Origin of the sequence: Pseudomonas oryzihabitans NBRC 102199 (genome assembly GCF_000730625.1) — a bacterium.
GTDB classification, from domain to species: Bacteria; Pseudomonadota; Gammaproteobacteria; order Pseudomonadales; family Pseudomonadaceae; genus Chryseomonas; species Chryseomonas oryzihabitans.
The window spans coordinates 55,567-113,237 of the sequence record NZ_BBIT01000001.1; the positions used below are offsets into that span (position 1 = coordinate 55,567).

Annotated in this window: 50 protein-coding genes and 1 tRNA gene (2 of these 51 only partly in view); 42 read left to right on the forward strand and 9 right to left on the reverse strand. The window is 64.4% G+C overall.

Annotated features, from left to right (window positions below):
• The 25 genes from flgF to POR01S_RS00385 form a co-directional block, all read left to right on the forward strand.
• Positions 1-174, forward strand: the end of a protein-coding gene (gene flgF / locus POR01S_RS00260) for a flagellar basal-body rod protein FlgF (protein WP_042132915.1). 570 nt of this gene lie to the left of the window's left edge; 174 of the gene's 744 nt are visible here — the last part of the coding sequence; the start codon falls outside the window, past its left edge; its stop codon occupies positions 172-174.
• 46 nt (positions 175-220) lie between these two features.
• Entirely contained in the window at positions 221-1,006 is a 786-nt protein-coding gene (gene flgG, locus POR01S_RS00265; RefSeq protein ID WP_027598031.1) for a flagellar basal-body rod protein FlgG, read from the forward strand.
• A gap of 21 nt (positions 1,007-1,027) precedes the next feature.
• Positions 1,028-1,723 (forward strand): flagellar basal body L-ring protein FlgH, encoded by a 696-nt coding sequence (flgH, locus tag POR01S_RS00270; RefSeq protein ID WP_027601645.1) that lies wholly within the window; start codon positions 1,028-1,030, stop codon positions 1,721-1,723.
• Positions 1,724-1,734: 11 nt separating this feature from the next.
• The gene (locus POR01S_RS00275; protein ID WP_007160438.1) at positions 1,735-2,835 is read left to right on the forward strand and encodes a flagellar basal body P-ring protein FlgI; all 1,101 of its coding nucleotides are present in this window, start codon (positions 1,735-1,737) and stop codon (positions 2,833-2,835) included.
• A gap of 12 nt (positions 2,836-2,847) precedes the next feature.
• Complete coding sequence (flgJ, locus tag POR01S_RS00280) at positions 2,848-4,065, forward strand: flagellar assembly peptidoglycan hydrolase FlgJ (RefSeq protein WP_027601646.1); 1,218 nt, start codon at positions 2,848-2,850, stop codon at positions 4,063-4,065.
• 8 nt (positions 4,066-4,073) lie between these two features.
• Positions 4,074-6,113 carry a flagellar hook-associated protein FlgK gene (gene flgK / locus POR01S_RS00285; protein ID WP_042132917.1) on the forward strand — a complete coding sequence of 680 codons (2,040 nt, stop codon included), beginning with the start codon at positions 4,074-4,076 and terminating at the stop codon, positions 6,111-6,113.
• An 11-nt stretch (positions 6,114-6,124) separates the two neighbouring features.
• Positions 6,125-7,426 (forward strand): flagellar hook-associated protein FlgL, encoded by a 1,302-nt coding sequence (gene flgL / locus POR01S_RS00290; protein ID WP_042132919.1) that lies wholly within the window; start codon positions 6,125-6,127, stop codon positions 7,424-7,426.
• Between the two features lie 118 nt (positions 7,427-7,544).
• A complete protein-coding gene (gene pseB, locus POR01S_RS00295; RefSeq protein WP_042132921.1) occupies positions 7,545-8,540 on the forward strand; it encodes a UDP-N-acetylglucosamine 4,6-dehydratase (inverting) in 996 nt (331 codons plus the stop codon).
• Entirely contained in the window at positions 8,537-9,688 is a 1,152-nt protein-coding gene (gene pseC, locus POR01S_RS00300) for a UDP-4-amino-4,6-dideoxy-N-acetyl-beta-L-altrosamine transaminase (RefSeq protein ID WP_042132923.1), read from the forward strand. The genes pseB and pseC overlap by 4 nt, the downstream gene beginning before the upstream one ends.
• Positions 9,689-9,699: 11 nt before the next feature.
• Complete coding sequence (locus POR01S_RS00305) at positions 9,700-10,320, forward strand: pseudaminic acid biosynthesis-associated methylase (protein ID WP_042132925.1); 621 nt, start codon at positions 9,700-9,702, stop codon at positions 10,318-10,320.
• Positions 10,317-11,033, forward strand: a complete 717-nt coding sequence (gene pseF / locus POR01S_RS00310; RefSeq protein ID WP_042132927.1) for a pseudaminic acid cytidylyltransferase — start codon at positions 10,317-10,319, stop codon at positions 11,031-11,033. The genes POR01S_RS00305 and pseF overlap by 4 nt, the downstream gene beginning before the upstream one ends.
• Entirely contained in the window at positions 11,021-12,511 is a 1,491-nt protein-coding gene (pseG, locus tag POR01S_RS23165; protein WP_081875131.1) for a UDP-2,4-diacetamido-2,4,6-trideoxy-beta-L-altropyranose hydrolase, read from the forward strand. Before pseF ends, pseG begins: the two co-directional genes overlap by 13 nt.
• Positions 12,508-13,572 carry a pseudaminic acid synthase gene (pseI, locus tag POR01S_RS00325; RefSeq protein ID WP_042132932.1) on the forward strand — a complete coding sequence of 355 codons (1,065 nt, stop codon included), beginning with the start codon at positions 12,508-12,510 and terminating at the stop codon, positions 13,570-13,572. The genes pseG and pseI overlap by 4 nt, the downstream gene beginning before the upstream one ends.
• The gene (gene hisH / locus POR01S_RS00330; protein ID WP_042132934.1) at positions 13,569-14,180 is read left to right on the forward strand and encodes an imidazole glycerol phosphate synthase subunit HisH; all 612 of its coding nucleotides are present in this window, start codon (positions 13,569-13,571) and stop codon (positions 14,178-14,180) included. Before pseI ends, hisH begins: the two co-directional genes overlap by 4 nt.
• A complete protein-coding gene (gene hisF / locus POR01S_RS00335; RefSeq protein ID WP_042132937.1) occupies positions 14,177-14,983 on the forward strand; it encodes an imidazole glycerol phosphate synthase subunit HisF in 807 nt (268 codons plus the stop codon). The genes hisH and hisF overlap by 4 nt, the downstream gene beginning before the upstream one ends.
• Before the next feature lie 9 nt (positions 14,984-14,992).
• Positions 14,993-16,180 (forward strand): N-acetyl sugar amidotransferase, encoded by a 1,188-nt coding sequence (locus POR01S_RS00340; protein WP_042132939.1) that lies wholly within the window; start codon positions 14,993-14,995, stop codon positions 16,178-16,180.
• A gap of 10 nt (positions 16,181-16,190) precedes the next feature.
• The gene (locus POR01S_RS00345; RefSeq protein ID WP_042132940.1) at positions 16,191-17,213 is read left to right on the forward strand and encodes a class I SAM-dependent methyltransferase; all 1,023 of its coding nucleotides are present in this window, start codon (positions 16,191-16,193) and stop codon (positions 17,211-17,213) included.
• Entirely contained in the window at positions 17,206-17,976 is a 771-nt protein-coding gene (locus POR01S_RS00350) for a phytanoyl-CoA dioxygenase family protein (RefSeq protein ID WP_042132941.1), read from the forward strand. Before POR01S_RS00345 ends, POR01S_RS00350 begins: the two co-directional genes overlap by 8 nt.
• A gap of 80 nt (positions 17,977-18,056) precedes the next feature.
• Complete coding sequence (locus POR01S_RS23600) at positions 18,057-18,611, forward strand: hypothetical protein (protein ID WP_042132943.1); 555 nt, start codon at positions 18,057-18,059, stop codon at positions 18,609-18,611.
• A gap of 5 nt (positions 18,612-18,616) precedes the next feature.
• Entirely contained in the window at positions 18,617-22,543 is a 3,927-nt protein-coding gene (locus POR01S_RS00360; RefSeq protein WP_052382597.1) for a glycosyltransferase, read from the forward strand.
• 238 nt (positions 22,544-22,781) lie between these two features.
• Positions 22,782-24,218: a flagellin gene (locus POR01S_RS00365; protein ID WP_042132946.1), complete on the forward strand. Its 1,437-nt coding sequence runs from the start codon at positions 22,782-22,784 to the stop codon at positions 24,216-24,218.
• Between the two features lie 72 nt (positions 24,219-24,290).
• Positions 24,291-24,680 (forward strand): flagellar protein FlaG, encoded by a 390-nt coding sequence (locus POR01S_RS23930; RefSeq protein WP_042132948.1) that lies wholly within the window; start codon positions 24,291-24,293, stop codon positions 24,678-24,680.
• A gap of 71 nt (positions 24,681-24,751) precedes the next feature.
• Positions 24,752-26,194 (forward strand): flagellar filament capping protein FliD, encoded by a 1,443-nt coding sequence (gene fliD, locus POR01S_RS00375; RefSeq protein WP_042132949.1) that lies wholly within the window; start codon positions 24,752-24,754, stop codon positions 26,192-26,194.
• Positions 26,195-26,288: 94 nt separating this feature from the next.
• On the forward strand, positions 26,289-26,669 hold the full coding sequence (gene fliS / locus POR01S_RS00380) for a flagellar export chaperone FliS (protein ID WP_026083956.1): 381 nt from the start codon (positions 26,289-26,291) through the stop codon (positions 26,667-26,669).
• Positions 26,670-26,683: 14 nt separating this feature from the next.
• Complete coding sequence (locus tag POR01S_RS00385) at positions 26,684-26,995, forward strand: flagellar protein FliT (RefSeq protein WP_027598011.1); 312 nt, start codon at positions 26,684-26,686, stop codon at positions 26,993-26,995.
• 22 nt (positions 26,996-27,017) lie between these two features.
• Here POR01S_RS00385 and POR01S_RS23605 read toward each other — a convergent pair whose 3' ends face one another.
• Positions 27,018-27,227 (reverse strand): hypothetical protein, encoded by a 210-nt coding sequence (locus tag POR01S_RS23605; protein WP_162180667.1) that lies wholly within the window; start codon positions 27,225-27,227, stop codon positions 27,018-27,020.
• Here POR01S_RS23605 and POR01S_RS00390 point away from each other — a divergent pair.
• The 8 genes from POR01S_RS00390 (at position 27,178) to POR01S_RS00425 (ending at position 39,983) form a co-directional block, all read left to right on the forward strand.
• A complete protein-coding gene (locus POR01S_RS00390; RefSeq protein WP_042132953.1) occupies positions 27,178-28,638 on the forward strand; it encodes a sigma-54 dependent transcriptional regulator in 1,461 nt (486 codons plus the stop codon). The genes POR01S_RS23605 and POR01S_RS00390 overlap by 50 nt on opposite strands.
• Positions 28,639-28,826: 188 nt before the next feature.
• Positions 28,827-30,020 carry a sensor histidine kinase gene (locus POR01S_RS00395; RefSeq protein ID WP_042132956.1) on the forward strand — a complete coding sequence of 398 codons (1,194 nt, stop codon included), beginning with the start codon at positions 28,827-28,829 and terminating at the stop codon, positions 30,018-30,020.
• 2 nt (positions 30,021-30,022) lie between these two features.
• A complete protein-coding gene (locus POR01S_RS00400) occupies positions 30,023-31,405 on the forward strand; it encodes a sigma-54-dependent transcriptional regulator (protein ID WP_042132958.1) in 1,383 nt (460 codons plus the stop codon).
• A 241-nt stretch (positions 31,406-31,646) separates the two neighbouring features.
• The gene (gene tkt / locus POR01S_RS00405; RefSeq protein ID WP_042132960.1) at positions 31,647-33,731 is read left to right on the forward strand and encodes a transketolase; all 2,085 of its coding nucleotides are present in this window, start codon (positions 31,647-31,649) and stop codon (positions 33,729-33,731) included.
• A complete protein-coding gene (locus POR01S_RS00410) occupies positions 33,728-36,547 on the forward strand; it encodes a bifunctional transaldolase/phosoglucose isomerase (protein WP_042132962.1) in 2,820 nt (939 codons plus the stop codon). Before tkt ends, POR01S_RS00410 begins: the two co-directional genes overlap by 4 nt.
• Positions 36,548-36,565: 18 nt before the next feature.
• Positions 36,566-37,543: a phosphogluconate dehydrogenase (NAD(+)-dependent, decarboxylating) gene (gene gnd / locus POR01S_RS00415; protein ID WP_007160419.1), complete on the forward strand. Its 978-nt coding sequence runs from the start codon at positions 36,566-36,568 to the stop codon at positions 37,541-37,543.
• Between the two features lie 83 nt (positions 37,544-37,626).
• A complete protein-coding gene (gene zwf / locus POR01S_RS00420) occupies positions 37,627-39,183 on the forward strand; it encodes a glucose-6-phosphate dehydrogenase (RefSeq protein ID WP_042132964.1) in 1,557 nt (518 codons plus the stop codon).
• The gene (locus POR01S_RS00425) at positions 39,165-39,983 is read left to right on the forward strand and encodes a Cof-type HAD-IIB family hydrolase (RefSeq protein ID WP_042132966.1); all 819 of its coding nucleotides are present in this window, start codon (positions 39,165-39,167) and stop codon (positions 39,981-39,983) included. Before zwf ends, POR01S_RS00425 begins: the two co-directional genes overlap by 19 nt.
• 210 nt (positions 39,984-40,193) lie before the next feature.
• On the opposite strand, the gene POR01S_RS00430 is transcribed toward POR01S_RS00425, so the two are convergent.
• On the reverse strand, positions 40,194-41,096 hold the full coding sequence (locus tag POR01S_RS00430; protein WP_042132968.1) for a LysR family transcriptional regulator: 903 nt from the start codon (positions 41,094-41,096) through the stop codon (positions 40,194-40,196).
• Between the two features lie 162 nt (positions 41,097-41,258).
• Between POR01S_RS00430 and POR01S_RS00435 the strand changes: the two genes are divergently transcribed.
• The gene (locus tag POR01S_RS00435; protein WP_042132971.1) at positions 41,259-41,987 is read left to right on the forward strand and encodes an SDR family oxidoreductase; all 729 of its coding nucleotides are present in this window, start codon (positions 41,259-41,261) and stop codon (positions 41,985-41,987) included.
• Here the strand turns inward: POR01S_RS00435 and POR01S_RS00440 are convergent.
• Complete coding sequence (locus POR01S_RS00440; RefSeq protein WP_027601670.1) at positions 41,984-42,904, reverse strand: LysR family transcriptional regulator; 921 nt, start codon at positions 42,902-42,904, stop codon at positions 41,984-41,986. The two genes, POR01S_RS00435 and POR01S_RS00440, sit on opposite strands and share 4 nt — an antisense overlap.
• Positions 42,905-42,966: 62 nt before the next feature.
• On the reverse strand, positions 42,967-43,965 hold the full coding sequence (locus POR01S_RS00445) for an acyltransferase family protein (RefSeq protein ID WP_042132973.1): 999 nt from the start codon (positions 43,963-43,965) through the stop codon (positions 42,967-42,969).
• Between the two features lie 480 nt (positions 43,966-44,445).
• On the opposite strand from POR01S_RS00445, the gene aptA reads away from it, so the two are divergent.
• The 3 genes from aptA to POR01S_RS00460 all read left to right on the forward strand — a co-directional run bounded on the left by aptA (position 44,446) and on the right by POR01S_RS00460 (position 48,171).
• Positions 44,446-45,792: an omega-aminotransferase AptA gene (gene aptA / locus POR01S_RS00450; protein WP_042132975.1), complete on the forward strand. Its 1,347-nt coding sequence runs from the start codon at positions 44,446-44,448 to the stop codon at positions 45,790-45,792.
• 56 nt (positions 45,793-45,848) lie between these two features.
• On the forward strand, positions 45,849-47,342 hold the full coding sequence (locus tag POR01S_RS00455; protein ID WP_027601673.1) for a CoA-acylating methylmalonate-semialdehyde dehydrogenase: 1,494 nt from the start codon (positions 45,849-45,851) through the stop codon (positions 47,340-47,342).
• A 91-nt stretch (positions 47,343-47,433) separates the two neighbouring features.
• Entirely contained in the window at positions 47,434-48,171 is a 738-nt protein-coding gene (locus POR01S_RS00460; protein WP_042132977.1) for a hypothetical protein, read from the forward strand.
• Between the two features lie 90 nt (positions 48,172-48,261).
• Here the strand turns inward: POR01S_RS00460 and POR01S_RS00465 are convergent, their stop codons facing one another.
• The 3 genes from POR01S_RS00465 to POR01S_RS00475 form a co-directional block, all read right to left on the reverse strand.
• Complete coding sequence (locus POR01S_RS00465; RefSeq protein ID WP_042132979.1) at positions 48,262-48,804, reverse strand: invasion associated locus B family protein; 543 nt, start codon at positions 48,802-48,804, stop codon at positions 48,262-48,264.
• 75 nt (positions 48,805-48,879) lie between these two features.
• Complete coding sequence (locus POR01S_RS00470; protein ID WP_042132980.1) at positions 48,880-49,218, reverse strand: zinc ribbon domain-containing protein YjdM; 339 nt, start codon at positions 49,216-49,218, stop codon at positions 48,880-48,882.
• 78 nt (positions 49,219-49,296) lie between these two features.
• A complete protein-coding gene (locus tag POR01S_RS00475; protein ID WP_042132982.1) occupies positions 49,297-50,310 on the reverse strand; it encodes a sensor histidine kinase in 1,014 nt (337 codons plus the stop codon).
• A 264-nt stretch (positions 50,311-50,574) separates the two neighbouring features.
• On the opposite strand from POR01S_RS00475, the gene POR01S_RS00480 reads away from it, so the two are divergent.
• Positions 50,575-50,949, forward strand: a complete 375-nt coding sequence (locus POR01S_RS00480) for a response regulator (protein ID WP_042132984.1) — start codon at positions 50,575-50,577, stop codon at positions 50,947-50,949.
• 84 nt (positions 50,950-51,033) lie between these two features.
• Here the strand turns inward: POR01S_RS00480 and POR01S_RS00485 are convergent.
• Both POR01S_RS00485 and POR01S_RS00490 read right to left on the reverse strand, forming a co-directional pair.
• Positions 51,034-51,109 (reverse strand) — tRNA-Asn (locus POR01S_RS00485).
• Between the two features lie 80 nt (positions 51,110-51,189).
• Positions 51,190-52,392 (reverse strand): amino acid aminotransferase, encoded by a 1,203-nt coding sequence (locus tag POR01S_RS00490; protein ID WP_042132986.1) that lies wholly within the window; start codon positions 52,390-52,392, stop codon positions 51,190-51,192.
• A 247-nt stretch (positions 52,393-52,639) separates the two neighbouring features.
• Between POR01S_RS00490 and uvrB the strand changes: the two genes are divergently transcribed.
• The 4 genes from uvrB to hisC all read left to right on the forward strand — a co-directional run.
• Positions 52,640-54,649, forward strand: a complete 2,010-nt coding sequence (gene uvrB / locus POR01S_RS00495; protein ID WP_042132988.1) for an excinuclease ABC subunit UvrB — start codon at positions 52,640-52,642, stop codon at positions 54,647-54,649.
• 78 nt (positions 54,650-54,727) lie between these two features.
• Entirely contained in the window at positions 54,728-56,209 is a 1,482-nt protein-coding gene (gltX, locus tag POR01S_RS00500) for a glutamate--tRNA ligase (protein ID WP_027601677.1), read from the forward strand.
• 60 nt (positions 56,210-56,269) lie between these two features.
• Positions 56,270-56,881: a YitT family protein gene (locus POR01S_RS00505; RefSeq protein WP_042132990.1), complete on the forward strand. Its 612-nt coding sequence runs from the start codon at positions 56,270-56,272 to the stop codon at positions 56,879-56,881.
• A 113-nt stretch (positions 56,882-56,994) separates the two neighbouring features.
• Positions 56,995-57,671, forward strand: partial view of a histidinol-phosphate transaminase gene (gene hisC, locus POR01S_RS00510; protein WP_027601679.1) — the 5' portion only. It continues 436 nt past the right edge of the window; only the first 677 of its 1,113 coding nucleotides appear in the window; it begins with the start codon at positions 56,995-56,997; its stop codon lies off the right edge, out of view.

Genomic DNA, 57,671 nt, shown 5'->3' on the forward strand with positions numbered 1-57,671 from the left:
ATGGATGCCAATGTGTCCCTGGTGTCCGGCTTCGTCGAGTCGAGCAACGTCAATGCGGCGGAGGAGATGACCTCGATCCTGTCGCTGTCCCGTCAATTCGAGCTGCAGGTGAAGATGATGCGCAGCGCCGAAGACAACGACGCGGCGCTGGCAAAGGTTTTGCAATTCTCCTGATAACGGCTAGCGCCGACGTAAAACCGGCACTTCGAGGAATACCATCATGATGTCGTCACTGTGGGTCGCCAAGACCGGTCTGTCCGCCCAGGACATGAACCTCACCACCATCTCCAACAACCTGGCCAACGTGTCCACCACGGGCTTCAAGCGCGACCGCGCCGAATTCCAGGACCTGCTGTACCAGATCCGGCGTCAGCCGGGTGCCCAGTCCACCCAGGACAATCAGCTGCCCTCCGGCCTGCAGCTGGGTACCGGTGTGCGCATCGTCGGCACCCAGAAGAACTTCACCGAGGGTTCGCTGCAGACCACCGACCAGCCGCTGGACATGGCCATCAACGGCGACGGCTTCTTCCAGGTGACCATGCCCGACGGGACCATCAACTACACCCGTGACGGCACCTTCCACCTGAATGCCGATGGCCAGCTCGTCACCGCCAACGGCTTCGCCCTGCAGCCCGCCATCGTGCTGCCGGCCGATACCAAGACCTTTACCGTCGGCGAAGACGGTACCGTGTCGGTCACCACCGCCGGCCAGGCCGCGCCCCAGGTCATCGGCAACCTGCAGATCGCCCAGTTCGTCAACCCGGGCGGTCTCCAGGCCGTGGGCCAGAACCTGTTCAGCGAGACCGCCTCCAGCGGCGCGCCCCAGGTTGGCACCCCGGGTCTGAACGGCCTCGGCACCGTGCTGCAGAGCACCCTGGAAAACTCCAACGTGAGCACGGTGGAGGAGCTGGTGAACATGATCACCACCCAGCGCGCCTACGAGATGAATTCCAAGGTCATCAAAGCGGCCGACGACATGCTCGGCTTCGTCAGTCAACAGCTCTAATCCCCTGTGAGGACGCGCTCCATGAAACCTCTGTTCGCCGTCGCCCCGCTCCTGGGAGCGCTCGTACTCGCAGGATGCGTAGCCCCGGCCGCCAAGCCGGACGATCCCTATTACGCTCCGGTGTTGCCGCGCACGCCGGTGCCGGCGGCGCAGAACAACGGCGCCATCTTCCAGTCGGGGTTCGAACAGAATCTCTATACCGACCGCAAGGCCTTCCGCGTGGGCGACATCATCACCGTCACCCTGCAGGAGAAGACCCAGGCCAGCAAGAACGCCAGTTCCGACGTCGCCAAGAACAGCAAGGCGACCCTCGGGCTGACCTCGCTGTTCGGGGCCAAGCCGAAGATCCCCAATCCCCTGGCCGACGGCGACCTGAGCCTGGACGCCGGCTTCTCCGGCAATCGCTCCAACACCGGCAAGTCCACGGCGGCCCAGGGCAACAGCCTGTCCGGTTCGCTGACCGTGACCATCGCCGAGGTACTGCCCAACGGCATCCTGGTGGTCCGCGGCGAGAAGTGGCTGACGCTCAACACCGGCAACGAACTCATGCGCATCCAGGGCATGGTCCGCGCCGATGACATCGCCACCGACAACACCGTGTCGTCCACCCGCGTGGCCGATGCGCGGATCACCTATTCGGGCACCGGCGCCTTCGCCGATGCCAGTCAGCCGGGCTGGCTGAGCCAGTTCTTCGGCAGCCCGCTGATGCCCTTCTGAGGATGAGCGCCATGTTCAAGACCCTCATCGCCGCTGCCGCCCTGGCCCTGGTCATGCCCCTGGCCCAGGCGGATCGGCTGAAGGACATCGCCAGCATCCAGGGCGTGCGGACCAACCAGCTGATCGGCTACGGCCTGGTGGTGGGTCTGCCCGGGACCGGCGACCAGACCACCCAGACGCCCTTTACCGTGCAGACCTTCAACAACATGCTGGCCCAGTTCGGCATCAAGGTGCCGCCGGGTACCACCGCGCAGCTGAAGAACGTCGCCGCGGTGTCCATCCATGCCGATCTGCCGGCCTTCGCCAAGCCCGGCCAGACCATCGACATCACGGTGTCCTCCATCGGCAACTCCAAGAGCCTGAGAGGCGGCAGCCTGCTGCTCTCGCCGCTCAAGGGGATCGATGGCCAGATCTACGCCATCGCCCAGGGCAACCTGGTGGTGGGTGGTTTTGACGCCGAAGGTCGCGATGGCTCGAAGATCACCGTCAACGTTCCGTCGTCCGGCCGCATTCCCAATGGCGCCACCGTCGAGCGGCCGGTGCCGAGCGGCTTCGACCAGGGCAACAGCATCACGCTGGACCTCAATCGCAGCGACTTCACCACCGCCAAGCGCATCGTCGACAAGATCAACGAGACACTTGGCGCGGGTGTTGCATCCGCTGTTGATGCCGGATCGATTCGCGTCACGGCGCCGGTGGATCCCAGCCAGCGCGTCGACTACATCTCGATCCTGGAGAACATGGAAGTGGATCCGGGACAGGCGGTGGCCAAGGTCATCGTCAACTCCCGTACCGGGACCATCGTCATCGGCCAGAACGTCAAGGTCTCGCCGGCGGCGGTGACCCAGGGCAGCCTGACCGTGACCATCAGCGAGGACCCCCAGGTGAGCCAGCCCAATCCCTTGTCGGGTGGGCAGACGGTGGTGACTCCCCAGTCGACCGTCAAGGCCAAGCAGGAGGCCAAGCCGATGTTCAAGTTCGGTCCGGGTACCACTTTGGACGAGATCGTGAGAGCGGTGAATCAGGTGGGCGCTGCGCCCAGCGACCTGGTCGCCATTCTCGAAGCGTTGAAACAGGCCGGCGCCTTGCAGGCCGATCTGATCGTTATCTAAGGAGAACGGGCGATGGAATCTCGTCTGGGTGGCAACTACGGCAACGTCAAGGATTCGGGGGCCTTCACCGACCTGAATCGGTTGGCCCAGATGAAGGGTAAGGACCGCGACAGCTCGGAAAACGTCAAGAAGGTCGCCGGCGAATTCGAGTCGCTGTTCCTGAGCCAGATGCTCAAGTCCATGCGCAGCGCCAATCAGGCGCTGGCGGACAAGGACAGCCCCTTTTCCAGCGAGACCACCAAGCAGTACCAGGACATGTACGACCAGCAGCTGGCCGTCTCCCTGTCCCGGGATGGCGGCGGTATCGGCCTGGCCAACGTGCTGGAACGTCAGCTGAGCAAGACCGCCCAGCCGTCGAGCCGCCCCAATCCCTTCGCCCAGGTTGGCCAGGCTGCGCCCACCGAAGGCCAGCTGGCCGCCGGTCGCAACGCCAAGCTCAACGACGTGGCGAGCCACGGCCTCAAGCCGGCCACTACCGTAGCGTCCGGGCGTGACGATTCCAGCGCGCTGAATTCCCGACGGCTGGCGCTGCCCGGGCGTCTGGCCGAGCGTACCGCCGCCAATATTTCCGGGGCGGCCGAGCAGGGCGCCACCCTCAAGCAGAGCTTCCAGGACGTCGCGGCCGCCCAGAGCGCCTGGCGCCAGCAGGCCACGCAACCCGGCAGCAAGCCGGCCGCCGCGACCGAGGCCGTCGCCAGCGTGGACGGCGCCGCTGCCACCGGCAAGACCCGTTTCCGCACCCGTCAGGAATTCGTCGACACCATGATGCCCATGGCCGAAGCCGCGGCGAAGCGTCTGGGCGTGGATCCCAAGTACCTGGTCGCCCAGGCGGCGCTGGAAACCGGCTGGGGCAAGCACATGGTCAAGCAGGCCGATGGCAGCAACAGCAACAACCTGTTCGGCATCAAATCCCACGGCTGGGACGGCGGCAGCGCCCCCGCGGTGACCCAGGAATTCGTCAATGGCAAGGCCGTGACCGAGACCGCCAAGTTCCGCACCTACGATTCCTTCGCGGACAGCTTCCACGACTACGTGAACTTCCTGCAGAGCAACGACCGCTATGACAAGGCGCTGTCCACCAACGGCAACTCCGAGCGCTTCATGCAGGGCCTGCAGCAGGCCGGCTACGCCACCGATCCGCACTACGCACGCAAGGTGATCCAGATCGCTCGCAACATGAACACCTATCAGACGGTCGCCTCCCTGGGCACCAGTCCGTCCCGCGGTTGAGGTGAGCCATGGCTGATCTACTTTCCATTGGTCTGTCGGGCCTGAGGTCCACGCAAAACGCCCTGACCACCACCGGCCACAACATCGCCAACGTCAACACGCCCGGCTATTCGCGGCAGGAGACCATCCAGCAGACCAACATCGCCCAGTACAATGGCTCGGGCTATGTCGGTTCCGGCTCCCAGACGGTGGATGTGCGTCGCCTCGCCAGTGATTTCCTCACCAGCCAGGTGCGCTCGGCCAACAGCCAGAACAGCGAGCTGCAGACCTTCAAGAGCCAGATCTCTCAGCTCGACGGCCTGCTGTCCGACAGCACGACGGGTATCACCCCGGCCATGCAGAAGTTTTTTGCCACCCTGCAGACCGCTGCCCAGGATCCTTCATCGATCCCGGCGCGGGAGGCCGTGCTGGCCCAGGCCCAGGGCATGGCCAAGTCGTTCAACACCCTGTACGACCAGATCGACAAGCAGAACGGCCAGATCAACGATCAGCTGTCGGCGCTGACCAACCAGGTCAATGCCCTGGCCAAGAGCGTTGGCAGTCTCAACGACGCCATCGCCCGTTCCAAGGCTGCCGGTGGTGCGCCCAACGATCTCATCGACTCCCGTGAGCAGGCGATCAAGCAGCTGTCCGGCATGGTCGGGCTGCAGGTGGTGGAGCAGGACGACGGCGCGCTGAACCTGTTCGTTGGCACCGGCCAGCCGCTGGTGGTGGGCAATACCGTGTCCAGCATGACGGCCAAGCCCGGCACCGACGATCCCTCGCGTTTCCAGATCGTCCTGACCTCCGGCTCCACCGAACAGAACGTCACCAGTCAGTTGAGCGGCGGCGAGATGGGCGGCCTGCTGTCCTATCGCGACACGGCGCTGGACCATGCCTACAACAGCCTGGGCCAGTTGTCCCTGACCCTGGCGGATACCGTCAACAAGCAGCTGGGGCAGGGCCTGGACCTGTCCGGCAATGCCGGCTCGGCACTGTTCGGTGATATCAACGACACCCAGAGCATCGGTCTACGGGTGATGGGGCGGGCCTCCAACACCGGCTCGGCCAGCGCGACCCTGAGCATCACCGATACCAGCAAGCTCTCGCCCAGCGACTACCGCCTCGATTACAACGGCACCGGCTTCACGGCGCGTCGCGCGAGTGACAACGCGGCGCTCACGGTCAACAAGAGCGGTACCGATCCGGTCACCCTGACGCTGACGGATGCCAATGGCAACGATCAGGGCTTCAAGGTGCAATTCAGTGCCGCCGAGCTCGCCAAGGCCCAGGCCGGCGACGTCTTCAGCCTGCAGCCGACACGTCGCGGCGCGTCCCAACTCAAGGTGGATCTGGCGCAAGCCGATCAGCTGGGTTTCGCTGGCACCGCCAAGGCCGCGGCCACGACCAACAACCGCGGTACGGGAGCCATCACCCAGCCGGCGCTGACCAGCACGGTGTCGCCGGTCAATACCGCCGACTTCGGGCGGCTGTTCGGAGCCGATGGCCTGAAGCTGAGCTTCAACAGTACTACCAACCAGCTGGATGGCACCCTGCCGACCGGCGCGACGCTCAGCTACGTGTCGCCTTCGACGACGGGTCTCACCAATGGTCAGACCAACGCCGTTCGCCTCACCTACACCGATCCGACCACCAACAACAGCTACACCTACGATTTCAATATCAGCGGCGTGCCCCAATCCGGTGACAGCTTCACCCTGGGAACCAACAAGGGCGCGGTTTCGGACAACCGCAATGCGCTGAACCTGGTGGCCTTGCAGACCAAGCCCACCATGGGTGGCTATGGCAACACCGGCACCACCTACAACAACGCCTACGGCGGCTTGGTGGAGCGTGTCGGTACCCTGACCGCCCAGGTACGAGTGGATTCGGCCGCCAGCGAAACCGTGCTCAAGCAGTCCCAGGACAATCGTGACTCCCTGTCGGCCGTCAACCTCGACGAGGAAGCCGCCAAACTCGTCCAGTTCCAGCAGTACTACGGTGCCTCGGCGCAGGTCATCAAGATCGCCCAGTCGCTGTTCGATACCCTGCTCGGCGCCTTCAGATAAGGAACCCGCCCATGCGCATCTCTACCGTCCAGGCATTCAACAACGGCATCAGCGGCCTGCAGAACAACTACGGCAGCGTCACCCGGACTCAGGAAGAGATCAGCACGGGCAAGAAGATCCTGACCCCGGCGGACGATCCGGTGGCCTCGGTCAAGCTGTTGCAGATCAGCCAGGAAGAGGCGCTCAACGGTCAGTACAACACCGGCATGACCGCCGCCAAGAACAGCCTCAACACCGAGGAGTCCATGCTGACCTCGGTGGAAACCGTGCTGACGCGCATCCGCGAGATCGCCGTCCAGGCCGGCAACGGTGCCCTGGATCCAACCGATCGCGCGTCCCTGGCCAAGGAGGTCGGTCAGCGCGAAGACGAGCTGATGAACCTGATGAACAGCAAGGATGCCAGTGGCAAATACCTGTTCTCCGGCTCCATGGGCGACACCCAGCCCTATGTGCGCAATGCCGACGGCACCTACAGCTACAACGGCGACGAAGGCCAGCGCAGCGTGCAGATCGCCAGCTCCACCTTCGTGCCCATCAGCGACAGCGGCAAGGACGCCTTCGAGAACAACTTCAACGCCAATCGGGTGGATACCACGCCGGTGGCTGGTAACACGGGTACCGGGCGGATCTCCCTCGGCCTGGTGGATGACAAGAAAGCCTATGACTCTACCTTTCCCGCCAGCAATCCGCCGGCCGCTGCCGATGGCGTCGGCATCCATTTCCTCGATGACAAGAAATACGTCATCTACGACCTGTCCAAGGCGCCTACCGCCGCCGAATGGGCTGCCTACGATCCGGCCAATCCGCCGGCTGGCCAGCTCAAGGCGGACAGCTTGAACAGCACCCAGGAGGCCAGCAAGTTCATCAGCTATGGCGGGGTGAAGGTGCAGATGGACGGCGCTCCCGCAGCCGGTGACGAGTTCAAGATCACCCGCGATACCGCCAATGAAAAGCGCAGCCTGCTCAACGTGGTATCCGACTTGCGCAAGGCCTTGGAGAGCGGCGATGGCAGCACCGAGGGCGTATACAAGATGCGCGACAGTGCTGCCGTAGCCCTGAGCAACCTCGATACGGCCTATACCCAGGTCGATGGTATCCGCGGCAAGGTCGGTGCGCGCCTCAACGTCATCGACTCCACCAGCGACTTCATTGCCGACGTCAGTCTGGTCAACAAGTCGGTGCAGTCGGACCTCCAGGATCTGGACTATGCTGAAGCCTTGTCACGCTATGCGCTGCAGAACACCGTCCTGCAGGCGACGCAGCAGAGTTTCGTGAAGGTGTCGCAGTTGAGTCTGTTCAACTATCTGGGCTGATAGCGCAGGCGCTTCACAACCGGGATTGGCCGATTTTTTGCTGCTACTCTTCCGCTAGGCTAGACGCGCCGGTTTTCCGCCGCCTCCGCCGCTCGACTCATCGCGAAGGGATAGCAACATGTTTGATGGCCTGTCGATCTTCATCTCGGGTGGTACCGGCTCTTTCGGTCGCGCCTTCGTCAAGCGCCTGTTGAGCGACTACCAGCCCAAACGGGTGGTGGTGTTCTCCCGCGACGAACTCAAGCAGTACGAGATGAGTCAGGAATTCGATGCCCCCTGCATGCGCTACTTCCTCGGCGACGTGCGCGACGAGCAGCGTCTGCAGCAGGCCATGCGCGGCATCGATCTGGTGGTACATGCCGCCGCCCTCAAGCAGGTGCCAGCGGCCGAATACAACCCTACCGAATGCATCCGCACCAACGTCAATGGCGCGGAAAACATCATTGCCGCGGCGCTGCAGAACGGCGTGAAGAAGGTCATCGCCCTGTCCACCGACAAGGCGGCCAGTCCGATCAATCTCTATGGCGCCACCAAGCTGCTGTCGGACAAGCTGTTCGTCGCCGCCAACAACATCGCCGGCAGTCGCGATACCTCCTTCGCCGTGGTGCGCTACGGCAATGTGGTCGGCTCCCGCGGCTCGGTGCTGCCACTGTTCCGCAAGCTGATCGCCAAGGGCGCCGAAGACCTGCCGATCACCGATGCGCGCATGACGCGCTTCTGGATCACCCTCGACGAGGGCGTGGATTTTGTCATGCGCAGCTTCGAACGCATGCAGGGCGGCGAATTGTTCGTGCCCAAGATTCCCTCCGCGCGGATCGTTGATCTGGCTACCGCCCTGGCGCCGGACCTGCCACAGCGCCAGGTTGGCATCCGTCCTGGGGAAAAGCTGCACGAGATGATGATTTCCCGGGACGACAGCCCCCATACCCTGGAATTCGCACGCCACTATGTCATCGCGCCGGCGCTGAGCTTCAACCAGCCGTGCGACTACTCCCTTGATGGCCTGGGTGAGCAGGGACATCCGGTCGAGCCGGGGTTCGAATACCTGTCCGACAGCAACCCCGACTATCTGGACGTCGCGGCGCTGCGCCAGCTGGTCGAGCACTGCCCATGAGCGCCATTCCCTATGGTCGGCAATCCATCAGCGAAGCGGACATCGCCGCGGTCACCGCCGTGCTGCGCTCCGACTGGCTGACCCAGGGGCCGATGATCGAACGTTTTGAGCAGGCGGTGGCGGGCCGCTGCGAAGCCACGCATGGCGTGGCCGTGTGCAATGCCACGGCGGCGCTGCATCTCGCCTGCCTGGCGCTGGACCTGGGCCCCGGCGATCTGCTCTGGACCTCGCCCAATACCTTCGTGGCCAGCGCCAACTGTGCGCGCTATTGCGGCGCCGACGTCGACTTCGTCGACATAGATCCGCGCACCCTCAATCTCAGCGTTCCGGCGCTGGCCGCCAAGCTCGAGGTCGCCGAGCGGGCAGGGCGGCTGCCGAAGATCCTGGTGCCCGTGGCTTTCGCCGGCCAGAGCTGCGACCTGGCCGCCATCCAGCCTTTGGCACGCCGCTATGGCTTCAAGGTGATCGAGGATGCTTCCCACGCCATAGGCGCGCGCTACGCCGGTCAGCCCGTGGGCTCTGGCGCCCAGGCCGACATCACCGTATTCAGCTTTCATCCGGTGAAGATCGTCACCACCGGCGAAGGCGGGCTGCTTACCACCAACGATGCCGCCCTGGCCGAACGGCTGCGGCGACTGCGCAGCCACGGCATCACCCGCGATCCGGCGTTGCTGCAGGCCGCAGGGCAGGGTGGCTGGTACTACGAACAGCTGGAGCTGGGCTTCAACTACCGCATCACCGACATCCAGGCGGCCCTGGGACTGTCGCAGCTCGACCGCCTGGAGCCCTTCATCGCACGTCGGCGCGCCCTGGTCCAGCGCTATCGGGAGCTGCTGGCGGAATTGCCGGTCGGCCTCCTTGGCGACCAGGTCGGTGCCGAGTCGGCCTGGCACCTCTTCCCCATCCGGGTGGATGAACACCAGCGCGATCAGGTCTTCGCCGGGATGAGAGCTGCGGGTATCGGCGTCAATCTGCACTACATCCCCGTGCACCTGCAGCCCTATTACCGCGCCCTGGGCTTCGCGCCCGGCGAGTTTCCAGAAGCCGAGCGCTACTACGCCCAGGCCCTGAGCCTGCCGCTGTACGCCGACCTGAGCGAGGCCCAGCAGGATCGAGTGGTTGAAACGCTGGCCGAGTTGTTGAAGTAGAGGAAAGGACCATGCGAGAGATGACCGCGCAAGAGCGCTTCTGGCAGGGTGAATTCGGCGATGCCTACGTCGACCGTAACGCCGGCGCTGCAGCCGTGGCCAGCAGCCTGGCCTTCTTCGGACGCGCGTTGGCGCGGGCCGGCGGCCTGGGTAGCGTTCTCGAATTGGGCACCAACCGTGGCCTCAACCTGCAGGCGCTGCGAGCCCTGTTGCCCCAGGCGCAGTTGCAGGGTGTGGAGCTCAACGGCAAGGCCTGTGCCCTGGCCCGGGCGCTGAACGTGGCCGAGATCTGGGAGGGTTCGCTGTTCGACTATCCCGTGACCGCGGGCTTCGACCTGGCGTTCACCAAGGGCGTGCTCATCCATCTGCCCCCCGACTTGCTTCCTGCTGCCTACGACAAGCTGTACCAGGCCAGCCGACGCTTCATTCTGGTCGCCGAGTACTACAACCCCACGCCGGTGGAAGTGAGCTATCGCGGCCATGCCGAGCGACTGTTCAAGCGCGACTTCGCCGGTGAACTGCTCGACCGCCATGCCGATCTGCGCCTGCTGGACTACGGCTTCGTCTATCACCGCGATCCGCTGTTCCCGGCCGATGACATCTCCTGGTTCCTGCTGGAGAAACAGGCGTGACCGCCATCGCCATCATTCCCGCCCGGGGGGGCAGCAAGCGCGTCCCGCGCAAGAATATCAAGGCCTTCCACGGCCGCCCGATGATCGCCTATTCCATTCAGGCGGCGCTGGAGAGTGGCCTGTTCACCCGGGTCGTGGTCAGTACCGACGATGCAGAGATCGCCGAAGTCGCCCGGAGCTGGGGCGCCGAGGTGCCCTTCCTGCGTCCCGCCGAGCTGGCGGATGACCATGCCGGTACCGTCGAGGTGATCCGGCATGCGGTAGCGGCGCTGCTCGAGCAGGGCGAGGACTTCGCCTATGCCTGTTGCCTTTACGCTACCGCACCTTTCGTGACCCCGGCCGATCTGGCGCGGGGGCTGGAAATCCTCGAAGGTCATCCGGACAAGGCCTATGCCTTTACCGTCACCGATTTCGCCTCGCCGGTGCAGCGAGCGTTGCGGCTGCGCCCGGACGGCGGCGTCGAATCGCTCTATCCGGAATTCTACGAAACCCGTTCCCAGGACCTGGAGCCGGCGTTCCACGATGCTGGCCAATTCTACTGGGGGCGCACCGAGGCCTGGGCGCAGGGTGCACCCCTGCATGCGCTGCACTCGCTGCCCGTATGGCTGCCGCGGCATCGGGTGCAGGATATCGACACGGCCGAGGACTGGCAGCGCGCCGAGTTGCTGTATGGCGCGCTGCTGACCGAATCGGGACGCCTATGCGCATCCTAATCCGCTGCGATGCCTCGACGTCGCTGGGCTCGGGTCATGTGATGCGCTGCCTGACCTTGGCCGATGTCCTGGCGGCGGCGGGCTGCCAGGTGCATTTTGCCTGCCGTTCCGGTCCTGGCGATCTGCAGGCGCTTATCGCCGCAAGAGGCCATGAGGTCCATGCCTTGCTGGTACCGGACCCGCGCCGCGATATGGAGGCGGCGCTGCCCTGGCAGGATGACATCGAGGCGCTCTGGAGCGTTCTGCCGGCGCAGCTGGACTTCGCCTGGTGCGTGGTGGATCACTACGGACTCGGTCACGAGTGGGAGACGGCCGTGCGCCTGCGTGCGCGCCGCGTCCTGGCCATCGATGACCTGGATACCCGCCGGCATGCCGTCGATCTCCTGCTGGACCAGAACCTTACCGCTCAGAGAAGAACCATCACCTTGCCAGACACGGCACGTCTGCTGGCCGGACCGCGTTTCGCCTTGTTGCGACCTGCCTTCGCCCGACCGCGCGCTGAATGCTGGGGGCCGATCAGGCGTGTTCTGGTGAGCTTTGGCGGCGTGGATGCCGCCGGAGAGACGCTCAAGGTCTTGACTGCCCTCGCTGATTTCGCCGAATTCCAGGTGGATGTAGTCGCCGGACCGGCCAATCCCCACTGGGTCGAACTCGTCGAACGCTGCCAGGGACATCCGGCGTGGCGCCTCTGGCAGCACGTGGAGGATTTCGCCGGGCTGCTGCGCGAAGCCGACCTGGCTATCGGCGCGGGTGGCGGCACAGCCTGGGAGCGGGCCTGCCTGGGGGTCCCCAGTCTCTGCGTCTCTCTGGCGCCCAATCAGCGCGCCAATGCCGAGGCCCTGGCGGCCGGCGGCGCCCATCTTTACCTGGGCGAAGCGGCGCAGGTCAGCGTCGCTGTCTACCGTGCAGCCGTGCAGACGTTGCAGGCCAGTCCCGGCCTCCGCCAGAGCCTGGCGGCCCGCGGCCGGGCGCTGGTGGATGGTCGCGGCGCTAACCGGGTAGCGACGGCGCTGCTCGGCATGGAGCTGCTCCTGCGTCCGGCGACACTCGAAGATGCTCGACTGCTTTTCGAGGGTCGCAACGCCGAAAGGGTACGACAGGCCTCCGTCAATACCGCCCCGATTGGCTGGGAGCAGCATCTGGCCTGGTTACAGCAGGTCTTGGCCCAACCCGAGCGGCGCTTGCTGCTGATCGGCGAGACGCTCGATGGACCTGTTGGCGTATTGCGCTACGACCGCCTGGAGGGACTGAGGGCCGAGGTCTCGATCTACCTGCTGCCCGAGCGCCTCGGTCAGGGGTGGGGAGAGCATCTGCTGAGCGGCGGTGAGCAGGCTGTTCGACGTCATTGGATCGACCTGGAATCCATAGCGGCACAGGTGCGTCCGGGCAATCTGGCCTCCCTTCAGCTTTTCCAGCGCGCAGGTTTTCTACTGCGTGATCATCAGCTTCAGCTTTCTCTGCCGAGAATCCCATCATGAGCACCTTCCGTATTGGTAATCGGTTGGTAGGGCGCGACGCCCCGCCTTTCGTCATCGCCGAAATGAGCGGCAACCACAACCAATCCCTGGACCGGGCGCTGGCCCTGGTCGACGCCGCAGCCGATGCGGGGGCCCATGCCCTGAAACTGCAGACCTATACCCCCGACACTATGACCCTGGATCTGGACGAGGGAGAATTCCATATCGGCGATCCCGCCAGTCTCTGGGCCGGCACCTCGCTCTATCGACTCTACGGCGAAGCCCATACGCCCTGGGAATGGCACGAGCCCATTTTCCAACGCGCTCGCGAGCGAGGCCTGGAAGTCTTCTCGACGCCCTTCGATGCGTCCTCGGTGGATTTCCTCGAGTCGCTCGACGTCCCGGCCTACAAGATCGCCAGCTTCGAGAACGTCGATCTGCCGCTGATTCGCCGCGTTGCCGCGACCGGCAAGCCGCTGATCATTTCCACAGGCATGGCCAGCCTCGACGAGTTGCAGGAGTGCGTGGAGGCCGCACGTTCGGCCGGGTGTCGTGATCTGGTCCTGCTCAAGTGCACCAGCACCTATCCCGCCAGTCCGGCCAATACCCACCTGCGGACCATTCCACACATGCGTGAGCTGTTCGGCTGCGAGATTGGGCTCAGCGATCACACGCCGGGAGTAGGGGCTGCGGTAGCGGCCGTGGCGCTAGGTGCGAGCGTAGTCGAAAAACATTTCACCCTGTCCCGGGCAGAAGGCGGTGTGGACGCGAGTTTTTCACTGGAGCCTGATGAGCTCAGGGCGCTTGTGGTGGAGACCGAGCGTGCCTGGCATGCCATGGGGGAAGTGCATTACGGACCTACGCCCGACGAGCGCAAATCACTGGTCTTCCGCCGCTCCCTCTATGTGGTACGAGACATGGTGGCGGGCGAAGCCTTCAGTGAGGCCAATGTCCGCGCCATCCGTCCCGGTCTGGGCCTGGCACCCAAGCATCTCGAGCGGGTCCTGCGCAGCACGGCCCGTGAGCCGCTCAGGCGCGGACAGGCGCTGGCTTGGCACCATCTGCAGGAAGGCGAGCGGTGACCCGGGTTTGTGTCCTTGACTATGGCGCCGGCAACGTCCGGTCGGTGGTCAATCTGCTCGAGAGCCTGGCGCCGACCCAGTTGTCCAACGATCCCGAGGTGATTGCCGCAGCTAGCCATCTGGTGCTGCCTGGCGTCGGGGCCTTCGGCGCGGCTATGACCAAGGTGGAACAGCGACTACCTTTGCCTTTGCTCCGGCGACTGGTTCTGGAGGAGGGTCGGCCCTTCCTAGGGATCTGTGTCGGCATGCAACTGCTCGCTGACGAGGGCCAGGAATTTGGGCAGCACCGTGGCCTCGGTTGGATCCCCGGGCGGGTCGACCGGCTCGCCAGCGGTGACCTGCCACTGCCCCATGTCGGCTGGAACGACATCCGCTCGGAGCGCGCTCATCCGCTCCTACAGGGATTGGAAGAGCCGGCGGATTTCTACTTCGTCCATAGTTATGGATTTCAGGCGGCCGAGCCGGCCGATGTGCTCGCGACTGTGGACTATGGCCAGCGCTTCGCGACCGTCATCGGGCGCGGCAATATCTTCGGCGTGCAGTTTCACCCGGAAAAGAGTCAGGTACCCGGGCGCCGCCTGCTACGGAATTTTCTGGAGTTGGCATGAAGAAGAAACGGCTGATTCCGGTGCTGCTGCTCAAGAATGGCCAACTGGTGCAGAGCAAGCGCTTCGCCCGGCACCCGGTGCTCGGCAACCCAGCCACTGCGGTCCGGCGCTTGAGCGACTGGGCAGCCGATGAGTTGATCTACCTCGATATCAGTCGTGAGGCTCATTACGACCTCGGTCGCGACGATCTCGGCCACCGCAATCTGCAGGAATTCGAAGCCATCGTCGGTGAGATCGCGCGCCATGCCCAGATGCCGGTCACCCTGGGTGGGCGTATCCGCTCGCTCGACGATATCGACCGGCGTCTGGCCCTCGGCGCCGACAAGATCAGTCTCAATACCGCCGCGTTGGACGATCCTGGGCTGATCGAAATCGCCAGTCGCGAACATGGCGCCCAGTGTGTCGTGGTTTCGGTGGATGTGACCTTGCAGGACGGCCGCTACCGGGTACTGGCCGAGGGCGGCAGGCGCGATACCGGGCGCGAGGTGGTGGACTGGATTGGCGAAGTCCAGGCGCGTGGGGCCGGTGAGCTTCTGGTCAATGTGGTCGAGCGCGATGGTGCGCGCCAGGGCTACGATCTAGCTTTGCTGGATATCGTCTGTCGCTCGGTGAATATTCCGGTGATTGCCCTGGGCGGGGTGGGTGAGTGGGCGCACCTGGCCCAGGCGCTGGAGCAGACCGACGTCGACGCAGTTGCAGCGGCCAACATCTTTCATCATCTCGATCAGAGCGTCTATCTGGCGCGGCAGTATTTGTTCGAGCGTGGGCTGAACGTACGCAGCCCTCAGTTACTGAGCCGTTAGGAGGCTTTCATGAGGTATTGCAGTCGCTGCGTCTATCCCCAGGCCAGCGTCAACCTGACGCTGGATGACGACCTGGTCTGTTCGGCCTGCCAGGTGGCGGAGCAGTTCGCCCAGCTACCCGCGGACTTCTGGCAGGAGCGTCGCAAGCGCTTCGAACGGGTTCTGGAAGAGACGGGGGCGGGCAGGCGCAGCGACAATTACGACTGCATCATTCCAGTCAGCGGCGGCAAGGACAGCTATTACCAGGCCCATGTCATTGCCAGCCAGTACGGACTCAAACCGCTGCTGGTTACCTACCATGGCAACAACTACCTGCCCGAAGGCGACTACAACCGCGACCGCATGCGTCACGTGTTCGATGCCGATCACCAGGTCTTCGGGCCCAGCGTCGAGGTACTCAAGCGGCTGAACCGGCTGTGCTTTCGCAAGATGGGCGACATGAACTGGCACGCCCACTGCGGGATCATGACCTATCCAATCCAGGTAGCGGTGAAGTTCGATATCCCTCTGATCATCTGGGGCGAGACGGCCTGGGACATCTCCGGCATGTTTGATCCGGACGACTATGTCGAATTCAGCGCCCGCGTTCGTCACGAACATGCCTTGCGCGGCTTCGAATGGCACGACATGCTCGGCGACCTCCAGGAGCCGCTGCGCGAGAAGGATCTGCTCTGGGCGCGTTATCCCAGCGACGCGGACATTCTCAAGACCGGCGTACGCGGCATCTACATCGGCAACTTCTTCCCCTGGGACGCCAATCAGCATACCCGGCTGGTGCAGGAGGAATACGGCTGGAAGATGGCGGACAAGCCCTTCGAGCGGACCTATCGGCAGATGTCCAATCTGGATGATCGCTACGAGAACGGCGTCCATGATCTGCTCAAGTTCATCAAGTTCGGCTATGGCCGGGCCTCGGATCATGCGTCCAAGGACATCCGTGCGGGTTATCTCACTCGTGAAGAAGGTGTCGAGATCGTCCGTCGCATGGACCACGTGGTGTCCAGCGATCTGCAGCATTGGCTGGATTATGTGGGCATGAGCGCAGACGAATTTTGGCGTATCGCCGACGGCTTCCGTTCGCCACGGGTCTGGTGGATCGAGGAGGGGGAGTGGTGGAAAGACAATCTCTGGGGCGAGGCAAGTGCCTATGGCCCGGTTCATCTGCCGCTAGACCAACAGCAGAAGTACCGGCGTTGAGGGCGCAGCCATGAAAGAAGATGACATCCGACCCGCCTACTTGCTCGATGGTCAGCGCCAGGCGCTGCTGCACGACATCGCCTTATTGCTGGCTCGTGCTGGCGAATTCGTCGGGACGGACTGCCCAGCGTGTGGTAGCCGTGACGAGCGGTTCAAGTTCGAGAAAAATGGCTTTCGCTACGTGGATTGCCAGGTGTGTGCCACCTTCTACGTCAACCCCCGACCAAGCGAGCATCTGCTCGGCGATTTCTATCGGCATAGCCGGAACTATGCCTACTGGGCCAAGCATATCTACCCGGCTTCGGCCAAGGCACGCCATGACTCGGTGATAGTGCCGCGAGTGGAGCGCTCGCTGGAGCTTTGCCAGCGTATTGACTTGCCCTTTGGCGAGCTGCTGGAAGTAGGCGCAGGTTATGGCTCCTTCTGCCAGGAGATGACCGCGCGCGGCCTCTGGGACAAAGTGGTAGGCATTGAGCCGACGCCGGCCCTAGCCAAGATCTGCCGCCAGCAAAATTTCGAGGTGGTGGAACAGCGCGTCGAGGAATACGCCGCTGGTACAGCCCGGCGGTTCGACCTGATCGTTGCCTTCGAGGTGATCGAGCATCTGTTCGCGCCACAGCGGGTAATTGACAGCCTCGTCCAATTGCTGAGGCCCGGCGGAGCGCTAATCCTCACCTGCCCAAATGGCGCTGGGTTCGACGTCCAGCAACTGGGCCGGGACAGCCCCTGTGTCGATCATGAGCATCTAAATTACTTCAACACTCGCTCTCTTCCACATCTGCTGCAGCGGTGTGGCCTGCAAGTGCTGGATTGCTTCACGCCCGGCCGGCTCGACGTGGAACTGGTCGCCAAGGGAGTGGCTGCCAGGTCCGCAGAGAGTCAGCTGGATCCTTTTCTGCGCGAGGTTCTGTTCACCCGCCGGGCAGAATTAGGCGAAACCTTCCAGGACTTCCTGGCCCGCTCGGGTATGTCGTCGCACATGTGGGTGATGGCCCGCAAACCCGCATTGGAGGAGGCAGCTCGCCATGTCTGAGTACGAAGATTTCGCTCGCTCCCTGCAGCAGAGCTACCAGAGCAATGGCTTTGCACTGATCAGGGAGTTGTTGCCGCGGGATGTGGTAACTCGGTTACGCATCGAAATGGGGGAGCTATTCGACCATCAGCCGCGATACGACGGCGATATCTACGATCATCCAAGCCTGGGCGATATCCGCATCGACGTCTTCAATCGTTACCCTGCTGTCTGGCAGGCACTGTTCGAGTCCCAGATGGTTGCCGTGCTGCAGATCCTACTGGGGGAGGATTTCGTGCTGCTGCCCGAGTCGGCTATGCATCGTCGCGGCTACGGCAGCTGGCACAAGGACACTGATTCCCAACAGAAAGCCGGGCATCGGTTTCACTGGGAGCCGGATTGCGAGATCGTACAGATCGCCTGGTATTTCCAGGCCAATACCCATGAGTATGGCGGCGGCGTGGAGGTGATCCCCGGCTCGCACCGTGTCGACCTGCGCTGGTACGAAGACAGCCAGAAGGGCTATCGGGTACCGAGCGCGGCTGGCGATCTGGTGATTTTCAATACCCGCCTTGATCACAAAGCCTGCTGGCCGACGCAGCCGGTGCCCAGGGCGCAGGACAAATACGGCGTCTTCTTCATGGCTTCACGCAATAACGGGCATGCCAAGTCCTATCTTGATTTCATCCGTGAACGACCGGGCTATCTGTTCATGAAGGGATTTAAGTTTCCCGGGGAGGTACAGCGCCTGGCCCAGGCTATGGGGTTCAAGCTTCTGGTGTGAATCTTGCTGTCCGGGCGTATCCGTCAATTTTCCGTACGGCAACGCTTATGGCTGCCGGACAATTGTCAAGCAGGTAGCTTATGGTCGGCTTCGTTCTTCCTTCTTCCATGCAGTCCAGGCCTGTTTGGCGGTCGCTGCTGCCACCCGGATTCGAGAGTTTCGACCCTGCGCAGCCTTGCGGATATTGGCCTTCGCTCTGGCAGCGTTGGATCGGCTATCGGCAGGCCGACCCGGCATTTGCCGATTTCCTGACCTTTCTTGAGGCGCTACCGCGACAGCCGACACTGACCCAGGCGCAATTGATCGAGGAGTTACCTCTTTACCTACAAGCACCCCGCAATCGTTTCTTCCTTTTCCTACTTTGGTTTTTTCGTGAAGGACCGCAGCCTACGCCTCTAGCCAGCCTGCCTGATCTTGCACCCTTGCTTGGCCCAGCATACTGGTCGGACTTTTTACGTTGGCATCGCAAATACCACGCCGATTTCAGGGTTCTGCAGTGTTTGCAGGCCTGGCAGCGCCAGCCTGGGGTCCAGGCAGCATGCAACTACAAGGGGGTCGACCTCGGTGCCGTCATGGATTACCAGGCCGTCCCCCAGCTGCTGCATGTCCTTTTCAACGCTTTCATGGCCGAGTGAGTCCCATGTCCAAGCCTACCCGCGCCCTGGTCGCCCAGCTATGGCCCAAGAACCTGCCCCTGCTGGAGCGATATCTCGCTGACGCCGGCCCCCGGGTGGTGATCACCTTTCAGGGTTTCGTCGTGCCCGAGCTGGAGCGCATTCTCGAACAGCATGGCAGCGAGGTCATGGTGCTCGATCCGCTGTTGGACAACGGCCTTGCGAGTGCCAAGCAGGAGTTCGAAATGCGAGCTCCTCAGGTGTTCCCGAATGAAGCGGATGAAGAGTTGCAGCGCGAACTCGATGCCACAGACAGCACCTGGCCTACCATGGCCGAGCCACTCTGGGATGTAGCGGCCGACACGTTAACCATGGCCTTTGCCCTTGTCGACGCCCTGGATCGTCTCGCTGCCAGTTACGAAATTGAGCTGGTTGTGGTTAACGAGGACTGGATGTCTGCGTCCAAGACCTGTGTCGCCTGGGCCAAGGCCCGAGGCATTCCTTCTCTGCACCTGGAGCACAACCCGACCCTCTGTTATCCCTACACTGTGCACGATCAGCAGAATTCCGCGCACATGGTGGTCTGGTCGGAAGAGAGCCGGCTGTTGTACGGCGATGCCGGTTTTGCGCCTGATCGCCTTCACGTCCTGGGCCTGCCGCAATTCGACCAGTTGCGTGAGCAGCGCCGTGAGCGCGGACAGGTGCGCGCCAGTCTTTGCCTCGAACTGGGCCTGCAGCCGGATCGGCCAATCGTGGTACTGGGCACTACTCTGGTAGCCGAGCAATGGTTGCCGCCGGAACTGAATCTGGATGAGCAGGTGCTTCGCGCCTATCTGCAAACGATTCATGATCTTGGCAACGAGGCTCAGGTGATCATCAAGGGCCGCCGTCCCCAAGGTCGTTTCGGCGCCGAGCAGGTACAGGCGCTGGCCGCTGAATACGCGCTGGGCGCCAAGGACTTTCGCTACGCGGATGGTGCAGCATTGCCGTTCCTGCTTGCGGCTGATGTTGTGGTGGCGGTGGATTCCGGGCTGCAGGTGGAAGCCCTGCTGGTCGGAACGCCGGTGCTCAATCTAATGACCGAGACCGGATTCTTCTATGGGCCTGGTCTGGTTCCCAGCTTTGGGGTCGATACCGTAGCAGCCGAAGCCTTGCCCAGCGCCATTCGCCGCCTGCTGTTCGACGAGTCCCACCGGCAGGCCATGCTCGGGCGCGCGACGACCTTTGTTGCGGGCTTGCCGGTCGACTCCACGAACCAGGTTGCACAGCTCATGCGTCGGCTGGCGCTTGCCACACCGCAGCGGCTGCTGGTGGAAGACCGCCTGGAAACCTGGCTGGAATCCGGTACGCCGAAGGGAGAGGTGCTGGCGCGGATTCTGGACGACCTTTCCCGGCAACTGCCCAGACCGCCTTGCCTGGCAATCGTGGTGCTGGAGCGTGGTACAGGGTCTCGATCATTGCACGCCACCCTTGCCAGTCTCGGGGCTAATCTCTATCCCCATCATCTGACGGTTGTGGTGAGCGAGAGGGCATCACCCGGTATCTCTGGCGTGGAATGGCTGTGCGTCGCCGACGCCGAGCAGCTGTCTGCGATCAATACCTGGGCTGCAACCACGGTGGCAGACTGGTTGCAAGTGGTGGAGGCAGGTGTGGAGTTCACGCCCGGTGGCCTGCTTGCCATGGCCCGAGCGCTCGGCACGCGGCCCGGATGCCGGGCGATCTATGCCGATGAGTTCCAAAAGTCAGCGAATGGGGGGCGGGGCGCCTGCTTCAAGCCCGATTTCAATCTGGATCTGCTCCTGGCCTTTCCTCTGAGCCTGAGTCAACGCTGGTTCTTCGCGCGTCAGGTCTTCCTTGCCGCCGGCGGCTTCAATCCGTTATTCGCCACCGCCGCTGAACTGGATCTGATACTGCGCCTGGTAGAGCAGGAAGGGCTGGTCGGCCTTGAGCATCTCGACGAGGTTTTGCTGACGGCTGCTGCGCCATCTCTGCAGTTCAATCCCCATGAACAGGTGGCACTGGAGCGCCACTTGCAGGCACGGGGATTTCAAGCGCAGGTGCACCTCATGCAACCGGGACGCTACCGTATCGAGTACGGGCATCCCGAACGACCCAAGGTGTCCATCGTCGTGGCGCTGCGTGAAGAGCTGTCAGCCGTGCAGCGTTTGTTGGACAGCCTGCTGGCGCAAACCCTCTATCCCTCTTACGAGGTCCTGTTGGTGGACTGCGAAAGCCAGGACGAGACCACCCAGCAGTGGCTACAGGGGATCGAGGCACTGCAGAGTGATCAGGTCAGGGTGTGGCGATTTGCCGGGCCTTTCAATCATTCGGCGCTGGTCAATGCTGTCGCTCAGGCGATCGATAGCCCCTACCTGCTGTTGCTCGCCCAGGATGCAGAAATCATCCAGGCCGATTGGCTGGATGAATTGGTCAATCAGGCCCAGCGACCCGAGGTCGGTGCCGTGGGTAACAAGATCTTCGACGGTCATGGTGCAGTCGAACAGGCCGGCGTCGTGCTCGGCCTTGATCAGGCTGCAGGACGCGCCTTTGGCGGTGAACCCGAACAGAGTGCGGGCTATTTGAATCGTCTGCAGGTCAGCCAGAACTACAGTGCCTTGGGCAAGGCATGTTTGTTACTGCGTCGTGAGGCCTATCTTGCCGTGGGCGGTATGGACGAGAAGGAACTAACGTCCTTCTACGGCGAGATCGATCTCTGTCTCAAGCTGAAGGCAGCAGGTTGGTTGAGCGTCTGGACACCCCATAGTCAGATCAGGCGCGCAGGTTTCGATCTGAGCATATGGGCGTTAGAGGAGGGCTCGCGTCAGGCCACGCGGGAGCGCGAGCGCGACGAGCTGCAGCGACGCTGGCTCGCCCTGCTGGCCAAGGATCCTGCGTACAACAGGAATCTGTCCCTGGAGGGAAGCGGGTTTACCTTCAATTATGGTGCTCGCAGGTTGCAGGACCCTGCTGTGCCGCAGGTGCTCGTGTGTCCGGCTGACGAGGCAGGTTGCGGCCACTATCGAATTCGACAACCTCTGGCAGCCTTGCGCGAAGCCGGTCTGGCCGAAGGGCGGGTCTGTCTCCACTACCCCGATCCTCTGGAGCTGGAGCGCTTCGACGTCAAGGCTCTCATCCTGCAACGCCAGATTGGCGATGAACAACGGGCGAACCAGCGTCGGCTCCGCGAGCTGTCGAGAACCTTCATGGTGTTCGAGCTGGATGACTACATGCCGAACCTGCCGATCAAGAGTGTCCACCGTGCAACCATGCCCAAGGATGTTCTCAAGGCATTGCGCCAGGCCGTCGCGAGTTGCGACCGGCTGGTGGTGTCCACACCAGCGCTAGGTGCTGCCTTGGCAAACCTGAGCACTGACATTCGTATCGTGCCGAACTTCCTGCCCGGTCAGTGGTGGGGGGCACGCCAGGGGGAGCGGCGGCAAGGACGCAAGCCGCGGGTTGGTTGGGCAGGAGGCAGTAGCCACACCGGCGATCTGGAACTGGTAGCGGATGTCGTCCAGGCACTCGCGGACGAAGTGGAGTGGGTGTTCTTTGGCATGTGCCCGGAAAAGCTCAGGCCTTTCTTGCATGAGCTTCATCCAGGCGTCCCTATCGAGCGCTATCCGGCCAAGCTGGCCAGCCTCAACCTCGACCTGGCCATCGCCCCGTTGGAGGACAACTTCTTCAACCGTTGCAAGACTAATCTGCGGCTGCTGGAGTACGGGGCCTGTGGCTTTCCGGTGGTGTGCTCGGATCTGGAGCCCTATCAGGGAGATCTGGAAGTCACCCGGGTACGCAACAGATTCAAGGATTGGCGCGATGCCATCCGCGGCCACCTGGCCGATCTGGATGCCACCGCGCGCCAGGGCGATCTGCTGCGTGAACAGGTACTCCGGCAGTGGATGCTGGAAGGCCGCAATCTGGACGTCTGGCAGGCTGCATGGCTACCCGGTTGAACGCCGCAAGGAAAAGTGCGCTTCGCCATTAAATAAAACGGCTCTCCCGTCGATAACCTGGATGTCACTCTCCGGCGTTTGATCACTGTCAAGTGTCTGGCGAAGAAAATCGCCAAACACCCTTAAAGTTCCAGCGACAGGCGCCGATAAACAAGATGAATGCGAAACACAGGGGCGTCTGAGCAAGCAGGTCCCATTCGCATGCTCAGGCACACAAGGTTCAACTGGAGACGCCACCATGGCACTTACCGTCAATACCAACATCCCTTCCCTGAACACTCAGCGTAACCTGCAGAACGCGTCCAGCTCGCTGGCCACCTCCATGCAGCGCCTGTCCACCGGTAGCCGTATCAACAGCGCCAAGGATGATGCCGCCGGTCTGCAGATCTCCAACCGTCTGACCAACCAGATCAACGGTTTGAACCAGGCGACTCGCAACGCCAACGACGGTATCTCCCTGTCGCAGACCGCTGAAGGCGCCATGCAGCAGTCCACCAACATCCTGCAGCGTATCCGCGACCTGGCCGTGCAGTCCGCCAACGGCTCCAACAGCGACGCCGACCGTTCCGCCCTGCAGAAGGAAGTGACCGCTCAGCAGAACGAACTGACCCGGATCGCCCAGACCACCACCTTTGGTGGCCGCAAGCTGCTGGACGGTTCCTTCGGTACCACCAGCTTCCAGATCGGCGCCAACGCCTACGAGACCATCGACGTCACCCTGAAGGACACCTCGGCCACTGCCCTGGGTTCCAACCAGATCGGCAGCGTCGGCGCCTCTTCGGCTGGTAACGTGGCCACCGGTACTACCGGCCCCCTGACCTCCGGCGGCACCATCAATGTTGTGGGTGGCGGCAAGAATCAGCCCGTAACCTACGCCGCAGGCGACAGCGCCAAGGCGCTGGCCGCCAAGCTTGACGGTCAGATACCTGGTCTGAGCGCCTCGGCGCGTACCGTGGTCAAGGTGACCGATAGCATCACCAGCGGTTCTGCCAACATGAAGCTGACTGTTGGCAGTGGTAACAGCCTGGATCTGGTAGGCGTCACCAGCACCGAGGATATCGCTAAACAGGTAAATGCCAACGCTGCCAAGCTGGGCGTTACTGCCAACTACGATACATCGTCCAAGACTCTCACCCTGACCTCCGCCACCGGTGAGAACATCTCCTTCGGTGCGGATACGGGTACTGCGGCCGGTGCCGTAAACGTCCAGTCGCAGAAGACAGACGGTACCTACAGCGGTAACGTTGATGTCAGAGCGAACGGCGGCGTCGCCATGGGTTATGTGAAGCTGGATTCCCCCACCACCTTCGCCCTCACCGGTGACACCACCCAGGTATTCGGTGCGACCAAATCCACGCTGAGCAAGGTCTCCGATGTCGACATCTCCACCGCCGACGGCGCCCAAAAGGCTCTGTCCGTGATCGACCAGGCCCTGGCCAACATCGACTCCCAGCGCGCTGACCTCGGTGCGGTGCAGAACCGCTTCGACAACACCATCAGCAACCTGACCAACATCTCGGAGAACGCCACCTCCGCCCGTAGCCGCATCAAGGACACCGACTACGCCGCGGAAACCGCGAACCTGTCGAAGAACCAGGTGCTGCAACAGGCTGGTACCGCGATCCTGGCCCAGGCCAAGCAGCTGCCGCAGTCGGTTCTCAGCCTGCTCCAGTAAGGGCAGAGATCGGTCTAGGCAGGGAGAAGGGGGACGCCCCTTCTCCCTTTCATGCGTTGTGAGGACATTACAATGGACATCGTCAAGACAACGGGTTTTTCAGCGGTAAGGCCCTATGGCGTTCAATCGAGCCCTGCGGCCGCGACGTCCTTCAGCGCTGCGGCGCCCACGGCGGACTCCACGGTCAAGCCGGTTTCCCAGGCCAGCAAGGCTGACGGGGACAAGGCCGAGAAGCCGGAAGGCGGCGATGTGGATGGAGCCCTGTCCAAGCTGAAATCGAAATTCCAGGAAGATCACCGCAACCTGGATTTCAGTATCGATGACTCCACCGGCGAGGTGGTGGTCAAGGTGCTGGACGGCGAATCCGGCAAGCTCATTCGGCAGATGCCCAGCGAGGAAGTGCTCAAGCTGGCCAAGCAGCTGGATGAGATGCGCAGCCTGATGTTCAAGGCCGAAGCCTAATTGGCGCGGAACTTGAATCAGACTGACTGAACGCAGCGGCGACGACGTAACGTTGGCAGGGGGATAGTGACATGGCAGGTATCAGTGGGATTGGCGGCTCGGGACTGGACATCGACTCCATCGTCACCAAGATGGTGGCGGCGGAGAAAGCCCCCAAGCTGGATCAGTTGAACTCGACGCAAACCAAGGCGACCGCGCAACTGACGGCGATCGGTTCCTTGAAGGGCGCCATCAGCGAATTCCAGACCGCGCTGACCACGCTCAATAGCCCCACCAGCTTCCAGGCGCGGGCCGTCACCCTGTCGAAGAGCGACTATCTCACGGCAACGGCCAGTACCAGTGCCAGTGTCGGCAGCTACCAGGTCGAGGTCAGCAAGCTGGCGAGCAGTAGCAAGGTGGCCCTGGCGTCCGTGCCAGCCACAGCTACTTCTGGCTCCGGCACTACCTCTCCTACTACCTTCGGCAAGGGCACGCTAAGCATCAAGGTTGGTGATACCGCCTTAGCAGATATCAAGATCGATGCTACCAACAACACCCTGAGTGGCATCCGCGATGCCATCAACAAGGCTGGACAGAGCCAGGGCCTCAGTGCCAGTGTCGTCAATGACGACACGGGTTCACGACTGGTATTGAGCAGCACCAAGACCGGCGACGGTAACGACGTCTCGGTGTCGGTAAGCGGTGACGACGGTTCGGGCAATCAGAGTCTGACCAAACTGGCCTACACGCCAAGCGACAGTGACTCCACCGATCCCGCAGCTGCTCATTCGCTCACCAAAGCCAAGAGCGCCCAGATGACCATCGATGGTCTGAAGGTCACCAGCGCTTCGAACACGGTGAGCAATGCGGTCGATGGTCTGAGCTTTACTCTCAAAGCTACCACCCCGGCGGACAGTCCGATGACCGTCGGCGTCAGCCAGGACGAGTCTGGCGTCAAGGGCAACATCCAGAAATTCGTCGATGCTTACAACAAACTCATGGGCGTCATCAAAACCCAGACCTCGGTGACGAAGGTCGGGGACAACAGCTCGCCCATCGCGGCTGCGCTGGTGGGCGATGCGACCGCCCGTGGCCTTACGACCACCATCCGCAGTGAACTGGGCACCATGCAGGGCACGGGTGCGGTCAAGGCGCTGGCCGATCTGGGCATCACTACCCAGAAGGATGGCACCCTGGCCATCGACGACACCAAGCTGAGCAAGATGGTGAGCTCCAACTTCAGTGACCTGTCCGGCTTCTTCACTGGCGACCAGGGCATAGCGGCGCGGCTCAAGGGCAAGCTCGATCCCTATACCATGACCAATGGCATTCTCGAGCAGCGGTCGAACTCCCTGAGCGATACCTTGAAAAAGGTCGATGCCCAGACCGCCACGCTGAATACCCGCATGACCGCGCTCTCGGATCGTCTCTACAAGCAATACAACGCCATGGACCAGCTGTACTCGTCGTTGTCGAGCACCGCGTCCTCGCTCTCCCAACAGCTGGCGGCCATGCCCTTCGCCAACAAGAGTTGAGTGGGCCGATTCGGCCAATCCGGTCGATAAAGGGGTCAAGTAATTCGCGTCATGACCGATAAAGAAAGTATCGGAAACACACAGAGGTCGTGACATGAACGCAATGACAGCCATGCGCCAATACCAGCAGGTCGGCCTGCAGGCGCAGGTGTTCGAAGCCAGTCCCCATCAGCTGATCCAGATGCTCATGCAGGGCGCTCTGGACCGTCTGGCCAAGGCGCAAGGCGCGCTTGAGCGGGGTTGGCTGCCGGAGAAGGGCGAGCTGATCGGCAAGGCGGTATCCATCATCGCTGGTCTGAAGGACGTCCTGGATTTCGAGCAGGGTGGCGAGCTCGCCACTAACCTGGATCGTCTGTATGACTATATGATCCGCCGGCTCAGCGAAGCCAACCGCAACAATGATCCTGTTATCCTTGAAGAAGTATCCGGCCTGATCCGCGAGATCAAATCCGGCTGGGATGCCATTGCCCCCTGATCTGGAGTCGACCGATGAACGTCGCCATGCAAAAGACCCCGGTGGAACGCGTCGAGCTCGTCTATGAGCAGATGGCCGCTGCGCTCAAGGCCGGAGACTGGACGCGGATCGCCGAGCTGGATCTGGATTGCCGGCTGTTCGTCGACGAAGCCATGTATGCCACGGGGGACGAGGCCGTAGCCCTGCGTGCCAGCCTCGAGCGCCTGCTGGCGCTCTATGCCTCCCTGCTGCAGAGCTGCAAGGCAGAGCGGGACGCTACCGCCCAGGAGTTGACCAAGCTCAACAAGTCGAATCAGGCCGCCAAGGTCTATCAACTGTTCGGTTGACTGTCATCTGTTGGACGGTAATTCAAAGTTTGGATATTTCGCCGCCATAAAATTGACCCCGCATCACAATTTGTCTTAACTTGCGCAAGATGCCGACCAGTTGGCACTTGGATGCAGGCGACACCTGCGCGTAGCGAACCGACAAGCCGAATTGGGGCAGGGACAAGTGGCGTGAAACCAAGATCCTTCTGATCGACGATGAAGCCGAGCGGCGCAAGGCGGTCTCGGTCATTCTCGATTTTCTCGGCGAAGCTCATCTCGCCTGCACCAGTTCCGATTGGCAGGCCACCCTCGAAGCGCTCGACAGCAGTCGGCAGGTCAGCTGTGTGCTGGTCGGTCGCGTCGACAGCCGCGGCAACAGCGTCGAGCTGCTCAAGCAGGTGGTGGCCTGGGACGAGATGGTCCCGCTTCTATTGCTCGGCGAAGCGGCGCAGCCGGAGTGGCCGGACGATGTCCGCCGCCGCGTGCTGGTCTCCCTCGAGTACCCGCTGGCCTACAACAAGCTGCTGGATTCCCTGCACCGCGCCCAGGTCTATCGCGAGATGTACGACCAGGCTCGGGATCGCGGGCGTCAGCGCGAGCCCGAGTTGTTTCGCAGCCTGGTGGGTACCAGTCGCGCCATCCAGGGCGTGCGCAAGATGATGCAGCAGGTGGCCGATACCGAGGCCACGGTACTCATCCTCGGCGAATCCGGTACCGGCAAGGAGGTGGTGGCGCGCAACCTGCACTTCCACTCCAAGCGCCGCGAGGCGCCCTTCGTGCCGGTCAACTGCGGCGCCATTCCGGCAGAGTTGCTGGAAAGCGAGCTGTTCGGTCACGAGAAGGGTGCTTTCACCGGCGCCATCACCAGTCGCGCCGGTCGTTTCGAACTGGCCAACACCGGCACCCTGTTCCTCGACGAGATCGGTGACATGCCGCTGCCCATGCAGGTCAAGCTCCTGCGCGTGCTGCAGGAACGGACCTACGAGCGGGTAGGCAGCAACAAGACCCAGAGCGTGGACGTGCGCATCATCGCGGCGACCCACAAGAACCTGGAGCAGATGATCGCCGCCGGCACCTTCCGCGAAGACCTCTACTACCGCCTCAATGTCTTCCCCATCGACATGGCGCCGCTGCGCGAACGGGGTGAAGACATCCCGCTGCTGATCAACGAACTGATCGCGCGGATGGAACACGAGAAGCGGGGCTCCATCCGCTTCAACTCGGCGGCCATCATGTCGCTGTGCCGCCACGAGTGGCCGGGCAATGTCCGCGAACTGGCCAACCTCGTGGAACGCATGGCGATCATGCATCCCTATGGCGTCATCGGCGTGGCCGAGTTGCCGCTCAAGTTCCGCTACGTGGAAGATGAAGCCGATCCCATGGTGGAGTCTCTTCGCGAGGAATTGCAGGAGCGCGAAGCCATGGCCGGGATCGGGACGGTCGAGGTGTCGTCCTCGGCGCTGCTGCCGAGCGAAGGCCTGGATCTCAAGGACTACCTGGCCAACCTGGAAAAGAGCTTTATCCAGCAGGCGCTGGACGATGCCGGTGGCGTGGTGGCACGTGCCGCCGAGCGACTGCGCATCCGCCGGACCACCCTGGTCGAGAAGATGCGCAAGTACGGCATGGGCCGTCGCGACGACGAGTTCGACGAAGAGATCTAGCGAACCCTCTGTAGCGCTGAATGGGTCAACGTAGGGTGGATGACGGCGCAGCCTCATCCACCTTATTTTTTAGCGTGGCAAGTGGAAAAGGCCATGCCGTTTTCCACGCTACGGCGCTTTGGCACCGGGGCGGCATGGGTCTTGCTCCAGCCTGGACAATGTCAATTGTCCGTCGCGAGCCCCAGCCGATGCCTGCGCAAGCCCTTTCTTCCGCTGTCCCTGCCGACGCTGCCGTGGAGGCTTCCGCCTCCGCGCAGGCCCGTGAAGCCCTGGGGCAGATGTCGCGCCAGCTGAGCGAATCCTTCCAGTTGCTCGAAGCCCGGATGAATTCGTTGCAGGGCGAACTGGAATGGGTGTCTGCCCAGCGTCTGCAGGAGCTGGCGGAAAAGGAGCGCCTGGCCAGTCGGCTGCAGAATCTGCTCGACGTCTTGCCCGCCGGCATCGTGGTGCTGGACGGCGCCGGGCGCGTGCGTGATGCCAACCCCGTGGCCCAGGCCCTGCTCGGTGAGCCTCTGACAGGCGAGCTGTGGCGTACGGTGATCGCCCGGGCCTTTGCCCCGCGTCATGACGACGGCCACGAGGTGTCCCTGCGCGACGGCCGGCGGCTGTCTATCGCCATCCGCTCCCTGGATGGCGAGCCGGGACAGCTGGTGCTGCTCAACGACCTCACCGAAACCCGTCACCTGCAGGGCGAACTGGCGCGGCATGAACGGCTGTCGGCGCTGGGTCGGACCATGGCCTCGCTGGCGCATCAGATCCGTACCCCGCTGACCGCAGCGCTGCTTTATGCCAGCCATCTGGAGGAGGGCGGCCTGGCCCTGGCGCAGCAACAACGCTTCGCCAGACGGCTCAAGGAGCGGCTGCACGAACTGGAAAACCAGGTCCGCGACATGCTGGTATTCGCTCGCGGCGAATTGCCCCTGGCGGATCGACTGACCCCCAGCGCGCTGTTCGCTGCCCTACGCGAGGCGGCGACCCCTCATCTCGGCGACTGCCCCGTGCGTTGGCAACTGGATGCCCAGGGCGGACTGCTCGCCTGCAACCGCGACATGCTGGTGGGCGCCGCCCTGAACCTCATCCACAACGCCCTGCAGGCCATGGCGGGCAGTGGCCGCCCGGGACGACTCAAGGTGCATCTTCATCGCCGTGACGGCGAGTTGCGCCTGGCGATCAGCGACAGCGGTCCCGGCATTCCGCTGGCGGTCCAGCAGCGCCTGGGCGAGCCCTTTCTCAGCACCAAGACCACCGGCACCGGTCTCGGCCTGCCGGTCGCCCTGGCGATGGCCAAGGCCCACGGCGGCCGGCTGACCGTGCGCTCGCGGGTGGGGCGTGGCACGGTGGTGACCTTCATCCTGCCCCTGCTGGCGAGCGAGGAGACATAGGCATGACCCTGCCCATCCTGCTGGTGGAAGACGACCGCGCCCTGCGCGAAGCCCTGGCCGATACCCTGGAGCTCGGCGGTTACCGCTATCGCGCCGTGGACAGCGGTGAAGCGGCATTGCTGGCGCTGGCCGAGGAGCCCTTCGGCCTGGTGATCAGCGACGTCAACATGCCCGGCATCGACGGTCATCAATTGCTGGCCAGTATCCGGCTGCGCGATCCGGCGCTGCCGGTGCTGCTGATGACCGCCTTCGGCAGCATCGAACGCGCCGTCGAGGCCATGCGCGGCGGGGCGGCGGACTATCTGGTCAAGCCCTTCGAGCCGCGCCTGCTGCTGGACACACTGGCGCGCTGCTGCCCCCAGGGGCGCCGCGCGCCCGGTGCGCGTCAGCCGGTGGCGGCCGATCCCCAGAGTCGGCAGTTGCTGGAGCTGGCCAGCCGGGTCGCCCGGAGCGAGGCCACGGTGCTCATCACCGGCGAGTCGGGCACCGGCAAGGAGGTACTGGCGCGCTTCATCCACGATCAATCGGCGCGGGCGGACGGCCCCTTCGTGGCGGTCAACTGCGCGGCCATCCCCGATCACCTATTGGAAGCCATCCTCTTCGGGCACGAGAAGGGCGCCTTCACCGGCGCCATCGCCGCCCAGCCGGGCAAGTTCGAACTGGCCCAGGGCGGTACCCTGCTCCTGGACGAGATCTCCGAGATGCCGCTGGGGCTGCAGGCCAAGCTGCTGCGGGTCCTGCAGGAGCGCGAGGTGGAGCGGGTCGGAGCGTGCAAGCCGCTGGCGCTGGACATCCGCGTGGTGGCCACCAGCAACCGCAGGCTGGCGGAGGAGGTGGCTGCCGGGCGCTTCCGTGAAGACCTCTTCTATCGACTGTCGGTCTTTCCGCTGGCCTGGCTGCCGCTGCGCGAGCGACCGGCCGACATCGTGCCCCTGGCCGAACGGCTGCTGGCGGTTCAGGCCGCGCGGATGAATCGTCCGGTACCGGCCATGAGCGCCGCCGCGCGCCAGGCCCTGGCCGAGCATCCCTGGCCGGGCAATGTGCGCGAATTGGACAATGCCGTGCAGCGGGCGCTGATCCTGCAACCGGGCCACCAGCTCCAGGCCGAGGATTTCGGACTGCACTGGCTGGCGACCGGTGTCTCCCAGACGCCTGTCGCAGCGCCCGTACCGACGGCGGGCGTGGCCGAAGCCATGCGTCCATTGGACGCCGATCTGCGCGATCGGGAATTCCAGGTGATCCTCGATACCCTGAAGGCCGAACGCGGCCGCCGCAAGGAGACCGCCGAGCGCCTGGGCATCAGTGCTCGCACCCTCAGGTACAAGCTGGCGCAAATGCGTGATGCCGGGCTGGACGTGGAGCAGGAATTGCTCGCCGGTTGCTGAGCGCGCAAGTCGATAGCCGGCTATCTACTCAGAGGGAACCAACCGTCTAAGGCGCTGTTCTAGAGAAAGGATCGCGACTGCGGCGTGGGGTCGCAGAGGAAGCTTGCCCCCGCCGTCCCGGACCCCGTCCGGCCGCTTTGCTTTCTTCTCCTAGGCGCTGCTTGTGCTGAAAACGGTTTCATGGACGGTGCTTGCCGTTTTTGCCGCGGGTGGCGCGCCTGCCAGCACGAGGACGCTTGCCATGGGTTCCACCGCACCTTCCAGCTCCAACGCCGACCTATTGACCATCAATACCATCCGTACCCTGTCCATGGATGCGGTACAGAAGGCCAATTCCGGCCACCCTGGTACGCCGATGGCCCTGGCCCCGGTCGGCCATACGCTGTGGAGCCGCTTCCTCCGCTATCACCCCGAGCATCCGGACTGGCCCGACCGCGACCGCTTCGTGCTATCGGTCGGCCATGCCTCCATGCTGCTCTATTCGCTGCTGCATCTCGCAGGCGTCAAGGAGATCGACGAGCACGGCACCGCGACCGGCAAGGAAGCGGTCAGCCTGGAGGACATCAAGCAATTCCGTCAGCTGGATTCCAAGACCCCGGGCCATCCCGAGTACCGCATGACCACTGGCATCGAGACCACCACCGGTCCGCTGGGGCAGGGCTGCGGCAACAGCGTCGGCATGGCACTGGCGCAGAAGTGGCTGGCGGCGCGCTTCAATCAGCCGGGCGTGACCCTGTTCGACTATGACGTCTACGTCCTCTGCGGCGACGGCGACATGATGGAAGGCGTCACCGGCGAGGCGGCGTCCATGGCCGGCCACCTGGGGCTGGACAACCTCTGCTGGATCTACGACAACAACACCATCAGCATCGAAGGCCACACCGAGCTGGCCTTCAGCGAAGACGTGGCCGAGCGCTTCCGTGGCTATGGCTGGCACACCCTGCACGTCAAGGATGCCAACGACGCCGAGGCCCTGGCCGCCGCCCTGCATCGCTTCAAGGGCAACACCGGCAAGCCGACCCTGATCGTGGTCGACAGCCTGATCGGCTATGGCGCGCCCAACAAGCAGAACACCGCGGCGGCCCACGGCGAGCCGCTGGGCGCCGACGAGATCAAGCTGGCGAAGAAGGCCTACGGCTGGCCGGAAGATGCCGACTTCCTGGTTCCCGACGAAGCCCGTCATCACCTGCGTGATGCCCTGCTGGAACGGGCCAGTGGTCTCTACGAAGACTGGAATCGCGCCTTCGACCGTCTGCGCCAGGACGATCCGCGCCGTGCCGACGAACTCCAGCGCATGCGTGCCGGCGAGATGCCGGAGGGCTGGGACGCCAAACTGCCCAATTTCGACGCCGACGCCAAGGGCGTAGCCTCCCGCGAATCCGGCGGCAAGGCGCTCAATGCCTTCGCCGAACAGATTCCTTGGCTGGTCGGGGGGGCCGCCGACCTGGCGCCGTCCACCAAGACCAACCTCAAGTTCGACGGCGCCGGCAGCTTTTCAGCGCGGGAGCCTTCGGGGCGCAACATGCACTTCGGCATCCGCGAGCATGCCATGGGCTCCATCGCCAATGGCATGGCGCTCTGCTACCTGCGCAGCTTCACCGCCACCTTCCTGGTGTTCAGCGACTACATGAAGCCGCCGATCCGCCTGGCGTCCATCATGGAGCTGCCCGTGGTGTTCGTCTTCACCCACGACTCCATCGGCGTCGGCGAAGACGGCCCGACCCACCAGCCCATCGAGCACCTGGCGCAACTGCGCGCTACCCCGGGCCTGCTGACCCTGCGTCCGGGCGATGCCAACGAAGCCGTGCAGGCCTGGAAGATCGCCCTGCAACAGACCAACAGACCCTCCTGCATGGTGCTGTCGCGCCAGCCGCTGCCGACCCTGGATCGTTCGAAGTACGCCAGTGCCGAAGGGGTCGCTCAGGGTGCCTACGTGGTGGCCGATGCCGAGGGCGGCAAGCCCCAGGTGATCCTCATGGCTACCGGCAGCGAACTGGGCCTGGCGATGCAGGCCTATGAGCAACTCAAGAGCGAAGGGGTGAAGGCGCGTGTGGTCTCCATGCCCTGCTGGGAACTGTTCGAAGAGCAGGACGAGGCCTACAAGCAGTCCGTGCTGCCCGACGAGGTGCTGGGGCGCGTCGCCATCGAGCAGGCCGGTCCCCTCGGCTGGGAGCGCTATATCGGGCGCAAGGGTGCCTCGGTGACCATGAGCACCTTCGGGGCCTCGGCGCCCATCGGCAAGCTGCAGGCCAAATACGGCTACACCGTGGAAAACGTGGTCAAGCTGGCCAAGGAGCAGGCGCAACGCTCCGGGAGTGCCAAATGAGCAATCCACTCAAACAGCTGACGGAGCAGGGCCAGGCGGTCTGGCTCGATTTCGTCAGCCGCGAATTCCTCGCCAAGGGTGAACTGCAAAAGCTGATCGAGCGCGACGGCCTCACCGGCGTTACCTCCAACCCGTCGATCTTCGAGAAGGCCATGGGGCATGGCAGTGACTATGACGCCAGCCTCAAGGCCTTTCTGGAAAAGGCCGATGCCGAGCCGGTGGATGTCTACGAGCATCTGGCGATCGAGGACATCCAGCAGGCCGCCGACATCCTGCGGCCAGTCTATGATCGCCTCGAAGGCCGCGATGGCTACGTGAGCCTGGAGGTCTCGCCCTATCTGGCGCTGGATACCCGTGCCACCCTGGAAGAGGCGCGCCGGCTCTGGCAGGCGGTGGACCGACCCAACCTCATGGTCAAGGTGCCGGGTACGCCCGAGGGTGCCGTGGCCATCCGCAAGCTGATTGAAGAGGGGATCAACGTCAATGTGACTCTGCTATTCGATCGCAACGCCTATATGGCGGTGGCGGAGGCCTATATCGCCGGTCTGGAAGCCCGCTTGCATCGCGGTGAAGACATCTCCCGTCTCGCCAGCGTGGCCAGCTTCTTCATCAGCCGGGTCGATGGCGTGCTGGACAAGCTGATCGACGAGCGCAAGGGAGAGAATGCCGAGCTGGGCGGGCTGCGTGGCAAGGTCGCCATTGCCAACGCCAAGCTGGCCTATCAGGACTACCTGCGGCTGGTCCAGTCGCCGCGCTGGAAGGTCCTGGAAGCCAAGGGCGCGCGCCCGCAGCGTCTGCTGTGGGCCTCCACCGGCTCCAAGGATCCGGCCTATCCCGATACCCTCTATGTCGACCAACTGATCGGGCCGGATACCGTAAACACCATGCCGCCGAAAACCATGGATGCCTTCCGTGACCATGGCACGGCGGCTCCCATGCTGAGCACCGACATCGAAGCCGCGCAGCGCGTGGTGGATGCGACGGCCCGTTTCGGGCTGGACCTGGATGGCGTGGCCAAGCGGCTGGTCAAGGACGGTGCCCGCCAGTTCGAGGACGCCGCCGATGCGCTGCTGGGCGCGGTCGGCCAGAAGCGCCTCGATTTTCTGGGTGAGCGCCTGAATACCGCGGACTATCGCCTGCCCGATGCGCTGAATGAAGCGGTGGAAAAGCGTCTCGACGAGGCACGCCGTGAAGGCTGGTCCCGTAGGCTGTGGCAGGGCGATGCCTCGCTCTGGACCGGTCGCGACGAAGACCAGTGGGTCGGTTGGCTGGCCGCGGCCCAGGGCCGTCAGGCTGACCCCAAAGCCTTGGCAGCCCTGGCGGAAGCGGCCCGGCAAGAGGGCCTGGATACCGTGGTGCTGCTGGGCATGGGCGGTTCGAGCCTGGGTCCGGAGGTGCTGGCCAATACCCTGGGCACCGCGCCAGGCGGGCTCACGCTCAAGGTGCTCGATTCCACCGATCCGGCGCAGATCGCCGCCTTGGAAGAGCAACTGGACCTGCACCGGACGCTGTTCCTGGTTTCGAGCAAATCCGGCTCGACCCTGGAGCCAGAAATCCTGCGCGCCTATTTCCACAAGGCCGTCGAGCAGGCCCTGGGTGCGGAAGCAGCCCAGCGGCGCTTCGTCGCCATTACCGATCCCGGCTCCAAGCTCGAAGCCAGTGCCACGGCCGAGGGCTACCGGGCTATTTTCCAGGGCGATCCCCATATAGGTGGACGCTATTCGGTGCTGTCGGTATTTGGCATGGTGCCCCTGGCGCTGCTCGGCCATTCGGTGGCCGATTTCTTCCAGGTGACCCAGCCCATGGTGCTGGCCTGCAGCCCCAGTGCGCCACCGGCCATCAATCCCGGCATCCGCCTGGGCGTGGTCCTGGGCGAGGCGGTGCGTGCCGGACGCGACAAGGTCACCCTGATCGCCTCGCCGGGTGTCGCCAGCCTGGGCGCCTGGCTGGAGCAGTTGCTCGCCGAGAGCACCGGCAAGCAGGGCAAGGGCATCATCCCGGTGGACCTGGAGCCGCTCGGCGAGCCAGCCGTCTATGGGGCGGATCGGGTGTTCGTCAGCCTGGTGCTGGCGGGCGAAGAAGACGCCGAGCGCGACCGTCGCCTGCAGGCCCTGGCCGCAGCCGGGCATCCGGTGGTGGACATCCGTCTCGCCCGCGCCGAACTGATCGGCCAGGAATTCTTCCGCTGGGAGGTGGCGACCGAGGTGGCCGGTGCCGTCATCGGCATCAATCCCTTCGATCAGCCCGACGTGGAAGCCAGCAAGATCAAGACCCGCGCCCTTACCGACGGCTACGAACGCGAAGGACGTCTCGCCGGCGACGAGCCGCTGCTTGAGGAGGGTACTCTGGCCCTGTTCGGCGATGCCGACCTGCAGGGGCAGGACACCGCCCGCGCGGCGATCAAGGCGCACCTGGCGCGCCTGCAGCCCGGCGACTATCTCGCCGTGCTGGCCTATCTCGAGCGCAATGCCGTGCATGAGGAGGCCTTGAGCGCCATGCGTGATAGCATTCGCGACAGCAAGCGCGTAGCGACCGTCGGCGGCTTCGGCCCCCGCTTTCTGCACTCCACCGGACAGGCCTACAAGGGCGGTCCGAACTCGGGTGTGTTCATCCAGATTACCGCCGATGCCCAGAACGACCTGGAGATTCCAGGGCGGAGTCTGAGCTTTGGTGTCGTCGAGGCCGCCCAGGCCAAGGGCGACCTCGAGGTGCTGGCCGAACGGGGACGGCGCTACCTGCGCGTGCATATCAAGGGCGGCGACATCGACGCCGGCCTGCAACAAATCGTCGAACTGGTCGAGGCGGCGGTCGCCTGACCTCAAGGAGTCATCAGCATGCAATTGGGAATCATCGGACTGGGCCGCATGGGCGGCAACATCGCACGGCGTTTGATGAAGCATGGGCATGAAGTCGCGGTCTATGACCGCAGTGCCGAAACCGTGGCCGGCCTCGGCAAGGAAGGCGCCGTCACCGCCGACAGCCTGGACGGTGTCATCGCCGCCCTGGCTCAGCCGCGGGCCATCTGGGTCATGCTGCCGGCCGGCGAGCCGACCGAGCAGACCATCGCCGAGCTGGCCGACCGCCTGGCTCCCGGCGACGTCATCATCGATGGTGGCAACACCTACTACAAGGACGACATCCGTCGCGCCAAGACCCTGGCCGAGAAGGGCATCGACTACGTCGACGTCGGCACCTCCGGTGGCGTCTGGGGCCTGGAGCGCGGCTACTGCATGATGATCGGCGGCAAGTCCGAAGCCGTCGAGCGCCTGGAGCCCATCTTCGAAGCCCTGGCCCCCGGTTATGGCAGCATCGAGCGTACCCGTGGCCGCAACGCCCCGGACGAGCGTGCCGAGCGCGGCTTCATCTTTACCGGTCCGGCCGGTTCCGGTCACTTCGTCAAGATGGTGCACAACGGCATCGAGTACGGCCTGATGCAGGCCTATGCCGAGGGCTTCGACATCCTCAAGATGAAGAACAGCGACAAGCTGCCGGAAGACGAGCGTTTCGACCTGGACCTGGCCGACATCGCCGAGGTCTGGCGACGTGGCAGCGTGGTGTCCTCCTGGCTGCTGGACCTGACCGCCCAGGCCCTGGCTGGCGACGTCGCCCTGGAGAAATTCTCCGGCTCCGTGGCCGACAGCGGCGAAGGTCGCTGGACCATCGAGGCGGCCATCGAGGAAGCGGTACCGGTCAACGTCCTGTCCGCCGCCCTCTATGCGCGTTTCCGCTCCCGCCAGCAAGCCACCTACGCCGACAAGCTGCTGTCTGCCATGAGATTCGGCTTCGGCGGCCACGTCGAAATCCCGCAATAAAACCCCGGCCGTTCCCCTGCGGAGCGGCCACGGGCCGCGTCCCGGGGGACGGCATCAGCCGCCCTCGCGGATAAGGCCCTGTCATGACCGATTCTCCTGCCGTCACCCCCAGCACCGCCGCCCAGGAGCGCCGCTCCTGCACCAAGGCGCCCACCGCACCGCCGGCCACGCTCTTTCTGTTCGGCGCCAATGGCGACCTGGTCAAGCGACTGCTGATCCCTTCGCTGTCCAACCTCCTGCGTGACGGTCTGCTCGACGACCGCACCCAGATCATCGGCGTCGATCACAACCCCAACACCGACGAAGGTTTCGCCGACCGGCTGGAAGCCTTCATCCGCGACCAGGCCGAAGCCAAGGGCAAGTCCCGGGACGAGGCGCTGGATGCCGATCTCTGGGGCCAGCTGCGTGGGCGCATCCGCTATCTGCAAGGCGACTTCCTCGAAGACGCCACCTACCAGGCGGTGGCCGAGCGCATCGCCCAGGCCGACACCGACAACGCCGTCTTCTACCTAGCCACCGCCGCGCGCTTCTTCGGCGACGTCGCCGAGCACCTGGGCAAGGCCGGGCTGCTGGAAGAGCGCGAAGACGCCTATCGCCGGCTGGTGGTGGAAAAGCCCTTTGGCGCCGACCTGGCCAGCGCCCAGGCGCTCAACCAGCGCCTGCTGGCGAACATGGAGGAAAAGCAGATCTATAGAATCGACCACTACCTGGGCAAGGAGACGGTGCAGAACATCCTGGTCAGCCGTTTCTCCAACGCCCTGTTCGAGTCGTTCTGGAACAACCACTACATCGACCATGTGCAGATCACCGCGGCCGAGACCGTGGGCGTGGAGTCGCGGGGCGATTTCTACGAAAAGACCGGCACCCTCAGGGACATGGTGCCCAACCACCTGTTCCAGCTGCTGGCCATGGTCGCCATGGAGCCGCCGGCCTCCTTCAACGCCACCTCGGTGCGCGACGAGAAGGCCAAGGTGGTCGGCGCCATCCGTCCCCAGACCACCGAGGAGGCCCTGGCCAACTCGGTACGTGGCCAGTACGCCGCCGGGACGATGAACGACAAGCCCGTCAAAGGCTATCGCGAGGAAGAGCGGGTCGATCCCGAGAGCCAGACCGAGACCTATGTGGCGCTCAAGCTGTTCGTCGACAACTGGCGCTGGGCCGGGGTGCCTTTCTACCTGCGCACTGGCAAGCGCCTGACCGCGCGTGATACCGAGATCGCCATCTGCTTCAAGCACGCGCCCTATGCCCAGTTCCGCGACACCAAGATCGACCGGATGCGGCCCAACTACCTGATCATCCAGATCCAGCCCGACGAAGGCATGTGGTTCGATTTCCATGCCAAGCGCCCGGGACCCCTGGTGGAACTGGAGAACATCCGCATGGGCTTCGCCTATAGCGATTTCTTCGAGATGCAGCCCTCCACAGGCTACGAAACCCTGATCTACGACTCCCTGATCGGCGACCAGACCCTGTTCCAGCGCGCCGACAACATCGAGAACGGCTGGCGCGCCGTGCAACCCTTCCTCGACGCCTGGCAACAGGGCGGCGCAGTGGAAAGCTACGCCGCGGGCAGTGCCGGTCCCGCCGGTGCCGATGAACTCCTGCAGAAGGACGGCCGCTCATGGCATCCGCTGACCTGATCCCCATCGACCTGCTGGTGTCGGATATCGACGGCACCCTGGTGCGTGACGACAAGAGCCTGAGCGAGGCGGTGATCGCCGCGGTAAAGCGCCTGCAGGCGGCCGGCAAGGCCATCACCCTGGTCAGCAGCCGCCCGCCACGGGCGCTACTGCCGCTGGTGCGGCAACTGGGCATTGACCAGGCGGTGGCCGGTTTCAACGGCGGCAATCTGGTGGAAGCGGACGGCATCCTGATCCGCGCCCACCGCCTCGCCGAGCAGGTGACGCGCCAGGTGCTGGAGCGCTTGGATCGCGAGGCCTTCGAAGTCTGGTTGTTCGCCGACGACCTCTGGCTGACCCGCGACGGGGAGGGGCCCTACGTCCCCCGCGAGACCCGGGCACTGGGCTATGGACCGACCGTGGTGGACTCCTTCGAACCCTACCTGGATCGCGTCGACAAGATCGTCGCTGCCGGCAGCGATCACGCCGGCCTGGAAGCCCTGGAGGGCGAACTGGGTGAGCGATTGGGCGAGGGCGCCACGGTGCTGCGCTCCCAGCTCTATTACCTGGACATCACCCATCCCAAGGCCAACAAGGGCGACGCCCTGATCGAACTGGCCCAGGCCGCGGGCGTACCCGTGGCGCGCACCGCGGCCATTGGCGATGGCAGCAACGACGTGCCCATGTTCCGCCAGGCGGGCCTGGCCATCGCCATGGGCCAGGCCGGGGCGGCGGTGCGCGAAGCAGCCGACCGGGTGACGGCCAGCAACCAGGAAGATGGCCTGGCCCAGGCCATCGATCAGTGGATCCTGGGGGCCTGATGGCTGGTTGGTGAGGTTGGGCTTCGCTGTGCTCAACCCAACCTGCTTGTCCTGTAGGTTGGGTTGAGACAGCTCCACCGTCGAAGCCCAACAGGTCTGAATTAGCTTCAGGTGGAAAAGGCTGCGACGTTTTCCACGCTACGCGGTATCAGGCGGGCGCCCCCTCTCCCTCCGGGAGAGGGCCGGGGTGAGGGTAGCCCAAACCCCGCGCTACCCCTCCTTCTGCTCCCTAAATTCCCGCACATGCTCCACCAGTGCCCGCAGCTTGGGCGCCAGGTTGTGGCGGTTCGGATAGTAGAGGTAGAAGCCGGGAAAGGGCGGCAGATAGTCGTCCAGCACCCGCTCCAGTTCACCACGTGCCAGATAGGGCCGGAAGGTGTCCTCCATGCCAAAGGTGATGCCGCCGCCGGCCAGGGCGGTGCGCACCATCAGCAGCATGTCGTTGGTGGTGATCCGCGGCGAAACGGCCACGTCGAAGGCGCGGCCGTCCTCGCTGAATTCCCAGCGCCAGGGCGCCACTTCCGGAGCCGGACGCCAGCCGATGCAGCGGTGGTTCGCCAGGTCGCGCGGGTGCCGGGGCTGGCCATGGCGGGCGAAGTAGGTCGGGGTCGCCACGGCCACCTCGCGCTGCGCCCCGGTCACCGGGATGGCGATCATGTCCTGCTCGATCACCTCGCCCAGCCGCACGCCGGCATCGAAACCCCGCGCGACGATATCGAATTCCTCGTCGGTGACAGTGATGTCCAGGGTCACCTCCGGATAGGCCTCGACGAAGCTGGCCAGCAGCGGCCCGTCGAGAAAGCGCTCGGCGATGGAGGTGACCGCGACCCGCAACAATCCGCGCGGTGGGCCGGCGTGACTGGCGTCTTCCAGGGCACCCAGCAGCCCGGCCAGGGGCCCGGCGACCTGTCGCTGCAGGCGTTCGCCCGCTTCGGTAAGACGCACGCTGCGGGTGGTGCGCTGGACCAGTGAACTGCCCAATTCGTCTTCCAGACGGCGAATGGCCTGGCTGACCGCCGAGCGACTGACGCCCAGGCGATCGGCCGCCACACGAAAATTCTCGGCCGTGGCCACCACGGTGAAGACCTTGAGCAGATTCAGATCATTAGGCATTGGTAAGTCCAGCTAACCATGGCAGTCAGGGAAGGGGGAGTTATCACGACAATGGCCCCTCGCTAAGGTAGTGGCAAGCCTGTAAGGGCGCCGTGCCGACAGGGCAGGCAGCCGACGAGCAGATCGTCCGGGCAAACCATCCCATTTCGAGAGGAACACTCCATGGCTATCGACAAGGTCGTACTCATCACCGGCGCTTCCAGTGGCATAGGTGCGGGCATCGCGCGCGAACTGGGCGCGGCCGGCTGCAAGCTCCTGCTCGGTGCCCGCCGCGGTGAGCGGCTGGAAGCCCTGGCGGCCGAGATCAACACTGCGGGCGGCGAGGCCGCCTGCCGCCGACTGGACGTCACCGACAGCGCCGACGTGGCCGCCTTCGCCCAGGCGGCGCGCGAACGCTGGGGCCGGGTGGACGTCATCGTCAACAACGCCGGCATCATGCCGCTGTCGCCCATGGCCTCGCTCAAGACCGCAGAGTGGATGCAGATGGTCGACGTCAACATCAAGGGCGTGCTCAACGGCATCGCCGCGGTGCTGCCGGGATTCACCGCCCGCGGCGCTGGACACATCATCAACCTGGGCTCCATCGGCGCCCTGTCGGTGGTGCCCACGGCGGCGGTCTATTGCGCCACCAAGCATGCGGTGCGGGCGATCTCCGAAGGCCTGCGTCAGGAGCGGGACGATCTGCGGGTCACCTGCATCCATCCGGGCGTGGTGGAAAGCGAGCTGGCGTCCACCATCACCGATCCCGCCGCCCGGGCGATGATGGACAGCTACCGCGCCATCGCCCTGCAACCCGATGCCATCGGCCGCGCGGTGCGCTACGCCATCGAGCAGCCGGACGACGTGGACGTCAACGAGATCGTCGTCCGCCCGACCCGAAGCGCCAACTAGACCGTTTCGGCCAGGGCTTCGAGAAAGCGCTCCAGCACCAGATTCGGTCGCCGACCCTTGCGGGTGACGGCGGCCAGGGTGGTGTCGAAATGGAAGCGTTCGGGATTGAGGGCGCGCAGTTGTCCTTGCACCACCCAGGGCTGGGCGACGTGGTCGGGCAGGTAGCCGATGTAGCAACCGGTGAGGATAAGGAAGGCCACGCCTTCGCGATCCGAGGCCCGCGCCGTGCAATTCAGCGCGGCATGGCGCTCGTGGCCGTCCTGGTTGAGCAGATGGTTGGGGCCGACCGCGTCCTGGGCGGCCAGGACGCTTTCGTCCAGCGCCACATCGGCCACCGCGAACAGTGGATGGGCCCGGCTGCAATAGAGCAGGGCGCGCTCTTCGTAGAGCGGCAGATAGTCCAGCCCGGCCAGGGCATTGATCAGCGGTAGCACGCCCAGGTGCAGATGGCCGTCGAGCACGCCGGTCTCGATCTCGCCGGGCAGGGTCATGCCGATGTTGACCACCACCCCCGGCGCGGCGCGCTTGAGCGCGGCCAGGGCATGGGTGATGCGCATGCGCGGCTGGGTCACCAGGTTGTTGATGATGCCCAGGTTCAGCTCGCCGCGCAGGTGCTGGTGCAGCTGGTTGACCTCGCTGCGAAAGCCTTCCAGGGCGGCGAACAGCGACTGGCTCGCCTTGAGCACCTCGCGGCCTTCGTCGGTCAGGGAGAAACCGGCGCGCCCGCGCTGGCAGAGGCGCATGCCCAGGCGTTTTTCCAGATCGTTCATGTGCAGGCTGATGGCCGAGCGGGTGATGCCCAGCCGGCCTTCGGCGGCGGTGAAGCTGCCGCATTCCACCACGGTCTTGAACAGTCGCAGCAGGCGGATCTCGAAATCGCCGACCTGGGCGAGCAGGGCCTTGCGCGTCGTCTTCATGGCTGCCACCGCAAATGCGGGACAGCATAAGGCGCCGTCGGGAGCGGCGCCAGCGACCGGCTTCAGGCGCCGATCAGCACCCGGCTGCGCTGCTGGGTGACCTGCTTGACCACCCAGACCGCGGCGATGCAGCAGAGCAGGGTGATCAGCGTCAGGCACAGGCGGGTCCCCAGGTACTGGGCGAAATTCTGCTCACCCAGCAGGCGCCCCAGCACCCGGTAGGCGCCAGCCAGGTAGCCGTGCAGGAAGTAGATGGCGAAGCTGTAGGCGCCGAGCAGGGCCATGCCCTTGGCCAGGCGGCTGTCGGCACCTTCCGGCGTCTTGACCCGCTGGCTGAAGACGGCGAACAGCAGCAGGCACAGCACCAGTTTCTGCAGGCCATAGAAGGCGCTGTCGAGCACCGCCGCGCCACTCAGCAGCACCAGGGCCGCCAGCAGCCAGTAGCGCGCCTGGGGTCGTTGCAGGCGCTCGCGCTGTTCGCAGGCCAGCATGCCGCAGAGGTAGATTGGCAGGAAATGCAGCGCCGCCAGCAGCGGATCGGCATCGTTGGCCGGACGGTCGGACACCAGGAAATACAGCAGGCCGATCATGGTCGCTGCCGGCAGCAGGCCATGCTTGACGATCCATTCGAGGACCGGCGCGAGCAGGAAGATCAGCGTCAGCGCGGGAATGAACCACAACGGACCGAGGTGGGCGCCGGTGGCCAGCAGCAGGGCGGTCTGGGCGAAGGGCGGCCAGTCATGGAAGGCGTTCATGTCGATCCATTCGTGTTCCTGCTTGAGTCCGGAGACATAGAGCAGCACGGCGGGGATCGAGATCAGCAGGTAGGGCAGGATGACGTTCTGCAGCTTCTTGCTCAGGTAGACCTGGTAGCTGTATTTGCCGAGGTTGTAGCGAAAGAAGAAGCCGGACAGGGTTACGAAGATGCAGGTGGTTTCCAGCGACAGCAGATTCAGGGCGATCTGCTGGTGTTCGGTGGTCTGGTAGCTGCCCACGGTTATGTGGTGGAAAACGATGAGAACGGCCGCCAGGCCGCGGATCCAGTTGAGCTGAATCAGCATGGGAGAGGTTTCCTTGGGGAATAGGTAAACCACGCGCTCTGCCTCGGGAGAGGGGCACGGGTTGGCGAAAGCGGAAGATTGAATGCGCGGTAGAGACGGCGGACAGGCTACCGCGCCCGGCAGGACTACGCGCCGGGAAAAGAGGTGAGGCGAGGGGGCCTCTGCGCCACGGGACTACGGTGGCAGGCGGCCAGCTTAAATTGTTTCAGGCAAGTCACTGATTACTAATCAATTTTCTTGGTTTCAAGATGTTTCGGCGGTGCAGAGTTGGCACGGATGATCGCCTCTGGAAAGGGGGTTTCATCCATTCCAGTATCCGATCAATGAGAGACGTTTTCCCCTGCAAGAAAGTCTCGATTGGTTGAGCACTCTCGCCAATAGGGTGAGTTTCAAGATATCCAAGCGTGAGAAAAAAACCCTTTAACTCACGCAAAACCGGGCGCACTCTGCAGACTCGACTTCACCGCCCGAGACCCCGTCATGAACCAGCCGCTGACCGTTTCCCCTCCTGTCGCCGCCCAGCTCAATCTGCGCGCCCACTGGATGCCCTTCACCGCCAATCGCGCCTTCCAGAAGGATCCGCGCATCGTGGTGGCCGCCGAGGGCAGTTGGCTGACGGACGATCAGGGCCGACGCATCTATGACAGTCTCTCCGGCCTCTGGACCTGTGGCGCCGGTCACTCGCGCAAGGAGATCCAGGAGGCCGTGGCACGGCAGCTGGGCACCCTCGACTATTCGCCGGGCTTCCAGTACGGCCATCCGCTGTCCTTCCAACTGGCCGAGAAGATGGCCGAACTGACTCCGGCCGGTCTCGATCATGTCTTCTTTACCGGTTCGGGCTCCGAGAGCGCTGATACCTCGGTCAAGCTGGCGCGGGCCTACTGGCGCATCAAGGGCCAGCCGGCCAAGACCAAGCTGATCGGCCGGGCCCGCGGCTATCACGGCGTCAACATCGCCGGCACCAGCCTGGGTGGCATCGGCGGCAACCGGAAGCTGTATGGCTCCTTCATGGACGTCGACCACCTTCCGCACACCCTGCAACCGGGCCTGGCGTTTACCAGGGGCATGGCCGAGACCGGTGGCGTGGAGCTGGCCAACGAGCTGCTCAAGCTGATCGAGCTGCACGATGCCTCCAACATCGCCGCCGTCATCGTCGAGCCCATGTCCGGTTCGGCCGGGGTGATCGTGCCGCCGGTGGGCTATCTGCAGCGCCTGCGCGAGATCTGCACCCAGCACGACATCCTGCTGATCTTCGACGAGGTCATCACCGCCTTTGGCCGCATGGGCCGCCACACCGGCGCCGAGTTCTTCGGCGTGACGCCGGACCTCATGAACGTGGCCAAGCAGGTCACCAACGGCGCCGTGCCCCTGGGCGCTGTGATCGCCAGCAGTGCCATCTACGACACCTTCATGAACCAGGCCACGCCCGAACACATGGTGGAATTCCCCCATGGCTACACCTACTCGGCCCATCCGGTGGCCTGCGCCGCCGGCCTGGCCGCGCTGGAGCTGATGGAGCGGGAGAACCTGGTGCAACAGGCGGCCGAGCTGGCGCCCAAGTTCGAAGCTTCGCTGCATGGCCTCAAGGGCGCCAAGCACGTGGTGGACATTCGCAACTGCGGCCTGGCCGGTGCCCTGCAACTCGCCCCGCGCGATGGCGATGCGGTGATCCGCCCGTTCGAGGCCGGCATCGCCCTGTGGAAGGCCGGTTTCTATGTCCGCTTCGGCGGCGACACCCTGCAATTCGGGCCCACCTTCAACGCCAAGATCGAGGACCTGGACCGCGTCTTCGCCGCCGTCGGTGACGTCCTCAATCGCCTCGACTGATCCCTTTTTCAGCGCTCCCGCCGCGGAGCGCCCACCTCTTGTACAAGGAGTCCCTCATGAGCCTCAAGCATCTCATCGGCGGCCAACTGGTCGACGGCGGCAGCCGCCGAGCACCGGTCTACAACCCCTCCACCGGCGCGGTGATCCGCGAAGTGCCTCTGGCCGATGCCGCCACCCTGCAACAGGCCATCGATGCCGCCCAGGCCGCCTTTCCGGCCTGGCGCAACACCCCGCCGGCCAAGCGTGCCCAGGTGCTGTTCCGCTTCAAGCAACTGCTGGAAAGCAACGAAGCGCGCCTGGTGCAGCTGATCAGCGAAGAGCACGGCAAGACCCTGGAAGACGCCGCCGGCGAATTGCGCCGTGGCATCGAGAACGTCGAATACGCCACCGCCGCGCCCGAATTGCTCAAGGGCGAATACAACCGCAATGCCGGTCCGAGCATCGACACCTGGTCCGACTTCCAGCCCCTGGGCGTGGTGGCCGGCATCACCCCCTTCAACTTCCCGGCCATGGTGCCGCTGTGGATGTATCCGCTGGCCATCGCCTGCGGCAACACCTTCATCCTGAAGCCCAGCGAGCGCGATCCCAGCTCCACCCTGGCCATTGCCCAGCTGTTCGAGGAAGCCGGTCTGCCCAAGGGCGTGCTCAACGTGGTGCATGGCGACAAGGAAGCCGTGGACGGCCTGATCGACGCCCCCGAGGTCAAGGCGCTGAGCTTTGTCGGCTCCACCCCCATCGCCGAATACATCTATGCCCGCGGCACCGCCAAGGGCAAGCGCGTCCAGGCGCTGGGCGGCGCCAAGAACCATGCGGTGGTCATGCCGGACGCCGACCTCGGCAACACCGTCAATGCGCTGATGGGCGCCGCCTACGGCTCCTGCGGCGAACGCTGCATGGCCATCTCGGTGGCGGTCTGCGTCGGTGACCAGGTCGCCGATGCCCTGATCGCCCGGCTGGTGCCGGAGATCGAAAAGCTCAAGGTCGGCCCGGGCACCCAGTGCGGCCTGGACATGGGGCCGCTGGTCACCGGCGCGCACCTGGACAAGGTCACCGGCTATGTCGTCGACGGCGTCGCCGCGGGCGCCAAGCTGGTAGTGGACGGCCGCAGCCTCAAGGTCGCCGACCATGAAGACGGCTTCTTCCTCGGCGGCTGCCTGTTCGATCAGGTCACCCCGGAGATGCGCATCTACAAGGAAGAGATCTTTGGCCCGGTGCTCTGCGTGGTGCGGGTCAAGAGCCTTGCAGAGGGCATCGCCCTGATCAACGCCCACGAATACGGCAACGGCACCTGCATCTTCACCCGCGACGGCGAAGCGGCACGGCTGTTCGCCGATCAGATCGAAGTGGGCATGGTCGGCATCAACGTACCCCTGCCGGTACCGGTGGCCTACCACAGCTTCGGCGGGTGGAAACGCTCGCTGTTCGGCGACCTCCATGCCTATGGCCCCGACGGTGTGCGCTTCTACACCCGGCGCAAGACCATCACCCAGCGCTGGCCGCAGCGCGAGGCCCAGGAGGCTTCGCAGTTTGCCTTTCCCAGCAACGGCTGACCGCTAGAAAAGCCCATTCCTTGGCCTGCCGCACAGCAGGCCGGCCGGGGAAGGCTTTACCCTTCGGCTGCCCCCAGCCGCCGAAGTCCCCATGTCTGCCACCCCCTTCACAGCCGTCGCCCATCTCGGGTGTGTGATTGGCCTGCTGCTCGCGAGCCTGACCGGTTGCACCAGTCAGTCCGCCCAGGACATCGCCCGGCAATTCGGCAAGACCCGCCCCAGCGAATTCCTGCAGACCAGCTCCGACCGCATGGCCACCCTCGCCATGCAGGCCAATCTGCAGAGCCTCTATCTGCTGATGAACAAGCTCTATCTGCGCAATCCGGCCGAATGGAAAAAGACCGGGCTGCCCGATGCGGCCAGTGCCGAGCGCGAAATCCGTATGGCCATCGAGCAACGGCGCAGCCTGCCGGCGCTGGGCGGACGCAAGGACGTGGCGGCCCTGAGCTACGTGTTGGGTGATGACTACCGCGGCGATCGCGTCGGCGCCTTCATCTATGCCATCGGCAGCATGATCATCGCCGCCCACGGCAATCGCACCGAGTTCTATATCACCGACGTGGTGGATGCGCGCTTCGTCAACAACGCCGCGCGCAACATCGAGAAGGCCACCTGGCTGCTCGGCCAGCGCAAGAACGCCGCGGGCGAACCCCTGCTGTTCGCCAACGAGATCTCGGAGGAGGGCAGCAACCTCAGCTTCGCCACCGAATTCGGCAAGATCGTCGCCCGCCTGGACCTGCTCGCCCAGTTGCTGGACGAGCGCTATCGGCGCATCGGCGTCAACTACGCCCAGAGTCTGCTGTTCATCAATTTCCTGCCGGTGCAGTAGCGCCTTCGACCAGGCGTCCCCTAGAGTCGAGAGTGGAGCGCGCCGCCGCCAGCGGCACTGCGCAGCAGCCGGCAGCGCCCTGAGCGGGCCTTACAGCGGCTTGGTCAGTTCCTTGGCGCGGTCGTAGGCTTTGGAGAAGCCCTTGAGCGACAGGCTTTCGCTGGCGGTCTCGCCGTTGGCGACCGGGGTGGTCACGGTCAGGCGACCGCCGCGCTGCAGCTGCTTGAAGACGTCACCGACGAATTCCACCGGCACCACGCAGCCCTGGGGGATGCAGGTGTGGAAGGGCCGATTCTCCAGGCTGCGCTTGTCGATCTGCAGCGAGATCGGCTTGGTCACCGCCACGCCGAAGGGCAGCACCAGGATACCGTCCACGCCTTCACGATTGGGACGCAGCTCGGTGACCAGCATGCGCTGACCCTTGGCGCTGTCCTTCTGCTGGGTGATGGCGCACAGCTGCACGGAACGGTCCACGTTGCGGGCGATGCGGCAGATCACCTGCCAGTCGCCATACTTCTCCGTGACCGACGGCTGGGGTTCCTGGGCGTTGTTGGGCGCGGACTGGGCGAAGGCCTGGCCGGCGAGCAGCAGGGGCGCGAGGAACAGGGCCGGGCGGAGGAAGCGCTGAGACATGAAGAGTCCTTGGCAGGAAAAAAAGAGCCTCAAGGGTAGGGCATCGCTCCGCCAGGGAACACCCCGGCACGACGATCAGGCCTTTTTGACGAACTCGGATTTGAGCTTCATCGCACCTATGCCATCGATCTTGCAGTCGATGTCGTGGTCGCCGTCGACCAGGCGGATGTTCTTGACCTTGGTGCCGACCTTGACCACCAGCGACGAGCCCTTGACCTTGAGGTCCTTGATCACGCTGACGGTATCGCCGTCCTGCAGGGTATTGCCGACCGCATCGCGGATCACCTTGGCCTCGTCCGCGGCGCCAGCGTCGCCGGGCGTCCATTCATGGGCGCATTCCGGGCAGATCAGCTGGTCGCCGTCGGCGTAGGTGTATTCGGAAGCGCAGCGGGGGCAGGGCGGCAAAGCGGTCATGGTGTGAGCACCTGGCTGGAAAAGCCGCGCATTGTATAGGGTTTTAGGCGCGTCCGGGTGGACTCGATCCCTCTGGGCCTAGGCGGCCAGCTGTACTTCGACCACGGTGCCGTTGTCGTTGCGGTAGCGGGCCTCGCCGCCGAGCTGTTCGGCCAGGCTGTTGATGATCTTGAAGCCCAGGCGCTGGCTGGTACGCGGATTGAACTGCTGCGGCATGCCGCGGCCGTTGTCGGCGATACGCAACAGCAGCTGCTGATCGTCGCCGCGCTGCAGGCTGATGCTGATGAGGCCGCGCTGGCTGGCGTCGAAGGCGTGCTTGAGGGAGTTGGTCACCACCTCGGCCACCAGCATCGACAGGGTGGTCAGGCGGGGCAGGTCGAAATTGAGCGGTTCGGCGGTGATGGCGCAGGAGACGTTGGCCTGTCCCGCGGCGGCCAGCAGATCGCTGGTCAGCAGCTGCAGGTGGTGGGCCACCGGCTGATCGGCATCGGCGGGGTCGTGCAGGCGCCGGTGGATACGCGAAATGCTCTCCAGTCGTGAGCGGGCCTCTTCCAGGGCCTGGGACGCCTGGCTGTCGCCGGGCAACTTGAGTTGCTGCAGCATGAGCAGCGAGGCGATGAACTGGATGTTGTTGGCGACCCGGTGCTGCAACTCCTGGAACATCGTGGTCTGGACGTCGTAGAGGTCGCGGATCACCTGCTGCTCGGCGCGCAGCCGGGCGCTGGCCGTGTGCATGTAATGGATCAGCACGATGTCGACGCTGACGATGACCACGTAGAAGGCCAGCGCCAGGGCGCCCTGGGGACCGACGACGAAGGTCCAGCCCGGCGGGATGAAGAAGTACCAGGCGGCCAGGCCGGACAGCACGGCGCACAGGGTACCGGCGCCGCTGCCGCAGAAGAAGGCGGTCAGGATGACGGCGGGAAAGAAGGTCAGGTAGGGAAAGCCCTGCAACAGGACGTCCACCAGGGCGAAGCGTGCCGCCAGGGCCAGGCCGAACGCCAGCAGCGCGAGGCTGTAGGCCAATGCCGGGCGAGCGCGGATCCTGCTGCTGAGATCGCTGATCCAATGACGACGAGACGACGGATCCAAAGCTCTGACCTGCGGAGTAGACGGCGGCGGCGCCAGCTTAACGCAAAGCCGTCTCGCTTGGGGGTACGACAGGCCCAAAGGTGGCTCTGCCCAGCCCGACGGCGGCTTCCTGTACAAGACTTGCACCGGCATGGCTGGAACTGCCGGCAACGCGCCTTTCGCGGCGTATTTTCTTGTACAGGCTTTCCCTTGGTCGTACAGGGCAGGACGGCAACGAAACGCTATGGTCGAACGATTGCGTCTCAACCATCACAGGATCCGCTCATGAATCGCCAGCGCGTATTGGTCGCCGAAGATGAGCCTGTCCTGCTCGATCTGCTGCAGGAATTGTTCGAGAGCTGGGGTTATCAGGTGCATGCCTTCGGCAGCGCCGACGCCGCCTGTGCCTTTCTGCAAGACGAGCAGCCGCAGCTGGATCTGCTCTTCACCGATGTGCGCATGCCGGGAATCCTGAGCGGCGTCGACTTGGCGCTGCAGGCGCGAGGACGGCAGGCCAATCTGCCCATCGTCATCACCTCGGGTTATTGCGACGACAATCCCGCCCGCGCGGCACGGGTGACCTTTTTGCCCAAGCCCTGGGATCTGGAGGCGTTGCACCGCAGTTGCCCCACGCCCGGGGCCCAGGTGAATCTCGTCTAGGCGGTCGTCAGCGTTGTGGCGTCGAGTGAATCGCAGCCATGAAAAAAGCCCGTAGCGGTTGCCCGCTACGGGCTTTTCAGATTTTGGCTCCGCGACCTGGACTCGAACCAGGGACCCAATGATTAACAGTCATTTGCTCTACCGACTGAGCTATCGCGGAACAACGGAGCGTATCTTACTGATAGATAACGGGAAGTCAAGCCTCGGCGACCGGAAAACGGCGCCGCCAAAGCGGCTGCCTTAGCCCTGCAGCACCGCGGCGATGGCCTGGATGGTCGGGGGCAGATTGCGCTCGTTCAGCGCTGCCACGCAGATGCGTCCGGTGCTGACCGCATAGATGCCGAATTCGCTCTTCAGCCGCTCGACCTGCTCGGCGGTGAGGCCGGAGTAGGAGAACATGCCGCGCTGGGCGTTCACGAAGGCAAAGTCGCGATTGGCGCCAGCGGCGGCCAGGCCTTCCACCAGGGCGTTGCGCATGCTGCGGATGCGCTGGCGCATCTCGCCCAGCTCGGCTTCCCAGAGGGCGCGCAGCTCGGGATTGCTCAGCACCGTGGCGACGATGGTGGCGCCATGGGTCGGCGGGTTTGAATAGTTGGTGCGGATCACGCGCTTGACCTGGGACAGCACCCGGGCGCTTTCCTCGCGGCTCTCGCTGACCAGGGTCAGGGCGCCTACCCGCTCGCCGTACAGCGAGAAGGACTTGGAGAAGGAGCTGGAGACCAGGAAGGTCAGGCCGGAGTCGGCGAACAGGCGCACGGCCTGGGCGTCTTCCTCGATGCCGTCGCCAAAGCCCTGGTAGGCGATGTCGAGGAAGGGCACCAGGTTGCGCGCCTTGACCACGTCCAGCACCGCCTGCCAGTCGGCCGGCTGCAGATCGACGCCGGTGGGGTTGTGGCAGCAGGCGTGCAGCACCACCACCGAGCGCTCCGGCAAGGCCTGGAGATCGGCCAGGAAGCCTTCGCGATTCAGGCCGTTGCTGGTCGCGTCGTAGTAACGATAGTTCTGCACGGGGAAGCCGGCGCTTTCGAACAGCGCACGGTGGTTTTCCCAGCTCGGGTCGCTGATGGCGACCACGGCATCCGGCAGCAGCCGCTTGAGGAAGTCGGCGCCGATCTTCAACGCGCCGGTGCCACCGACGGCCTGGACCGTGATGGCGCGGCCGTCGCGGACCAGGCTCGACTCGGCACCGAACAGCAGGTGCTGCACGGCCTGGTCATAGGCGGCGATGCCCTCGATGGGTAGGTAGCCACGCGGCGCCTGGGCGGCCACGCGCTGCTTCTCGGCCTCGGCCACGGCGCGCAGCAGCGGGATGCGGCCCTGCTCGTCGTAGTAGACCCCCACGCCCAGATTGACCTTGTGCGGACGGGCATCGGCGTTATAGGCCTCGTTCAGGCCAAGGATGGGGTCACGGGGTGCCATTTCGACGGCGGAGAACAAACTCATGGGGCAGCGGCTCGAATGAGGGGTGAAGGGAAGGGCGGAACGCTCGGGAAGCGGAAGTATAGCCCCCTGCAGTCGCCATCGCGACCCGACCTCCGTCGGAGTTTTCCTGACGTGCGGCGACGCGGGCAGATTGCAAAAGGGCGCTGGCGACCTCATCTGGGTGGTTCCAGTCCTTTCCTCGTCCGCATCGCTCCGGCCTCCGGTCGGCGCGCTGTCGTCCGTGCATTTTCGCGCTATTGAGGCAGCCATGTCCGCATTCCAGCTCTCCACCCGCTACACCCCGGCCGGCGACCAGCCCGAAGCCATTCGCCAGATGGTGGAAGGCCTGGAGGCAGGTCTGTCGCACCAGACCCTGCTCGGCGTGACCGGCTCGGGCAAGACCTTCAGCATCGCCAACGTCATCGCCCAGGTGCAGCGCCCGACCATGGTGCTGGCGCCTAACAAGACCCTGGCCGCCCAGCTCTATGGCGAATTCAAGGCCTTCTTCCCGAACAACTCGGTGGAGTACTTCGTCTCCTACTACGACTACTACCAGCCGGAAGCCTATGTGCCCTCGTCGGACACCTTCATCGAGAAGGATTCGTCCATCAACGATCACATCGAGCAGATGCGCCTGTCCGCCACCAAGGCGCTGCTGGAGCGCAAGGACGCCATCATCGTCGCCTCGGTGTCCTCCATCTATGGCCTGGGCAGTCCCGAGGCCTACCTGAAGATGGTGCTGCACCTGGATCGCGGTGATCGCATCGACCAGCGCACCATCCTGCGCCGGCTGGCCGAGCTGCAATACAGCCGCAACGACATGGAATTCGCCCGCGCCACCTTCCGGGTACGCGGCGACGTCATCGACATCTTCCCGGCGGAATCCGACCTGGAAGCCGTGCGCGTCGAGTTGTTCGACGACGAGGTGGAAAGCCTGTCGGCCTTCGATCCCCTGACCGGCGAGGTGATCCGCAAGCTGCCGCGCTTCACCTTCTATCCCAAGACCCACTACGCCACACCGCGCGAGACCCTGCTGGGCGCCATCGAGAACATCAAGCTGGAACTGGCCGATCGCCTGGAATGGCTGCGCGGCCAGAATCGTCTGCTCGAGGCCCAGCGCCTGGAACAGCGCACCCGCTTCGACCTGGAGATGATCCTCGAACTGGGCTACTGCAACGGCATCGAGAACTACAGTCGCTATCTGTCGGGCCGTGGTCCGGGCGAGCCGCCACCCACCCTCTACGACTATCTCCCGAGCAACGCCCTGCTGGTGATCGACGAATCCCACGTCACCGTTCCGCAGATCGGCGCCATGTTCAAGGGCGACCGCTCGCGCAAGGAAACCCTCGTGGAATACGGCTTCCGCCTACCCTCGGCGCTGGACAATCGGCCACTGAAGTTCGAGGAATGGGAAGCCGGCGCGCCCCAGACCATCTTTGTCTCGGCGACCCCGGGACCCTATGAGGAAGAGCACGCCGGGCGCGTGGTCGAGCAGGTGGTACGACCCACCGGCCTGGTCGATCCGGTGATCGAGATCCGCCCGGCCACCACCCAGGTGGACGACCTGCTCTCCGAGATCCGCCTGCGGGTGGCCCAGGAGGAGCGGGTACTCTGCACCACCCTGACCAAGCGCATGGCCGAGGACCTCACCGACTACCTGGCCGACCACGACGTGCGGGTGCGCTATCTGCACTCGGACATCGATACCGTGGAGCGGGTGGAGATCATCCGCGACCTGCGCCTGGGCACCTTCGACGTCCTGGTGGGCATCAACCTCCTGCGCGAAGGTCTGGACATGCCCGAGGTCTCCCTGGTGGCGGTGCTCGACGCCGACAAGGAGGGCTTCCTGCGTTCCGAGCGCTCGCTGATCCAGACCATCGGCCGGGCGGCGCGCAACCTCAACGGCAAGGCCATCCTCTACGCCGACAGCATCACCGGCTCCATGCAGCGTGCCATCGACGAGACCGAGCGCCGCCGTAACAAGCAGCTGGCCTTCAACGAAGAACACGGCATCGTGCCCCAGGGCATCAAGAAGGACATCCGCGACATCATGGAAGGCGCCGCGGCTCCGGGTGCCAAGGGCAAGCGGCGGGTGGCCAAGGCGGCCGAGGACAAGGGCGAATACGCCGCCGAACTGCGTTTGCCCAGCGAGATCGGCAAGCGTATCCGCCAGCTCGAAGAGAAGATGCTGCAACTGGCGCGTGACCTGCAGTTCGAGTCCGCCGCCCAGCTGCGCGACGAGATCCAGGCCCTGCGCGAGCGCCTGGTCCAGGTCTGAACCCGCTCCAACTGGCAGCGCCAGGGCTGGCGCTGCTACCATTCCGCCTTTGTCCCTTCGCGTTTCTCGAGAAAGCCGATGACCACCGTTCGCACGCGCATCGCGCCGTCGCCCACTGGCGACCCGCATGTCGGTACCGCCTATATCGCCCTGTTCAACCTCTGCTTCGCCCGTCAGCACGGCGGTCAGTTCATCCTGCGCATTGAGGATACCGACCAGGTCCGCTCGACCCGCGAATCCGAACAGCAGATCTACGACGCCCTGCGCTGGCTGGGCATCGAGTGGGACGAGGGCCCGGACGTCGGTGGCCCCCATGGTCCCTATCGGCAGAGCGAACGCGGCGAGATCTACTGGAAATACGCCCGGGAGCTGGTGGAGAAGGGCCATGCCTTCTACTGCTTCGCTACGCCCGAAGAGCTCGACCAGATGCGTGCCGAACAGCAGGCGCGCGGCGAGACCCCCCGCTACGACGGTCGCGGCCTGCGCCTGACCCCGGAAGAAGTGCAGCAGCGCCTGGACGCTGGTCAGCCCTATGTGATCCGCATGAAGGTGCCGGAGGAGGGTGTCTGCGTCGTCCCCGACCTGCTGCGCGGCGATGTCGAGATCCCCTGGGATCGCATGGACATGCAGGTGCTGATGAAGGCCGACGGCCTGCCCACCTACTTCCTCGCCAACGTGGTCGACGACCACCTGATGGGCATCACCCACGTCCTGCGTGGCGAAGAGTGGCTGCCCTCGGCGCCCAAGCTGATCAAGCTCTACGAATACTTCGGCTGGGAGCAGCCGCAGCTGTGCTACATGCCGCTGCTGCGCAACCCGGACAAGAGCAAGCTCTCCAAGCGCAAGAATCCCACCTCGGTGACCTTCTATCAGCGCATGGGTTACCTGCCCGAAGCCATGCTCAACTACCTCGGCCGCATGGGCTGGTCCATGCCGGACGAGCGCGAGAAATTCACCCTGGACGAGATGGTCGAGCACTTCGACCTCCAGCGCGTCTCCCTCGGCGGTCCGATCTTCGACGTCGAGAAGCTCTCCTGGCTCAACGGCCAGTGGCTGCGCGAGCTGAGTCCCGAGCGCTTCGCCGCCGAGGTACAGCACTGGGCGCTCAATCCCGAGTACCTGCTCAAGATCGCCCCGCTGGTGCAACAGCGGGTCGAGACCTTCAGCCAGATCGCCCCGCTGGCCGGCTTCTTCTTCAGCGGCGCCCTGAATCTGGATCCGGCGCTGTTCCAGCACAAGAAGCTGTCCGCCGACCAGGTCCGCCTGGTCATGCAGCTGCTGCTGTGGAAGCTCGAAGCCCTGCGCCAGTGGGACAAGGAGCGCATCACCGCGGTGATCCAGGTGGTCGCCGAGCACCAGCAGCTCAAGCTGCGGGACGTCATGCCGCTGCTGTTCGCCGCCATCACTGGCCAGGCCAGTTCGGTCTCGGTGCTCGACGCCATGGAGATCCTTGGGCCGGACCTCACCCGCTTCCGCCTGCGCCAGGCGGTCGAGTTGCTGGGCGCGCCCTCCAAGAAGGAAACCAAGGAGTGGGAGAAACTGTTGGCCGAACTCGGCTGACAGTCGCCCGACCGACCCCGACGTCGGGGTCGGCTTCCTCCTCGCGCCAGGATGGCCCCGATGACCTCCGTGACTCCCCAGCGGCACAATCTGCTCGAAGACGTACTGGCCTTGCTCAGCGCGACCCTGATGATCGCCCTGGCGGTCAATCTCTATCGCCACGCGGGCCTGCTCACCGGCGGTACCGCGGGCCTGGCCTTTCTCGCCCAGTACGGCACGCGCCTCTCCTTCGGGCAGGCGTTCTTTCTCATCAACCTGCCGTTCTACTGGCTGGCCGTGCGGCGCATGGGCTGGGCCTTTACCCTGCGGACCCTGGCGGCGGTGACCCTGGTGTCGCTGCTTACCGAGCTGACCCCGCACTTCGTCGCCTTCAGTGCCCTGCAACCCCTCTATGCCGCCGTGATGGGCGGCGTACTGATGGGCGTGGGGCTGCTGATCCTCTTCCGCCACCAGGCCAGCCTCGGCGGCATCAACATCGCCGTGCTCTATCTGCAACAGCGCTATGGCTGGCGGGCGGGCAAGGTGCAGATGGGCATCGATTGCCTGATCGTCCTGCTGTCGCTGTGGGTCGTCGAGCCAGGTGCCATCCTCGTCTCCATCCTGGGCGCCGTGATCCTCAATCTGACCCTGGCGATCAACCATCGGCCGGGGCGTTACAGCGCCATCAGCTAGGGGCTTTCCGTCGCGCAGGCGCAACTTCGATTGGTCCGCGACCCGCCTTGGCTTTAAGATGGCGCCCATTTTCGGCGGCCCAGCCGTCGTCATCGCAAGTTGAAGAGGTCTCCATGAGCTGCGATTTCCTGGCACAAGCCCTTCCCGGCGTACAGAAACTCTCGCCCTACGTGCCCGGCAAGCCCGTCGATGAACTGGCCCGCGAACTGGGCCTGGCGCCCGCCAGCATCGTCAAGCTCGCCAGCAACGAGAATCCCCTCGGCCCCAGTGCCAAGGCGCTCGAGGCCATCCGCGCCGAGCTGGCCGAGCTGACCCGCTATCCCGATGGCGGCGGCTTCGACCTCAAGCAGGCCCTGAGCCAGAGGTTCGGTGTGGCCGCCAACGGCATCACCCTGGGCAACGGCTCCAACGACATCCTCGAACTGGTCGCCCGTGCCTACCTGGCGCCCGGCTACAACGCCGTGTTCAGCGAGCATGCCTTCGCCGTCTATCCACTGGTGACCCTGGCGATCGGTGCCGAAGGCCGTAGCGTCCCGGCCAAGGACTATGGGCATGACCTCGAGGCCATGCTCGCTGCTATCGATGCCGACACCCGGGTGGTCTTTGTCGCCAATCCCAACAACCCCACGGGTACCTGGTTCGACAGCGAGGCCCTGGCACGCTTCCTCGCCCGCGTCCCCGAGCATGTCCTGGTGGTGCTGGACGAGGCCTACATCGAATACGCCGAAGGCGACGAGTTGCCGGACGGCCTGGCGTTCCTGGCCCAGTACCCCAACCTCATCGTCTCGCG

Coding starts and splice junctions, on each gene's coding strand:
- flgG (WP_027598031.1), top strand. CDS start 221: ATGATGTCGTCACTGTGGGTCGCCAAGACCGGTCTGTCCGCCCAGGAC.
- flgH (WP_027601645.1), top strand. CDS start 1,028: ATGAAACCTCTGTTCGCCGTCGCCCCGCTCCTGGGAGCGCTCGTACTC.
- POR01S_RS00275 (WP_007160438.1), top strand. CDS start 1,735: ATGTTCAAGACCCTCATCGCCGCTGCCGCCCTGGCCCTGGTCATGCCC.
- flgJ (WP_027601646.1), top strand. CDS start 2,848: ATGGAATCTCGTCTGGGTGGCAACTACGGCAACGTCAAGGATTCGGGG.
- flgK (WP_042132917.1), top strand. CDS start 4,074: ATGGCTGATCTACTTTCCATTGGTCTGTCGGGCCTGAGGTCCACGCAA.
- flgL (WP_042132919.1), top strand. CDS start 6,125: ATGCGCATCTCTACCGTCCAGGCATTCAACAACGGCATCAGCGGCCTG.
- pseB (WP_042132921.1), top strand. CDS start 7,545: ATGTTTGATGGCCTGTCGATCTTCATCTCGGGTGGTACCGGCTCTTTC.
- pseC (WP_042132923.1), top strand. CDS start 8,537: ATGAGCGCCATTCCCTATGGTCGGCAATCCATCAGCGAAGCGGACATC.
- POR01S_RS00305 (WP_042132925.1), top strand. CDS start 9,700: ATGCGAGAGATGACCGCGCAAGAGCGCTTCTGGCAGGGTGAATTCGGC.
- pseG (WP_081875131.1), top strand. CDS start 11,021: ATGCGCATCCTAATCCGCTGCGATGCCTCGACGTCGCTGGGCTCGGGT.
- pseI (WP_042132932.1), top strand. CDS start 12,508: ATGAGCACCTTCCGTATTGGTAATCGGTTGGTAGGGCGCGACGCCCCG.
- hisF (WP_042132937.1), top strand. CDS start 14,177: ATGAAGAAGAAACGGCTGATTCCGGTGCTGCTGCTCAAGAATGGCCAA.
- POR01S_RS00340 (WP_042132939.1), top strand. CDS start 14,993: ATGAGGTATTGCAGTCGCTGCGTCTATCCCCAGGCCAGCGTCAACCTG.
- POR01S_RS00345 (WP_042132940.1), top strand. CDS start 16,191: ATGAAAGAAGATGACATCCGACCCGCCTACTTGCTCGATGGTCAGCGC.
- POR01S_RS00350 (WP_042132941.1), top strand. CDS start 17,206: ATGTCTGAGTACGAAGATTTCGCTCGCTCCCTGCAGCAGAGCTACCAG.
- POR01S_RS23600 (WP_042132943.1), top strand. CDS start 18,057: ATGGTCGGCTTCGTTCTTCCTTCTTCCATGCAGTCCAGGCCTGTTTGG.
- POR01S_RS00360 (WP_052382597.1), top strand. CDS start 18,617: ATGTCCAAGCCTACCCGCGCCCTGGTCGCCCAGCTATGGCCCAAGAAC.
- POR01S_RS00365 (WP_042132946.1), top strand. CDS start 22,782: ATGGCACTTACCGTCAATACCAACATCCCTTCCCTGAACACTCAGCGT.
- POR01S_RS23930 (WP_042132948.1), top strand. CDS start 24,291: ATGGACATCGTCAAGACAACGGGTTTTTCAGCGGTAAGGCCCTATGGC.
- fliD (WP_042132949.1), top strand. CDS start 24,752: ATGGCAGGTATCAGTGGGATTGGCGGCTCGGGACTGGACATCGACTCC.
- fliS (WP_026083956.1), top strand. CDS start 26,289: ATGAACGCAATGACAGCCATGCGCCAATACCAGCAGGTCGGCCTGCAG.
- POR01S_RS00385 (WP_027598011.1), top strand. CDS start 26,684: ATGAACGTCGCCATGCAAAAGACCCCGGTGGAACGCGTCGAGCTCGTC.
- POR01S_RS23605 (WP_162180667.1), bottom strand. CDS start 27,227: ATGACCGAGACCGCCTTGCGCCGCTCGGCTTCATCGTCGATCAGAAGG.
- POR01S_RS00395 (WP_042132956.1), top strand. CDS start 28,827: ATGCCTGCGCAAGCCCTTTCTTCCGCTGTCCCTGCCGACGCTGCCGTG.
- POR01S_RS00400 (WP_042132958.1), top strand. CDS start 30,023: ATGACCCTGCCCATCCTGCTGGTGGAAGACGACCGCGCCCTGCGCGAA.
- tkt (WP_042132960.1), top strand. CDS start 31,647: ATGGGTTCCACCGCACCTTCCAGCTCCAACGCCGACCTATTGACCATC.
- POR01S_RS00410 (WP_042132962.1), top strand. CDS start 33,728: ATGAGCAATCCACTCAAACAGCTGACGGAGCAGGGCCAGGCGGTCTGG.
- gnd (WP_007160419.1), top strand. CDS start 36,566: ATGCAATTGGGAATCATCGGACTGGGCCGCATGGGCGGCAACATCGCA.
- zwf (WP_042132964.1), top strand. CDS start 37,627: ATGACCGATTCTCCTGCCGTCACCCCCAGCACCGCCGCCCAGGAGCGC.
- POR01S_RS00425 (WP_042132966.1), top strand. CDS start 39,165: ATGGCATCCGCTGACCTGATCCCCATCGACCTGCTGGTGTCGGATATC.
- POR01S_RS00430 (WP_042132968.1), bottom strand. CDS start 41,096: ATGCCTAATGATCTGAATCTGCTCAAGGTCTTCACCGTGGTGGCCACG.
- POR01S_RS00435 (WP_042132971.1), top strand. CDS start 41,259: ATGGCTATCGACAAGGTCGTACTCATCACCGGCGCTTCCAGTGGCATA.
- POR01S_RS00440 (WP_027601670.1), bottom strand. CDS start 42,904: ATGAAGACGACGCGCAAGGCCCTGCTCGCCCAGGTCGGCGATTTCGAG.
- POR01S_RS00445 (WP_042132973.1), bottom strand. CDS start 43,965: ATGCTGATTCAGCTCAACTGGATCCGCGGCCTGGCGGCCGTTCTCATC.
- aptA (WP_042132975.1), top strand. CDS start 44,446: ATGAACCAGCCGCTGACCGTTTCCCCTCCTGTCGCCGCCCAGCTCAAT.
- POR01S_RS00455 (WP_027601673.1), top strand. CDS start 45,849: ATGAGCCTCAAGCATCTCATCGGCGGCCAACTGGTCGACGGCGGCAGC.
- POR01S_RS00460 (WP_042132977.1), top strand. CDS start 47,434: ATGTCTGCCACCCCCTTCACAGCCGTCGCCCATCTCGGGTGTGTGATT.
- POR01S_RS00465 (WP_042132979.1), bottom strand. CDS start 48,804: ATGTCTCAGCGCTTCCTCCGCCCGGCCCTGTTCCTCGCGCCCCTGCTG.
- POR01S_RS00470 (WP_042132980.1), bottom strand. CDS start 49,218: ATGACCGCTTTGCCGCCCTGCCCCCGCTGCGCTTCCGAATACACCTAC.
- POR01S_RS00480 (WP_042132984.1), top strand. CDS start 50,575: ATGAATCGCCAGCGCGTATTGGTCGCCGAAGATGAGCCTGTCCTGCTC.
- POR01S_RS00490 (WP_042132986.1), bottom strand. CDS start 52,392: ATGAGTTTGTTCTCCGCCGTCGAAATGGCACCCCGTGACCCCATCCTT.
- uvrB (WP_042132988.1), top strand. CDS start 52,640: ATGTCCGCATTCCAGCTCTCCACCCGCTACACCCCGGCCGGCGACCAG.
- gltX (WP_027601677.1), top strand. CDS start 54,728: ATGACCACCGTTCGCACGCGCATCGCGCCGTCGCCCACTGGCGACCCG.
- POR01S_RS00505 (WP_042132990.1), top strand. CDS start 56,270: ATGACCTCCGTGACTCCCCAGCGGCACAATCTGCTCGAAGACGTACTG.